The organism is Kitasatospora sp. NPDC001603 (assembly GCF_040298365.1).
Taxonomy (GTDB): domain Bacteria; phylum Actinomycetota; class Actinomycetes; order Streptomycetales; family Streptomycetaceae; genus Kitasatospora.
Genome location: NZ_JBEPAA010000011.1, coordinates 1 through 55618 on the forward strand (window position 1 = coordinate 1; position 55618 = coordinate 55618).

General features: G+C 74.0%; 54 protein-coding genes (1 of these 54 cut by a window edge). 25 read left to right on the forward strand and 29 right to left on the reverse strand.

The features are described from left to right. The 3 genes from ABT263_RS10035 to ABT263_RS10045 form a co-directional block, all read left to right on the forward strand. Positions 1–1118, forward strand: a 1118-nt coding sequence (locus tag ABT263_RS10035; protein WP_502885779.1) for a hypothetical protein, incomplete at its 5' end; no start/stop codon positions are given. A gap of 7 nt (positions 1119–1125) precedes the next feature. Beyond that, positions 1126–2142 (forward strand): N-acetylmuramoyl-L-alanine amidase, encoded by a 1017-nt coding sequence (locus ABT263_RS10040; protein WP_352289546.1) that lies wholly within the window; start codon positions 1126–1128, stop codon positions 2140–2142. 210 nt (positions 2143–2352) lie between these two features. Then, complete coding sequence (locus tag ABT263_RS10045) at positions 2353–3288, forward strand: hypothetical protein (protein WP_329487413.1); 936 nt, start codon at positions 2353–2355, stop codon at positions 3286–3288. 114 nt (positions 3289–3402) lie between these two features. Here ABT263_RS10045 and ABT263_RS10050 read toward each other — a convergent pair whose 3' ends face one another. From ABT263_RS10050 to ABT263_RS10060, 3 genes are all read right to left on the reverse strand, one after another. Further along, positions 3403–4482, reverse strand: coding sequence for a prenyltransferase (locus tag ABT263_RS10050; protein ID WP_329487414.1), 1080 nt, complete (start codon positions 4480–4482; stop codon positions 3403–3405). Then, complete coding sequence (locus ABT263_RS10055; protein ID WP_352289549.1) at positions 4479–5291, reverse strand: class I SAM-dependent methyltransferase; 813 nt, start codon at positions 5289–5291, stop codon at positions 4479–4481. The genes ABT263_RS10050 and ABT263_RS10055 overlap by 4 nt, the downstream gene beginning before the upstream one ends. A gap of 126 nt (positions 5292–5417) precedes the next feature. Continuing rightward, positions 5418–6728, reverse strand: a complete 1311-nt coding sequence (locus tag ABT263_RS10060) for a glycosyltransferase family 4 protein (protein ID WP_352289552.1) — start codon at positions 6726–6728, stop codon at positions 5418–5420. 235 nt (positions 6729–6963) lie between these two features. Between ABT263_RS10060 and ABT263_RS10065 the strand changes: the two genes are divergently transcribed. The 7 genes from ABT263_RS10065 (at position 6964) to ABT263_RS10095 (ending at position 14264) form a co-directional block, all read left to right on the forward strand. Beyond that, positions 6964–7605, forward strand: a complete 642-nt coding sequence (locus ABT263_RS10065) for a TetR family transcriptional regulator (protein ID WP_396486952.1) — start codon at positions 6964–6966, stop codon at positions 7603–7605. 435 nt (positions 7606–8040) lie between these two features. Next, entirely contained in the window at positions 8041–9306 is a 1266-nt protein-coding gene (locus tag ABT263_RS10070; protein WP_352289555.1) for an SCO2321 family membrane protein, read from the forward strand. A 48-nt stretch (positions 9307–9354) separates the two neighbouring features. Then, positions 9355–9582, forward strand: a complete 228-nt coding sequence (locus ABT263_RS10075) for a hypothetical protein (protein WP_352289558.1) — start codon at positions 9355–9357, stop codon at positions 9580–9582. Further along, a complete protein-coding gene (locus tag ABT263_RS10080; protein WP_352289561.1) occupies positions 9546–10217 on the forward strand; it encodes an SCO2322 family protein in 672 nt (223 codons plus the stop codon). Before ABT263_RS10075 ends, ABT263_RS10080 begins: the two co-directional genes overlap by 37 nt. A 353-nt stretch (positions 10218–10570) precedes the next feature. Further along, positions 10571–11740 (forward strand): CbiQ family ECF transporter T component, encoded by a 1170-nt coding sequence (locus ABT263_RS10085; RefSeq protein ID WP_502885780.1) that lies wholly within the window; start codon positions 10571–10573, stop codon positions 11738–11740. Then, positions 11737–13350, forward strand: coding sequence for an ABC transporter ATP-binding protein (locus ABT263_RS10090; protein ID WP_352289565.1), 1614 nt, complete (start codon positions 11737–11739; stop codon positions 13348–13350). Before ABT263_RS10085 ends, ABT263_RS10090 begins: the two co-directional genes overlap by 4 nt. Positions 13351–13361: 11 nt before the next feature. Further along, positions 13362–14264, forward strand: coding sequence for an ECF transporter S component (locus ABT263_RS10095; RefSeq protein ID WP_352289568.1), 903 nt, complete (start codon positions 13362–13364; stop codon positions 14262–14264). 160 nt (positions 14265–14424) lie between these two features. On the opposite strand, the gene ABT263_RS10100 is transcribed toward ABT263_RS10095, so the two are convergent. Beyond that, positions 14425–14775 carry a DoxX family protein gene (locus ABT263_RS10100; RefSeq protein ID WP_329487421.1) on the reverse strand — a complete coding sequence of 117 codons (351 nt, stop codon included), beginning with the start codon at positions 14773–14775 and terminating at the stop codon, positions 14425–14427. 92 nt (positions 14776–14867) lie between these two features. Between ABT263_RS10100 and ABT263_RS10105 the strand changes: the two genes are divergently transcribed. Continuing rightward, positions 14868–15299: a winged helix-turn-helix transcriptional regulator gene (locus ABT263_RS10105; RefSeq protein WP_352289571.1), complete on the forward strand. Its 432-nt coding sequence runs from the start codon at positions 14868–14870 to the stop codon at positions 15297–15299. 200 nt (positions 15300–15499) lie between these two features. Here ABT263_RS10105 and ABT263_RS10110 read toward each other — a convergent pair whose 3' ends face one another. Then, on the reverse strand, positions 15500–15832 hold the full coding sequence (locus ABT263_RS10110; RefSeq protein WP_352289574.1) for an antibiotic biosynthesis monooxygenase family protein: 333 nt from the start codon (positions 15830–15832) through the stop codon (positions 15500–15502). Between the two features lie 248 nt (positions 15833–16080). Beyond that, on the reverse strand, positions 16081–16458 hold the full coding sequence (locus tag ABT263_RS10115; RefSeq protein WP_352289577.1) for a cupin domain-containing protein: 378 nt from the start codon (positions 16456–16458) through the stop codon (positions 16081–16083). Positions 16459–16518: 60 nt separating this feature from the next. On the opposite strand from ABT263_RS10115, the gene ABT263_RS10120 reads away from it, so the two are divergent. Continuing rightward, positions 16519–16995: a MarR family winged helix-turn-helix transcriptional regulator gene (locus ABT263_RS10120; RefSeq protein ID WP_380388261.1), complete on the forward strand. Its 477-nt coding sequence runs from the start codon at positions 16519–16521 to the stop codon at positions 16993–16995. A gap of 65 nt (positions 16996–17060) precedes the next feature. Here ABT263_RS10120 and ABT263_RS10125 read toward each other — a convergent pair whose 3' ends face one another. After that, complete coding sequence (locus tag ABT263_RS10125; protein ID WP_352289583.1) at positions 17061–19127, reverse strand: MDR family MFS transporter; 2067 nt, start codon at positions 19125–19127, stop codon at positions 17061–17063. A gap of 315 nt (positions 19128–19442) precedes the next feature. Here ABT263_RS10125 and ABT263_RS10130 point away from each other — a divergent pair, with 315 nt between their 5' ends. Continuing rightward, on the forward strand, positions 19443–20531 hold the full coding sequence (locus tag ABT263_RS10130; RefSeq protein ID WP_352289586.1) for a hypothetical protein: 1089 nt from the start codon (positions 19443–19445) through the stop codon (positions 20529–20531). A 7-nt stretch (positions 20532–20538) separates the two neighbouring features. Here ABT263_RS10130 and ABT263_RS10135 read toward each other — a convergent pair whose 3' ends face one another. From ABT263_RS10135 to ABT263_RS10150, 4 genes are all read right to left on the reverse strand, one after another. Beyond that, a complete protein-coding gene (locus ABT263_RS10135; protein ID WP_329487428.1) occupies positions 20539–21126 on the reverse strand; it encodes a TMEM165/GDT1 family protein in 588 nt (195 codons plus the stop codon). Between the two features lie 210 nt (positions 21127–21336). Further along, positions 21337–22116, reverse strand: a complete 780-nt coding sequence (locus ABT263_RS10140) for an ABC transporter permease (RefSeq protein ID WP_352289589.1) — start codon at positions 22114–22116, stop codon at positions 21337–21339. Between the two features lie 3 nt (positions 22117–22119). Then, complete coding sequence (locus ABT263_RS10145) at positions 22120–23745, reverse strand: dolichyl-phosphate-mannose--protein mannosyltransferase (protein ID WP_352289592.1); 1626 nt, start codon at positions 23743–23745, stop codon at positions 22120–22122. A 151-nt stretch (positions 23746–23896) separates the two neighbouring features. Continuing rightward, the gene (locus ABT263_RS10150) at positions 23897–25192 is read right to left on the reverse strand and encodes an MFS transporter (RefSeq protein ID WP_352289595.1); all 1296 of its coding nucleotides are present in this window, start codon (positions 25190–25192) and stop codon (positions 23897–23899) included. A gap of 158 nt (positions 25193–25350) precedes the next feature. Between ABT263_RS10150 and ABT263_RS10155 the strand changes: the two genes are divergently transcribed. Beyond that, complete coding sequence (locus tag ABT263_RS10155) at positions 25351–25911, forward strand: MarR family winged helix-turn-helix transcriptional regulator (RefSeq protein WP_329487432.1); 561 nt, start codon at positions 25351–25353, stop codon at positions 25909–25911. 198 nt (positions 25912–26109) lie between these two features. Here ABT263_RS10155 and ABT263_RS10160 read toward each other — a convergent pair whose 3' ends face one another. The 3 genes from ABT263_RS10160 to ABT263_RS10170 all read right to left on the reverse strand — a co-directional run bounded on the left by ABT263_RS10160 (position 26110) and on the right by ABT263_RS10170 (position 29655). Then, on the reverse strand, positions 26110–27930 hold the full coding sequence (locus tag ABT263_RS10160) for a glycosyl hydrolase family 18 protein (RefSeq protein ID WP_352289598.1): 1821 nt from the start codon (positions 27928–27930) through the stop codon (positions 26110–26112). A gap of 297 nt (positions 27931–28227) precedes the next feature. Continuing rightward, positions 28228–28869, reverse strand: coding sequence for a hypothetical protein (locus tag ABT263_RS10165; protein WP_352289601.1), 642 nt, complete (start codon positions 28867–28869; stop codon positions 28228–28230). Positions 28870–29094: 225 nt separating this feature from the next. After that, on the reverse strand, positions 29095–29655 hold the full coding sequence (locus tag ABT263_RS10170) for a DoxX family protein (RefSeq protein ID WP_329487436.1): 561 nt from the start codon (positions 29653–29655) through the stop codon (positions 29095–29097). A gap of 117 nt (positions 29656–29772) precedes the next feature. On the opposite strand from ABT263_RS10170, the gene ABT263_RS10175 reads away from it, so the two are divergent. Both ABT263_RS10175 and ABT263_RS10180 read left to right on the forward strand, forming a co-directional pair. Further along, a complete protein-coding gene (locus ABT263_RS10175; RefSeq protein WP_329487437.1) occupies positions 29773–30093 on the forward strand; it encodes a barstar family protein in 321 nt (106 codons plus the stop codon). 22 nt (positions 30094–30115) lie between these two features. Further along, positions 30116–30751 carry a MarC family protein gene (locus tag ABT263_RS10180; RefSeq protein ID WP_352289604.1) on the forward strand — a complete coding sequence of 212 codons (636 nt, stop codon included), beginning with the start codon at positions 30116–30118 and terminating at the stop codon, positions 30749–30751. Positions 30752–30776: 25 nt separating this feature from the next. On the opposite strand, the gene ABT263_RS10185 is transcribed toward ABT263_RS10180, so the two are convergent. Continuing rightward, positions 30777–31211, reverse strand: a complete 435-nt coding sequence (locus ABT263_RS10185) for an Lrp/AsnC family transcriptional regulator (protein ID WP_329487439.1) — start codon at positions 31209–31211, stop codon at positions 30777–30779. Between the two features lie 234 nt (positions 31212–31445). Between ABT263_RS10185 and ABT263_RS10190 the strand changes: the two genes are divergently transcribed. The 3 genes from ABT263_RS10190 (at position 31446) to ABT263_RS10200 (ending at position 34179) form a co-directional block, all read left to right on the forward strand. Next, the gene (locus tag ABT263_RS10190; protein ID WP_329487440.1) at positions 31446–32276 is read left to right on the forward strand and encodes a tryptophan 2,3-dioxygenase; all 831 of its coding nucleotides are present in this window, start codon (positions 31446–31448) and stop codon (positions 32274–32276) included. 29 nt (positions 32277–32305) lie between these two features. Further along, on the forward strand, positions 32306–33529 hold the full coding sequence (gene kynU / locus ABT263_RS10195; protein WP_352289607.1) for a kynureninase: 1224 nt from the start codon (positions 32306–32308) through the stop codon (positions 33527–33529). Between the two features lie 152 nt (positions 33530–33681). Continuing rightward, positions 33682–34179, forward strand: a complete 498-nt coding sequence (locus ABT263_RS10200) for a F0F1 ATP synthase subunit B family protein (RefSeq protein WP_352289610.1) — start codon at positions 33682–33684, stop codon at positions 34177–34179. Between the two features lie 284 nt (positions 34180–34463). Here ABT263_RS10200 and ABT263_RS10205 read toward each other — a convergent pair whose 3' ends face one another. After that, on the reverse strand, positions 34464–35978 hold the full coding sequence (locus tag ABT263_RS10205) for a choice-of-anchor A family protein (RefSeq protein WP_352289612.1): 1515 nt from the start codon (positions 35976–35978) through the stop codon (positions 34464–34466). A gap of 216 nt (positions 35979–36194) precedes the next feature. Between ABT263_RS10205 and ABT263_RS10210 the strand changes: the two genes are divergently transcribed. Next, complete coding sequence (locus tag ABT263_RS10210) at positions 36195–36905, forward strand: 4'-phosphopantetheinyl transferase family protein (protein ID WP_329487444.1); 711 nt, start codon at positions 36195–36197, stop codon at positions 36903–36905. A 163-nt stretch (positions 36906–37068) separates the two neighbouring features. Next, the gene (locus ABT263_RS10215; RefSeq protein ID WP_352289615.1) at positions 37069–37551 is read left to right on the forward strand and encodes a DUF2269 family protein; all 483 of its coding nucleotides are present in this window, start codon (positions 37069–37071) and stop codon (positions 37549–37551) included. A 67-nt stretch (positions 37552–37618) separates the two neighbouring features. On the opposite strand, the gene ABT263_RS10220 is transcribed toward ABT263_RS10215, so the two are convergent. Next, positions 37619–38581 (reverse strand): Lrp/AsnC family transcriptional regulator, encoded by a 963-nt coding sequence (locus ABT263_RS10220; RefSeq protein ID WP_352289618.1) that lies wholly within the window; start codon positions 38579–38581, stop codon positions 37619–37621. Between the two features lie 150 nt (positions 38582–38731). On the opposite strand from ABT263_RS10220, the gene ABT263_RS10225 reads away from it, so the two are divergent. Next, on the forward strand, positions 38732–39541 hold the full coding sequence (locus ABT263_RS10225; RefSeq protein WP_352289621.1) for an inositol monophosphatase family protein: 810 nt from the start codon (positions 38732–38734) through the stop codon (positions 39539–39541). A gap of 122 nt (positions 39542–39663) precedes the next feature. Here the strand turns inward: ABT263_RS10225 and ABT263_RS10230 are convergent, their stop codons facing one another. The 6 genes from ABT263_RS10230 to ABT263_RS10255 form a co-directional block, all read right to left on the reverse strand. Further along, positions 39664–40626 carry an amidohydrolase family protein gene (locus ABT263_RS10230; RefSeq protein ID WP_352289624.1) on the reverse strand — a complete coding sequence of 321 codons (963 nt, stop codon included), beginning with the start codon at positions 40624–40626 and terminating at the stop codon, positions 39664–39666. Next, the gene (locus ABT263_RS10235) at positions 40623–42377 is read right to left on the reverse strand and encodes an acyl-CoA dehydrogenase family protein (RefSeq protein WP_352289626.1); all 1755 of its coding nucleotides are present in this window, start codon (positions 42375–42377) and stop codon (positions 40623–40625) included. The genes ABT263_RS10230 and ABT263_RS10235 overlap by 4 nt, the downstream gene beginning before the upstream one ends. Next, complete coding sequence (locus tag ABT263_RS10240; protein WP_352289629.1) at positions 42361–42990, reverse strand: TetR/AcrR family transcriptional regulator; 630 nt, start codon at positions 42988–42990, stop codon at positions 42361–42363. The genes ABT263_RS10235 and ABT263_RS10240 overlap by 17 nt, the downstream gene beginning before the upstream one ends. A 275-nt stretch (positions 42991–43265) precedes the next feature. After that, positions 43266–44732, reverse strand: a complete 1467-nt coding sequence (locus ABT263_RS10245) for a S28 family serine protease (protein WP_352289631.1) — start codon at positions 44730–44732, stop codon at positions 43266–43268. 140 nt (positions 44733–44872) lie between these two features. Beyond that, complete coding sequence (locus ABT263_RS10250; RefSeq protein WP_352289634.1) at positions 44873–45805, reverse strand: S1 family peptidase; 933 nt, start codon at positions 45803–45805, stop codon at positions 44873–44875. Between the two features lie 284 nt (positions 45806–46089). Next, a complete protein-coding gene (locus ABT263_RS10255; RefSeq protein WP_352289637.1) occupies positions 46090–46719 on the reverse strand; it encodes a TetR family transcriptional regulator in 630 nt (209 codons plus the stop codon). Positions 46720–46830: 111 nt separating this feature from the next. Between ABT263_RS10255 and ABT263_RS10260 the strand changes: the two genes are divergently transcribed. From ABT263_RS10260 to ABT263_RS10270, 3 genes are all read left to right on the forward strand, one after another. Beyond that, entirely contained in the window at positions 46831–46986 is a 156-nt protein-coding gene (locus ABT263_RS10260; RefSeq protein ID WP_329487454.1) for a hypothetical protein, read from the forward strand. Positions 46987–47027: 41 nt separating this feature from the next. Then, entirely contained in the window at positions 47028–47315 is a 288-nt protein-coding gene (locus ABT263_RS10265; protein ID WP_352289639.1) for a DUF4190 domain-containing protein, read from the forward strand. Positions 47316–47604: 289 nt separating this feature from the next. Continuing rightward, entirely contained in the window at positions 47605–48483 is an 879-nt protein-coding gene (locus ABT263_RS10270) for a metallophosphoesterase family protein (protein ID WP_352289642.1), read from the forward strand. 287 nt (positions 48484–48770) lie between these two features. On the opposite strand, the gene ABT263_RS10275 is transcribed toward ABT263_RS10270, so the two are convergent. The 6 genes from ABT263_RS10275 to ABT263_RS10300 all read right to left on the reverse strand — a co-directional run. Beyond that, entirely contained in the window at positions 48771–51362 is a 2592-nt protein-coding gene (locus tag ABT263_RS10275) for an ABC transporter permease (RefSeq protein WP_352289645.1), read from the reverse strand. Then, positions 51359–52114, reverse strand: coding sequence for an ABC transporter ATP-binding protein (locus ABT263_RS10280; protein ID WP_329487458.1), 756 nt, complete (start codon positions 52112–52114; stop codon positions 51359–51361). Before ABT263_RS10280 ends, ABT263_RS10275 begins: the two co-directional genes overlap by 4 nt. Beyond that, complete coding sequence (locus ABT263_RS10285; RefSeq protein WP_352289648.1) at positions 52111–52389, reverse strand: SHOCT domain-containing protein; 279 nt, start codon at positions 52387–52389, stop codon at positions 52111–52113. The genes ABT263_RS10280 and ABT263_RS10285 overlap by 4 nt, the downstream gene beginning before the upstream one ends. A 292-nt stretch (positions 52390–52681) precedes the next feature. Then, positions 52682–53359: a response regulator gene (locus tag ABT263_RS10290; RefSeq protein WP_352289651.1), complete on the reverse strand. Its 678-nt coding sequence runs from the start codon at positions 53357–53359 to the stop codon at positions 52682–52684. Next, positions 53356–54597: a sensor histidine kinase gene (locus ABT263_RS10295; protein WP_352289842.1), complete on the reverse strand. Its 1242-nt coding sequence runs from the start codon at positions 54595–54597 to the stop codon at positions 53356–53358. Before ABT263_RS10295 ends, ABT263_RS10290 begins: the two co-directional genes overlap by 4 nt. Positions 54598–54806: 209 nt before the next feature. Next, a protein-coding gene (locus ABT263_RS10300) for an ATP-dependent Clp protease ATP-binding subunit (protein ID WP_502885782.1) crosses the window boundary here: on the reverse strand, positions 54807–55618 show its 3' end. 1717 nt of this gene lie beyond the right edge of the window; the window shows 812 of its 2529 coding nt (coding positions 1718–2529); the start codon falls outside the window, past its right edge; it ends in the stop codon at positions 54807–54809.

The following is a 55618-nucleotide window of genomic DNA, read 5'->3' on the forward strand; positions in this document are numbered from 1 at the left end:
CGGTTCCTCCCGCGCCCGGCCGCCCCGGCGAGGCGCCGCAGCCGCCCGGCCCGTCGCCCTTCCCGCCGCAGCCGCCCACGGCGGGCGGCGTCGGCGACCAGGGCCCGCCGCTGGCCGCCCGCCCGTACCTGGCCGGTGGCCAGGGCCACCCCGCCCCGCCCACCGGACCGCAGCCGCCCGCGTCCGGCTTCCCGGGCCACGCGGCCCCCCAGGGACCCGCCGGCGGCGGCTACGGCTACCCGCCGCCGCCCCCGGCCCAGCCGCAGGCCCAGCCCCCGTACGACGCCGGCCCGTACCCCCAGCAGTACCCCGGGTACCCGGCCCAGCAGTACCCGCCGTACCAGCAGCCGGACTACGCCACGGACTACGAGGACCTCGACGCCGAGGACCGCCCGGCCAACCGGCGCGCGCCGCTGCTGATCGCCTTCGCGCTGCTGTTCGTCCTGGCCCTCGGCGGCGGCATCCTGTGGGCCGCGAAGGGCAAGGACGACCCGGCCGACCGGAGCGCCGCCCCGGCTCCCTCCGCGAGCGCCGGCCAGAGCACGGCCGGGAACCCGCCGCCCGCGCCGGGCCCCGACGGATCGTCCGGCGCGCCGAGTCCCGCCGCCACCGACACCGCGTCCGCCTCCGCGAGCCCGACCGCCGGCGCGGCCGGGCCGGGCGCGCCGGAGCAGGCCAAGGCCCTGGACGAGCTGCTGACCCAGGGCGAGAGCGCGAAGGCGCCGATCGGCAGCGCGGTCGCCAAGGTGAGCAGCTGCCCCGCCAAGGCCGACATCGACAGCGCCGCGCAGGTCTTCGACAGCGGCGCCAAGCAGCGCGACCAGCTGCTCGCCAAACTCGCCACGCTGACCGTCACCGACCTGCCCGGCGGCGCGGACGCGGTGCAGTCGCTGAAGTCCGCCTGGCAGCTGTCCGCCGACATCGACCGGGCGTACGCCAGCTGGGCCCGCGCCGTCTCCGCGCAGGGCTGCTCGGGCTCGGCCCCGAACACCGCCGACAAGAAGCACGCGGACGAGCTCAACCCGCAGGCCACCCAGGCGAAGCGGGACTTCGTGACGAAGTGGAAGGCGATCGCCGACCCGTACGGCCTGACCGCGCGCACCCAGGACAGGATCTGAACCACCCGTGACCCGCACCACCGCCGCTCCGCACGACGAACCGCCGCGCCGCTCCCGGCTGCTGCGCACCACCACCGTGGCCGCCGTCCTGGTGCCGCTCTGCCTGGCCGGCTGGCTGGGCTGGCAGGCCGTCGCCGACCGCGGCCGGGACGACACCGGGGCCGCCCACGCCGCCGGGGCCGCCGCCCCGCCGTCGGGGCCGTTCTCCGCGGCGCCGTTCTCCGCACCGGCGGACACCTCCCCGCCGGGGGCCCCCACCGCGTCGGCCGACCCGCCGACGGCCGCCCAGGCCGCTCCGACGGCCGACCCGACGACCGCTCCGACGGCCTCGGAGAGCGCCGGGTCCGCCACCGCGCTGGCCGGGCGGACCGTCCTGCTCGATCCCGGCCACAACCCCGGCAACGCCGCGCACACCGCCGAGATCAACCGTCAGGTCGACATCGGCAACGCCCGCAAGGAGTGCGACACCACCGGCACCTCCACCAACGCCGGGTACAGCGAGGCCGAGTACACCCTGGACGTCTCCCGCCGGGCCCGCGCGATCCTCACCGCCCGGGGCGCGACGGTCGTCCTGGTGCAGGACGGCGACCAGTCCTGGGGCCCGTGCATCGACGCGCGCGCGAAGGCGGGCGCCACCGCGCACGCCGACGCGGCTGTCTCGGTGCACGGGGACGGCGGCCCGCCCGGCGGCAGCGGGTTCCACGTGATCATGCCCGCCAGGGTGGTCGCGGGCACGGCGGACAACTCCGCGATCGTCGCGCCCTCGCACCGGCTCGGCCTGCTGCTGCGCGACAGCTTCCACGCGGCGACGGGCGAGCCGTACGCCGACTACATCGCGAGCCAGGGTCTGGACACCCGCTCCGACCTCGGCGGGCTGAACCTCTCGACCGTGCCCAAGGTGTTCATCGAGTGCGGTAACATGCGCAATTCGACCGACGCCAAAAGGATGACGGACCCTCAGTGGCGCCAGCAGGCCGCCCAGGGGATCGCCGACGCACTGACGGCCTTTCTGACCACGCGGTAGCCGGCCCGGGCGGCCCGACCCGCGCCGCCGGAAGGTGGACAGCATGGGACCGGGCGCGCGCAGTTTGCAACGACTTCGCCCCATTCCCGAGCCCGCTGTGCACCCGCGAGGCGGTTGGCCCTAGGCTTCTGGTCCGTTCAGAGTTTTCCGGACCGGTCAGCCGACCGCGAGATAACCGCCGTCCACGACACACCAACGAGGGGAACGTTAGTGAATCTGCGCGCTCTCACCAGGGGAGACGCCGCCGTCGCAGGTGCGGCCGTCCTGCTCTTCATCGCCTCCTTCCTGCCGTACTGGACCGTGGACTGCAGTGGCAGGTACTGCGGCGACACGTCGCAGAACGCCTGGGACAGCGTCCTGTTCCCCGTGTTGCCCTCGGTCTTCCTGCTCGGCATCCTCTCCGCCGTGCTGATCCTGGTGCAGCGCTTCCAGGGCGCCGCCGCCGCCACCCGCCAGGTGCTCGGCCTGCGGCTGGACCAGTGGGGCATCGCGTTCGCCGTCGCCGCGCTCTGGACCTCGATCTGGGCCCTGGGCGGTGGCCCGAAGGGCCTGGACCACGGTTTCGGCGCCTGGCTGGCCGTCATCTCGCTCCTGGTCCTCGCCGGTGCCGCCGCGGCCGGTCCGCTGGTGCCCGCGCTGAAGGCCCCGCTGGTCACCGACAAGCCGGCCGTCCCGCAGGGCTACCCCGGCGGCTACCCGGCCCCGCAGCCGGGCCAGCCCGGCCAGTACGGCTACCCGGCCCCGGGCCAGGACCCGCAGCAGGTGCAGTCGCCCGCGTTCGGCGGCCAGCCCGGCGGCTACGGCTACCCGGCCCCGCAGGCCGGCCAGCCGCAGGACGCCGCCCAGCAGCAGGCCGCGCAGCACGCCGCCGCCCAGCAGGCCGCGCACCAGGCCCCGGCGCCCACCCAGGCGCAGCCGGCCCAGGCCCAGCAGGCTCCGGCGCCCGACTTCGCGCCGTTCTGGTTCGCCGTCCCGGCGCCGCGCCAGCTGTCCCCGAAGGACAACCCGGCCGGCGCCCCGGTCGGTGAACTCGTCCCGGGCACCTGGTACCTGGCGGTCGAGCAGCGCGGTGCCGCGCTGGTCGCCCAGCTCCAGGACGGCTCCCAGGGCTTGCTGGCCGACACCACCGGCATCCAGCGCGGCTGACGCACCGCCAGGCACGACGAAGGGGCGGGACCGGAGTTGATCCGGTCCCGCCCCTTCGTCGTGCGTGTTCGTCGTGCGTGCGCCGCGGCGTGCGGGCGGGTCAGCGGCGGCCGTTCAGCAGCAGTCCTGGACCACCAGCCCGGTGGGCAGCTGGTCGCCGCCGAAGACCGTCACCGTGGCCGGGTCGCCGCCGAGCGCCGCGACGGCCAGCAGCAGCGCCCCCGCCGTCCAGGTGGTGCGCTCCTCGGGCCAGATGGCGTCGTCCTCGAACACGTAGCCGGTCCAGTACGAGCCGTCGCTGTGCCGCAGGTGCTTCTGGATCCAGCGCAGGATCTCGACCGCGCGGTCGGACTCGCCGACCGCCCAGAGCGCCATGGCCAGTTCCGCGCTCTCCCCGCCGGTCACCCAGGGGCGGTCGCTGACGCAGCGCACCCCGAGGCCGGGGACGACGAAGCGGTCCCAGTCCCGTTCGATCCGCTCCAGCGCGGCCCGGCCGCGCAGCGCGGTGCCGAGCACGGGGTAGTACCAGTCCATCGAGAAGCGGTCCTTGTCCAGGAACCGCTCGGGGTGGTGCGCGATGGCGTGCCGCAGCCGGCCGGCCGCCAGCTCCCAGTCGGGCTGCGGCTCCTCCAGGTAGTCGGCGACGGCCAGACCGCAGCGCAAGGCGTGCAGGATGCTGGAGGAGCCGGTCAGCAGCGCCTCGTCGGGCGCCTCGCCGTGCTCGTCCACCCGCCAGGAGATCGGACCGCCCGGCAGCCGCAGGCCGACGATGAAGTCGAGGGCGCGCCGCACGACCGGCCAGATCCAGTCCAGGAACGCGTCGTCCCCGGTGCTCAGGTGGTGGTGCCAGACGCCGACCGCCACGTAGGCGCAGAAGTTGGTCTCCTTGGCCGCGTCCGAGACCGTGCCGTCCGGGACGTCCTGCCCGTACGCGTAGGCGGCGTACCAGGAGCCGTCGGGGTTCTGGTGGGCCGCCAGCCAGCGGTAGGCGGCCTCGGCGGCGGCGTGCTCGCCGGCGGTGTCCAGGGCCATCGCGGCCTCGGTGTGGTCCCACGGGTCCAGGTGGTGGCCGGTGAACCACGGTATCGCGCCGTCGTCCTGCTGCTCGGCGAGGATGCTGCGGACGGTCCGGGCGGCCTGTTCGGCGTCGAGCACCCCGTCCAGCAGCAGCGCCTCGGGGACGGCGGCGGTCACTCGCCCGCCCGCCCGGCGTCGGCGCGCTCCGCCGCCTCGTCGGCGCGGCCGGTGGCGGGCTCGACGAGGTCCGCCACCGGCTCGGCGCGGTTCGGCTTGGAGGCGTAGGCGACGAAGCTCTTGCCGATCACCGGGTTGAGGGCCTTCTCGGCGGCCTTGGTGAGCTTGCTGATCACCGGGGTGCCGACGATGTCCCAGACCAGCAGCTGGTGGTAGGCCTTGACCGGCAGCGCCTTGTCGTTGTCCACCCCCACCGCGCACTTGATCCACCAGTAGGGCGAGTGCAGCGCGTGCGCGTGGTGGGTGCCGTACGGCTCCAGGCCGGCGTCCTTGAGCTTGTCGAGCAGCTCGTCGCCCCGGTAGATCCGGATGTGGCCGCCCTCCACCTCGTGGTACTCGTCGGAGAGCGCCCAGCAGATCTTCTCGGGCAGCCAGCGCGGCACGGTGACGGCCAGCAGCCCACCGGGCTTGAGCACCCGGAACATCTCGTTGAGCACGCCCTTGTCGTCGGGGATGTGCTCCATCACCTCAGAGATGATGATCTTGTCGAAGTACTCGTCCTCGAACGGCAGGGCCAGCGCGTTGCCCTCCATCGCGACCGCCGACGCGCCCTCCGGAGCCTCGCCGGCCTCCGCCATGGCGGCGAACCACTTCTTGACCTCGGCGATCTCCTCGGCGCTCTGGTCGAGGGCGGTCACCCGGGCCCCGCGCCGGTAGCACTCGAACGCGTGCCGCCCCCCGCCGCAGCCCAGGTCGAGCACCCGGTCGCCGGGGGCGAGCGGGAAGCGCGAGAAATCAACGGTCAGCACTGCGGGCTCCCATTCCTCTGGTACCAAACGTTTGTGACGCCGGGCCGGCCCGGCCGGGCCGGCCGAGTCCGGCGGAGCGCCGGATCCGCCCGGGGCGGGTCCGACGCGGACGGGTCCGGCGACCCGTCAGGCCACGTACCGCCAGCCCGGACCGGACCGGGCCCGCCGCCCGGCACCGGTGGCGATCGCCGCCCGGTAGCTGTCGGCGGTCAGCGCGGCGGCCCGCTCCCAGGTGAACCGGGCGAGCACCCGCTCGCGCCCGGCCTCACCGAGCGTGCGACGCAGCGCCGGATCGTCCAGCAGCCGGCCGAGCGCCGCCGCCAGCGCGCCCGCGTCGCCCGGCGGCACCGCGAGACAGGTCTCGCCGTCCGGCCCGGCCACCTCGGGGATCGCCCCGCCGGTGGTGGCGACCAGCGGCGTACCGGTGGCCATCGCCTCGGCGGCGGGCAGCGAGAAACCCTCGTACAGCGACGGCACGCAGGCCACCTCGGCCGAGCGGTACAGGTCGACCAGCTCCCCGTCGGTCAGGCCGTGCCGGAACTCGATGAACCGCTCCAGCCCGAAGCGGCGCACCGCCTCGGCGACCGGCCCCCGCTCCTTCTGCGGCTTGCCGACCACGACCAGGTGCGCGTCCCGCTCGGTGCGGACCTTGGCCAGCGCCTCGACCAGGTGGACCAGGCCCTTGAGCGGGACGTCGGCGCTGGAGGTGGTGACGATCCGGCCGGGCACCCGGGCGACCCGCTCGGACGGCGACCAGAGCCGGGTGTCGGCGCCGATCGGCACCACCGAGACGGCGCCCGGCGAGGCGCCCAGGTGCTCGGCGATCTCGCGCTTCGAGGTGCCGGAGACGGTGATGATGCTGTCCAGCCGGGCGGCCACCCGGCGCTGCATCCGGGTGAACGCGTACCAGCGGCGCAGCGACAGCCGGCGGGCCAGGCTCGGCGCCGCGTCCAGCTCCAGCTGCCGGTCCACGGTGATCGGGTGATGGATCGTGGTGACCAGCGGGAAGCCGTGCCGCGCGAGGCCGAGCAGCCCGTACCCGAGGGTCTGGTTGTCGTGCACCACGTCGTAGCGGCCCTTGTGCAGCGCGAGGTACTGACGGGCGCGCAGCGAGAAGGTCAGCGGCTCGGGGAAGCCGCCGGTGCGCATGGTGGCGAACTCCAGCAGGTCCACCGGGCCCCGGTACTCGGCGAGCCCCGGGGTGCGGAACGGGTCGTCGGCGCGGTAGAGGTCCAGGCTGGGCAGCTCGACCAGGCGGACCGAGCCAGGGCCCTCGACCTCGTCCAGGACGGGGTAGGGCTGGGAGCCGATCACGTCCACGTGGTGGCCGAGGCGCGCCAGCTCGCGGGAGAGGTGCCGTACGTAGACGCCCTGGCCGCCGCAGAACGGGTCGCCGCGGTACGACAGCAGGGCAATCCGCAGCGGCTGCGCGGTCATCGTCGGCTCCCGTCCTTGCTGAAGTCTGTGCTGCCGGTCGCTAAAGTAGATCAGGTTTCAGTGCGGTGTGGAGTTCGCCCGTGACCATGTGAACAATGAGAGACCTCGAAGATACCGGCCCGTAGCTTCTCCTCAGATGCCAGGGCTGGTGATTCACGCCACGCCGGAGCACTGCCGGAGCGTCCGCCGGACCGGCCGGAGCACCCCCCGTCACTCTCGCGCCCCGGGAGCACCCTTGCCACCGCCCGTCACCTCCGTGCCCGCCGCCGCCCCCGGCCCCGCCGGGCCCGCCGGGCAGTCCGCCGACCCGCCGCTGACCGCCCGCCAGGCCGAACGCCGGCGGCGGATCCTGCGAGCCGCGACCGGGCTGGCCGCCCGCGGCGGGTACGAGGCGGTGCAGATGCGGGAGGTCGCGGAGGGCGCGCAGGTGGCGCTCGGCACCCTGTACCGGTACTTCCCGTCCAAGGTCCATCTGCTGGTCGCGGTCATGCTGGAGCAGTTGCAGGGCCTCCAGGAGCAGGTCCGACGGCACCCGCCGGCCGAGCAGGACGCGGCCTCGCGGGTCGCCGAGACGCTCACCCGGGCGTTCCACGCGCTCCAGCGCGAACCGCTGCTGGCCGAGGCGATGGTACGGGCGCTGTCGTTCGCCGACCGCTCGGTGAGCGCCGAGGTGGACCAGGTGAGCTCGGCCACCGGGCAGCTGATCCTGGACGCGATCGGCCAGTCCGGGCCGCCGACCGAGAGCCAGCGCGCGGCCGTCCGGGTGATCGAGCACACCTGGCACTCGGCGCTGGTCTCCTGGCTCTCCGGGCGGGCCTCGATCGCCGAGGTCCGGGCCGATCTGCACACCGCCGCGCGGCTGCTCACGCTGCCCTGATGCCCCGCCCGCGGGCGGGGCGGCGAAGGGGCGGGGAAGTGGAACCTGTTCTCGGGGCGCGGGCGGGATCGGTCGGGGTGGGTCGGGGTTGGTGGTTCCGGGGTTCGGGTGGGTTCGGGGCCGGGGTGGCTCCGGGGTCCGGGCGCGGTCGGCGCCCCGACTCCTCCGCGCGGCGACCGGAGGCACGGCGGTCACGGTCGCGGCGGCTAAAGTCGACGGGCAGGACAACTCCATCCCGCTTCTCCTCCGGGGAAAGCCGGTGCGAATCCGGCACTGACCCGCAACCGTGAGCCCGGCGCTGGACGGCCGGGGCAGTCGGAGTGCCCGGAGAGAGGCGAGCGGCCATGCCGGGCACCTTCGTACCCGGCACCGTCGAGGTCTACGGAACGGCCCACCCGGGCCACCCCACCGCTCATCGAAAGGCTCAACCCCACCATGCTCACCGCCGCCCGCCTGGGCGCCGCCGCCCTGTCCGCCGCCCTGCTGGCCGGCGCCGCCGCCGCACCGGCCCTCGCCGACAGCCCCTCGGCCGGCGCCACCGCGCCCGTCCCCGAGGGCCTCTACGGCAAGGGCGACCCGACGTACGACGGCGTGTGGCGCCAGTCCCTCGCCCTCACCGCGCTGGCGGGCGCCAAGGTGACCCCGGCCGACTCCGCCGTCTCCTGGCTCACCGGCCAGCAGTGCGCGGACGGCGGCTGGCCGTCCTACCGTGCGGACGCCTCCGCCGCGTGCGACCCCAAGACCGAGGACAGCAACGCCACCGCCGTCGCCGTCCAGGCCCTGGTCGCGCTCGGCGGCCACCAGGACTCCGTCGACAAGGGCGTCCAGTGGTTCAAGGCCAACCAGAACGCGGACGGCAGCTGGCCCTACAACCCCGGCAGCCCCGGTGACGCCAACTCCACCGGCCTGGCCGTGAACGCCCTGCTCGCCGCCAAGCTGGACCCGGCGGCCGTCGCCAAGGCGGGCCGGAGCGCCTACGACGGGCTGGCGCTCTTCCAGCTCGGCTGCGCCGCCCCCGCCGACCAGCGCGGGGCCTTCGCCTACCAGCCCGACCCGGCCGGCGCGCTCGCCCCGAACGCCCTGGCCAGTGCCCAGGCCACGCTCGCCGCGGCGGGCGGGAAGCTGCCGGTCACCAACACCAACCGGACGGACGCCGCGCCCAAGGCCCTGCCCTGCGCGAACGGCTCCACGGAACCGCTCGTGGCGCGCGCGGACTCCGCCGAGGCGGCCGGCGCCTACCTCACCGCCCAACTCGCGGCCGGCGACCAGCACCTGACGCTGACCCTGCCCGGGGCCGCCCCGACCCCCGACTACACCGCCACCGCCTGGGCCGCGCTCGGCCTGATCCAGAGCGGGCACCCGCAGCAGGCGACCGGCGCGGTGGACTGGCTGGCCAAGGAGGGCGGCACCTGGACCAAGGGCGGCACCGACGCCTCGGCCACCGCCACCCTGCTGCTGGTCGCCCAGGCCGCCCAGCGGGACCCCGCCGCGTTCGGCGGCGACCTGGTCGCGCAGCTGACGGCGCTGGGCCCGGCGCCCAAGGCGACCGGCGCGGCCTCCGCCCCCGCCTCCTCGGCGCCGGCCGAGAAGAAGAAGGACGGCGGCTTCGGCCAGTGGTGGGTGATCGGCGTCGGCCTGCTGATCGGCATCGGCGGCGGGCTGCTGCTGAGCCTGCAGCGCAAGCGGGGCCAGAAGCTGTGACCATTCCCGGCACCCCCCGGGCCACCGCCCCCGCCGCCGAAGCCGACGATGCCGGTGTCGGTCGCGCCGGTGCGGGTCACGCCGGTGTCGGTCGCGCCGGTGCTGGTCGCGCTGGTGTCGGTCGCGCCGGTGCGGGTCACGCTGGTGTCGGTCGCGCCGGTGCGGGTCACGCCGGTGTCGGGCGCGCTGGTGCTGTTCGTGCCGGGCGGGCCTGTGCCGACCCCCAGCGGCGTCGGCGGGTGGTGGCCGCGGTCGTCCGGTTCCTCGCCGGACTGATCGCCGGGGTGCTGATCCTGCTGGTCATCGGCGCGGCGCCCGCGCAGGCCGCCGGGTACCGGTACTGGTCGTTCTGGAAGTGGTCCGACGGCGCCTGGGGCTACCAGCAGCAGGGCCCGGCCGTGTACGTGCCGCAGGACGGGGGCGTGGACGGGTGGCGCTTCGCCGTCAGCCCCGACGGCGGCCGGGAGGCCGCCCGGCCCGGTGCCGCCGGGGACTTCGCCACCACCTGCGGCGGTACCGCCGAACAGCCGGGGCGCAAACGCGTCGCCGTCGTCCTGGACTTCGGCACCCCCGCCGACTCCCCCGGCGAGACCCCGCCCGGACTCCGCACGGCCTGCGCGGTCGTGCCCACCGGCGCCAACTCGGCCGAGGTCCTGGCGGCCGTCGCCCCACCACTGCGGTACGACACCAACGGCCTGCTCTGTGCCATCGCCGGCTACCCGAAGTCCGGCTGCGGCGACCAGCTCGGCGCGGCGAACAAACCGGCCGCGAACGGTGCGGGGGACGGTTCCGGGGGCGGCTCCGCCGACGGTGACCACGGCAGCGGCCCCGACATCGGCTTGATCGCGGGGGCCGTCCTGGTCGCCGCCCTGGCCGCTGGTGCGGTCTGGCAGGCCCGCCGTCGCCGCTGAGTCGGGCCGAATATGTAGACCGGTCTGCATAGAAGGGCTGACGGGCCGGGCGCGCACCACGCGCCCGGCCCGGATCGGGACCTTTATACCGACCGGTCTACATAGAGAGCCCGCCCATCTCTGTAGACCGGTCTACATATACCGACCGGTCTACAGAAACCCTGGGCCCCAAGCGAAAGCAGGACCCCACCCGCAGAAACGTGGACAAGGCCGCAGGAAGCGCCCGGAGTAGGAAGTCGGCCCAGCCGACTTCCTACTCCGCCCCCACCCCCACCCCCACACCTGCACCCGCGCTCGCACTCGCACTCACACCCCACCCTCTCCCCCACCCGCCCCGACCTGGACCCCACCCCGTGACCACACCCCGCGCCCCCGGCCAGCCCCACCCCCCGCGCCGCGCCCGCCTCCCCCGGCCTCCCCGCCGCACCCCGCGCGCCGCCCGCACCCCGCTCGGCCCCCGCCAACTGCACCCCGGCGCCTGGTGGCTGTGGGCACTCGGCCTCGGCGCGGCCGCCACCCGCACCACCAACCCCCTGCTGCTCCTCCTGCTCGCCGCCGTCGCCGGCTACGTCGTGGCCGCCCGCCGCGGGGACGCGCCGTGGTCCCGTTCCTACGGCGCGTTCCTCCGCCTCGGCCTGGTGGTCCTCGGCATCCGCCTGGTCTTCGCGGTCCTGCTCGGCTCCCCGATCCCCGGCACCCATGTCCTCCTCACCCTCCCCGAAGTACCGCTGCCCGCCTGGGCGCAGGGCGTCCGGATCGGCGGCCGGGTCACCGTCGAGGGCCTGCTCGCCGCGCTCTACGACGGGCTGCGGCTGGCCACCCTGCTGGTCTGCGTCGGCGCCGCGAACGCCCTCGCCAGTCCGACCCGCCTGCTGCGCTCGCTGCCCGGCGCGCTCTACGAGGCGGGCGTGGCCGTCGTGGTCGCGATGACCTTCGCGCCCAACCTGGTCGCCGACGTGCAGCGGCTGCGCGCCGCCCGCCGTCTGCGCGGGCGCACCGACCGGGGCGTGGCCGCCGTGCTGAGCGTCGGACTGCCCGTCCTGGAAGGCGCGTTGGAGCGTTCGGTCGCACTGGCCGCCGCGATGGACACCCGCGGCTTCGGCCGCACCACCGACGTCCCGCCCCGCCTCGCCCGCACCACCGCCGCGCTCACCCTGTCCGGCCTGCTCGGGATCTGCCTCGCCGCCTACGGACTGCTCACCGCCGGCGGTGCCGGCTGGGCGGCGCCCGTCCTGCTGCTCGGCCTGGCCGCGGCCTTCGCCGGTCTGCTGCTCGGCGGCCGCCGCTCCCCCCGGACGCGCTACCGCCCCGACCCGTGGGCCCTCCCCGAGTGGCTGACCGCCGGATCGGGCGCCGCCGTGGCCGGGTTGACGATCTGGCTCTCCGCCCTCGATCCCGCCGCCTTCGCCCCGACCGTCGTCCCGCCGACCGCTCCCGCCCTGCCCCTGACCGCCGTCCTCGCCGTACTGATCGGCCTGGTACCGGCGTTCGTCACCCCGCACCCGCCCCGGAGGGCCTCGTGATCACCTTCGAGCAGGTCTCCGTCCAGTACGCCGACGCCGAGGCGCCGGCGCTCAGCGGCGTCGACCTGACCGTCCCCGAAGGGGAGCTCTGCCTGCTGGTGGGCCCCTCCGGCTCCGGCAAGTCCACCCTGCTGGGCACCGTCAGCGGCCTCGTCCCGCACTTCACCGGCGGCGTGCTGCACGGCCGGGTGACCGTCGCCGGGCGCGACACCCGGGAGCACCGGCCGCGCGAACTCGCCGACCTGGTCGGCACGGTGGGCCAGGACCCGCTCGCCCACTTCGTCACCGACACGGTCGAGGACGAACTCGCCTACGGCATGGAGTCGCTGGGCCTGGCGCCGGACGTGATGCGGCGCCGGGTCGAGGAGACGCTCGACCTGCTCGGCCTCGCCGATCTGCGCGACCGCGCGCTCGGCTCGCTCTCCGGCGGCCAGCAACAGCGCGTCGCCATCGGCTCGGTGCTCACCGTCCACCCGCGGGTCCTGGTCCTGGACGAGCCCACCTCGGCCCTCGACCCGGGCGCCGCCGAGGAGGTGCTGGCGGTCCTGCAACGCCTGGTCCACGACCTGGGCACCACCGTCCTGATGGCGGAGCACCGGCTGGAGCGGGTCGTGCAGTACGCCGACCAGGTCCTGCTGCTGACGCCCGGCGCCCCGCCCGTCCTCGGCGAACCGGCCGAGGTGATGGCGCACTCCCCCGTCCACCCGCCCGTGGTCGGCCTCGGCCGGCTCGCGGGATGGACCCCGCTGCCGCTCACGGTCCGCGACGCCCGCCGCAAGGCCGCCACCCTCCGCACCCGACTGGACGGCCTGCGCCCCGCCGCCGCACCCACCGACCCGGCCACCGCCCCGCTCGCCACCGCCGACCGCCTCGCCGTCAAGCGCGGCCCCGTCCCGGCTCTGCGCGGAGTGGACCTCGCCCTCCACCCCGGGGAGATCACGGCACTCATGGGCCGCAACGGCGCCGGCAAGTCCACCCTGCTCGGCGCCCTGGTCGGCCTGCACGCCCCCGCCGCCGGCAGCGTCCGGGTCGGCGGCCGGACCCCGCACCGCACCCGGCCCGCCGAGCTGATCCGCCAGGTCGGCCTCGTCCCACAGGACCCGCGCGACCTGCTGTACGGGGAGAGCGTCGCCGGTGAGTGCGCCGCGGCGGACGGCGACGCGGGCGCCGACCCGGGTACCTGCCGCGCCCTGGTGGAGCGGCTACTGCCCGGCATCGCCGACGCCACCCACCCGCGCGACCTCTCCGAGGGCCAACGGCTCACTCTGGCACTGGCCGTGGTGCTCACCGCCCGGCCGCCGCTGATCCTGCTCGACGAGCCCACCCGGGGTCTCGACTACGCCGCCAAGGCCCGCCTGGTGGAGATCCTGCGGACGCTCGCCGCCGAGGGCCACGCCGTCCTGCTCGCCACCCACGACGTCGAGCTCGCCGCCGAACTCGCCCACCGCACGGTGATCCTGGCCGACGGAGAGATCGTCGCGGACGGCCCGACCCCGGAGGTGGTGGTCTCCTCCCCCACCTTCGCCCCGCAGGTCTCCAAGATCCTCGCGCCCGGGCCCTGGCTCACCGTCCACCAGGTCGAACGGGCCCTCGCCGGGAGCGCCGAATGAACCGAAGCCGAATGCCCCGAAGCCGAACGAACCGAAGCCGGACGAACCCAAGCCGGACGAACCGCACCCCCCGCGCGGGGAACCGCCCCGTCCCCCTCGGCCGCCGCTCGATCGCCACCCTGCTGCTCACCTCCTCGGTCGGCGTGGCCGCCTTCGGCTGGCCGCTGCTCGCCGCCACCGACTCCGCCCTGGTCGGCCACTCCACCGACGCCCCCTGGCTGTTCGCCCTGCTCCTGCCGCTCCTCCTCGCGGTGGTGATCGCCCAGATCTCCGAGGGCCGCACGGCCGGCGGCGGCGCGCCGGGCCTGGACGCCAAGTCGGTCGCCCTGCTCGGCGTCCTGGCCGCGGCGGGCGCCGCGCTGCGCCCGCTCGGCGCGGGTACCGCCGGCCTGGAGCCGATGTTCTTCCTGATGGTGCTCGCCGGGCGGGTCCTCGGCCCCGGCTTCGGCTTCGTCCTCGGCTCGCTCTCGATGTTCGCCTCCGCGCTGCTGACCGGCGGGGTCGGCCCCTGGCTGCCGTTCCAGATGCTCGCCATGGGCTGGGTCTGCCTGGGCGCCGGCCTGCTCCCGGGCGCCGCCACCCTGCGCGGCCGCCGCGAACTCGCCCTGCTCGCCGGCTACGGCGCCGTCGCCTCACTGCTCTACGGCACGGTGATGAACCTCCAGGGCTGGCCTTATATCGCCGGCCTGTCCGGCTCGATCTCCTTCGTCCCGGGGGACGACGTGAGCGCCAACCTGGTCCGCTTCGCCGCCTACTGCCTCACCACCTCCCTCGGCTGGGACCTCCCCCGCGCTGTCCTCACCGTCGTCCTCTGCCTCACCCTCGGCACCACCGTCCTCCGCGCCCTCCGCCGGGCCACCCGCCGCGCCGCCTTCGCCGCCCCGGTCGAGTTCCGCCCACCGCCCACCCCCTGAACGGTGGTGTGCCCCGGCCGAGTCCGGGGCACACCACCTCGACGGGCAGGACGGCCGAAACCCGCGAGAGGGACCGGGGGCAACTCGGCCGAACTGTGACCAGGCGCTTGGCAGCCTGGAACGTGCCCCAACGGCCCCGACGGCAGCCCGCCGTCCGCTGTCAGAGGGTGGCGGCGCGCAGCACGACCAGGGCGACGGAGACGATGGTGAGGACCGCCGCCGGAGACGCGCCCCTGCGGTCGCCGACGCGCAGGTGGAAGGCGACCGCCCCGGCGAAGTAGAGCGAAAGGCCTATCGCGGCGGCGATCCCGACGGGTCCCCACCGGAGTCCGGCGATCGCACCGGCCGCGCCCGCGATCTGAGCGCCGATCAGGAAGGCCATCATGCTCTGCGACAGTCCGAGTGTGGACATCTGCTCGGTGATGTGCCGCGTCCGCAGAGCCTTGGCCCCGGCCGATGCCAGGAGAAGCGCCGACATGACCACGGTGACGACGGCGAGTGAGACGAACATGGCTGAACCTCAATCATGCGATGCGAGTAAGAGGCGTGCGCACCTCCACGACGATAGGCGGCCATCAGGTACCTCCAGGTAACCTTCGGGTCATGAGCCTGCGACCGGGAATCGCCTTCCTCGCCGACTGTCCCGCTCTCCTGGCCATGGAGATCATCGCCAGCAAGTGGTCCATGGTCACGCTCTTCGCGCTGACCGACGGCCCGTTGCGTCACGGCGAGTTGGTCGAGCTGAGCGGCGGCGTCTCGCGCAAGGTGCTGACCCAGACGTTGCGCCGGCTCCAGGCCAACGGGCTGGTCGAGCGGCACGCGTACGCCGAGGCGCCGCCGCGCGTGGAGTACGGCCTGACCGATCTCGGGCGAACCCTGGAGGAACCCATCAGGATGCTCACCGCATGGGCGCGGGAGAACGGCGAGGCGGTCGTCACCTTCCGGGAAGCAGCCCAGGCGGCCGGCGCCATCGACGCGGATCGGGCGACTCCGACGCAGACCCCTCCTGTTGATGAGCACCCGAACCGCTTCTGATCAAGGGAAGAGGCCGGACCTGGAGACCCTGGCGTCGCCTCGGGCAGCTTCTCTCGGCACGGCGGCGAAGGGCACGGCGCCCCTCGACAGCCCGTCCCGGTCGGCCGCCGCCCACCTCGCGGCCATCGCGGGCGGCTGAGAACGCGGTTCGGGCCCTCCCCCCGCGAAACCCGTGCGAGGAGAGGGCCCGAGGGAGGCGATCAGCCCTTCGGGCCGGCCGACTGGACGACCTCGAAGGACCAGAGGGTCGAGCCGGAGGCCGCCGGGCGCTGCGGCGCCTCGCCCTCGGCGGGCGGCGGGCCCTGGCGGTGGGCAGCCTGCATGGGGCCCTCCATCCAGGCCTTGAAGGACTCCTCGTCGGCCCACCGGGTGTAGACGAGGTAGCTGTCGGTGCCCTCGATCGGGCGGAGCAGTTCGAACCACTCGAAGCCGTCGGAGTTCTCCACGGAGCCCGCGCGGGAGGCGAAGCGCTTCTCCAGCACCTCGCGCTGCTCGGTGGGGACGGTCAGTACGTTGATCTTGACTACGCTCATGGCTCCATCCTGCCCCACAAGCGGGTGGCGGCAGGCGCGGAACGTCTCCCCGACCGAGCGGTGGCGCGTCCCGAAGTCGCGGCAGCCTGGCCCCGAACCCGCGCAACGACGGGGCCTCCTGGGCATGGTCGACCAGCTGGACCGCGGCGGCCACCTCCGCCCGGAACGACAGCCCCGGCGGCCGCCGAACCTCCACCGGCCCCCGCACCGCTCCGGAAGGGGCGGTGCGGGGGGCCGGTGCCCGTTGATCAGGCGATCCAGCCGGGGACGAAGGGCTCCTCCTCGGGCCGGCCGGCGACGGACACCCGGGCCCCGCCCGGCGCGGCGACCAGCGCGGTGACGGCTTCCCCGGCGGAGATCCGGCGCGCCACACCGGCGGGCAGCACGGCCGTGTCGCCGGCCGCCAGCGCGAAGGCGTCCTCGCCCAGTTCGACGGACAGGGCGCCGGTCAGGACGGTCCAGACCTGCTCGACGTCGAAGGCGTGCAGCGGGCCCTGGCCGCCGGCGGCCATCTCCACACGCCACATCGCGAGCGCGCTGCCGCCCTGGGTGGGTGAGGCGAGGGTGGTCATGACGGCGTTGGGCGTCTCGGTACGACGGGCTTCGGTGCGGCGGATGACGGACATGGGTGTGGCCCCCTAGAATGGTCAATGACGTTGTCTATATGGTCAATGAGGTTGTCTATCGTGTCAAGCGACTCCGCTCCCCCCGGCTTCGAGCTGCCGCTGCGGCTGCTGCTCGCCTTCCGCTTGATCATCGACGAGCTGCACGAGCGGATCGCCCGTGAGGGCCACCCCGACCTGCGGCCGATGCACGGCTTCGTGTTCCAGGCGATCGGGCCGGACGGCACCACCGCCGTCGAACTCGGCCGCCGCCTCGGCGTCTCCAAGCAGGCCGCCGGCAAGACCGTCGAACAGCTCGAACAGCTCGGCTACGTCGAGCGCGGCAGCGACCCCGCCGACGCCCGCCGCAAGGTGGTCCGGCTCACCGCCCGGGGCGTGGACTGCCTGGTCCGGTCCGCCCGGATCTTCGACGAACTGCGCGCCCAGTGGTCCGACACCCTCGGTGAGGAGCGACTGCGCGCCCTGGAGACGGACCTGCGCGCCCTCGCCCCCGGCGACCCGTTCCGGCTCGACACGCCCCGGTGGTTCGGGACCCCCTGACGCACCACCAAGCCACCCCCAGGCACCCCCCGGCACGCCCGACGCCCCACCGAGGCACCCACCCCCTACACCGATCGCCGCTCCGCGGGCTCCGCCCCGGCCCGGTCCGGCCGGTCGCGCTCGTCCGCGCAGAGCGCGGCGGAGAGCTTGGTCAGCAGCTCCGCCAGGTCCGCGTACTGCTTCTCGTCCCAGTCACCGAGCAGTTCGGAGAGCTGCTCACGGCGGGCCGCCACCAGCCGGACCGCCGCCGCCTCCCCCGGCTCGGTGAGCCGCAGCGGCAGGCCGCCGGTGCGCGCGGCCAGCCCCCGGTCCTCGACCTCCCGGGCGGCCTCCTCGACGACCGCGAGCGGCACGATCCGGCGCTCCGCCAGTTCGGCGGGCTCGGCCGACCCGTGGTGGTGCATCTGCAGCAGCAGCCAGCTGGAGGCCGGCTTGAGGTCGAGCCCGGCGCCCTCCGTGATCCGCCGGAACAGGTCGCGCCGGGCCTCCCGGGTGCTCAGCACCGACAGGGAGCGGGCGATCTCGTCCAGCGAGGAGCGCTCCACCGGATTGAGGCCGATCGACTCGCTCAGGTCGGGAGCGGTCACCGTCGAGCGCAGCTTCTGCTCCCGCAGGAAGAGCGACAGCACGAAGGCGACCAACGCCACCGGTACCGCGTACAGGAAGACCCGGGTGATCGACTCGGAGTACGCGTGGTAGATCGCGTCCTGCGTGGCGGCCGGCAGGGCGGCGATCCCCCGGGGGTCGGAGGTGATCGCGCCGGGGTCGAAGCCGGCCGGCACCGGGACCCCGGAGGCGAGCGCGTCGGAGAGCCGGCTGTTGAGCCCGGACGCGAACACGGTGCCGAAGATGGAGACGCCGAACGACGCCCCGATGGACCGGAAGAAGGTGGCGCCGGCGGTGGCCACGCCCAGGTCCTGGTAGCCGACGGAGTTCTGCACGATCAGCACCAGCACCTGCATCACCAGGCCGAGGCCCAGGCCGAAGACCAGGAAGTAGCAGCTCATCTCGAAGGTGCTGCTGTGCTCGTCCAGGCCGGAGAGCAGTAGCAGGCCCACCGTGGTGACGGCCGTTCCGGCGATCGGGAAGGCCCGGTAGTGGCCGGTCCGGGCGACGATCTGGCCGGAGCCGATCGAGGTGAACAGCATCCCCAGCACCATCGGCAGCATGTGGATGCCGGACATGGTCGGCGAGACCTGCATGACCACCTGGAGGAACGTCGGCAGGTAGGTGAGCGCGCCGAACATCGCGAAGCCGACCACGAAGGAGATCACCGCGACCAGGCTGAACGTCCGGGAGCGGAACAGCCGCAGCGGCAGCACCGGCTCGGCCGCGGTCCGTTCGACCAGGACGAAGGCGACCAGCAGGACGACGCCCAGCACGCCGAGCCCGACGATCTGCCAGGAGCTCCAGGCCCAGGTCGTCCCGCCGAGCGAGGTCATCAGCACCAGGCAGGTGGCCACCGAGGCGATCAGGACCGTGCCCAGGTAGTCGATCCGGTGCCGGCGCTTCACCTCCGTCCCGTGCAGGACGGCGGCGATCACCACCAGGGCGACCACCCCCACCGGCAGGTTGATGTAGAAGACCCAGCGCCAGCTGAGGTTGTCCACGAAGAGTCCGCCGAGCAGCGGTCCGAGCACGCTGGTGACGCCGAAGACCGCGCCGAACAGGCCCTGGTACTTGCCGCGGTCCCGGGGTGAGACCAGGTCACCGACGATCGCCTGGGAGAGCACCATCAACCCGCCCCCGCCGAGGCCCTGGAGGGCCCGGAACGCGATCAGCTCGCCCATGTTCTGGGCGATGCCGCAGAGCACCGAGCCCACCAGGAAGATCACGATCGAGGCCTGGAAGAAGCGCTTCCGGCCGTACATGTCGCCGAGCTTGCCCCAGAGCGGGGTGGCCGCCGTGGAGGCCAGCATGTAGGCGGTGACCACCCAGGAGAGGTGTTCCAGGCCGCCGAGGTCGCTGACGATGGTGGGCAGTGCGGTGGAGACGATGGTCTGGTCGAGCGCGGCCAGCAGCATCGCCAGCAGCAGCGCGCCGATCGGCACCCAGAGGTTGGGGGCGGTGACCTCCGGCGGCCCGGGCTCGCCGGCCGGGCTGCGGTCGGACGCGGCGATCGGATCCGTCATGGAGACTCCAGGGGTCGCGGATCCCGGTCGGCGGGGTCCGTGCGGATGATCACTCCCAGCCACCATGCTGTCAGAAATGCCCCGGTCTGCGCCGTTCAGTTGAGCCGAACGTAAGAACGGCGGCCATTCGGGGGACGTCGCCGACCGGCCGGCCGTTCATCGGGTCACAACCACCACCAACCGTCACAACACCCCCGCGGTGGCCCGGACGCCCCTGTCCACCCCTGGGACCGTCCTGCATAATCAGGCGCGTTCGCCCCCGGGGACACCCTCCGGGGCGGGCGGAAGACGATTCGAGACCGAGGAGGACCGGCGATGCCGGACCAGCACTGCCCGACGTGCGGCACCGCGCGCTCCGCCGGGTGCCGGTGCCTCCCGGATCCGGGCCTGACCGAGACCGCCGTCCTCCCGCACCTCGAAGGCCCGCCGCTGGTCCGCCCGTACGTGCCGCAGGCCCTCGGCCCGATCGTGGACGCCCCGCCGGCCGGCGCCCCCGCGGACCCGTTCGCCACCACCGTGCTGCCGCCCGCCCAGGCCGCTGACGGCCCGCCGGCGCGACCGGCCGGGCCGGACGCGGACGCCTACGCGACCACCGTGCTCCCACCGGTGATGTCGGTGCCGCCGCCGGGCCCCGGGCCGACGGTGGGACAGTCCCCGGCCGACGGCGCCGAGATCGGCTACTTCCCGTTCCACCCGGCGGCGCCCGGCGCCCCGGGGCCGACCGGCGGCCGGGCCGCCCGGCGCACGGCGGGGCAGGCCGAGGAGGGCATGCCCGCCCGGCGCAAGGGCCTGCTGGCCGCGGCCGGCGCCGGGCTGCTGGTGCTCACCGTCGGCCTGGCGTACGCGGTGACGCCCTCCGCCGAGCCGGGCGACCGGGCGCAGCCCGCCCCCTCCACGACACTGGCGCCCGTCCCGGTCGACCCGACCGCCCCGGCGCCGAGCCCGAGCGCGCCGCCGTCCACCAGCGAGGCCCCGAGCCCGTCCCCGAGCAGGACGGCCAGACCGACCACGAGCCGGCCGGCGGCGCCGAGCGCCACGGCCGTGACGAGCGCTCCGGTCCCGGCGGCTCCCCCGGCGCCGGCCCCCACCTCCACCGCGCCGACCCCGACGGCCACCGCCACGCCGACTCCGACGGCGACCACCCCGGCCCCGACACCGACGGTGCGGGTGCTGGAGCGCGGGATGACCGGGGCGGACGTCAAGGACATGCAGCTGCGGCTCGCGGCCACCTCGTGCGGATTCGTCGACAAGTCGATCGCCACCAGCACCTTCGACTGGTGGACCGCGACGGTGCTCGGCGACTACCAGCGCAGCTTCAAGATCAAGGGCGAGACGGGTCCGAGCGGCGCCTTCTACGGGCCGAAGACCCGGGCCGCCCTGGAGAGCGACCCGGGTACCTGCTGACCCCCGGTCAGCCGGTGATCGCCTGGAAGATGCTGAACCCGGCCATCAGCACCATGATCCCGGCCGCCACCCGGATGATCATCTTCATCGGGACGTGCTTCAGCAGCTTCTGGCCGCCGAGGATGGCGATCCCGGCGACGGCGCAGAGCGCCAGCCAGGCGCCGAGGCCGACGGCGAGCGGGTCGGCGTACTTGGCCGCGAGGTTGGCGGTCATGATCTGGGTGAGGTCGCCGAACTCGGCGATCGCCACGACCACGAAGCTGGCCCCGGCAACCTTCCAGAAGCTGTTGGCGGACGGCTCCTTGGCGGCGTGGCCGTCCTCGTCGTCACCGCCGCCGTGGAAGAGCAGCATCGCGGCCCCGGCCAGGAACAGCAGGCCGGTGACGCCCTCCACCCAGCGGTGCGGGAGCAGCGCGAGCAGGTGCCCGGCGACCAGGGCGATGCCGACCTGGAGGGCGAAGGCGGCGGCGATGCCCGCGAAGACATAGCTCGCCCGGTACTTGGCGCCGAGCATCAGGCTGGCCAGGGCGGTCTTGTCCGGCAGTTCGGACAGGAAGACGATGCCGAAGGTGATCGCGGCTACGGTCAGGCTCATCGGGGGTTCGGTATCCCTCGGGGTCGGGCTGCCCGGCCTCGGCAGCTCCGTGAGGGGTCGCTCCGGCCCGACAGCGCTGGTCAGAACATCACAGCACTGCGGCCGAAGGTCTCGCCGGCATCCAGCTGACAGATGCCCCGGGCGCCGGGCCCCGAGGGGCCAGTATGTCGACGGTCCGGTGGAGGGCTACTCCCCTTCAACGCGCCAAGCCTACCCGACGGCGCCGGGCCGCGAAGCGCCCAGCAGCCCGCGGGCGACCAGCTCCAGCACCACGACGACCGCCACCGACTCCACCGCCAGCAGAGCGACCAGCACGAACAGCTGCACCGCGCCGGCCTGCACCGGGGAGGCGCCGCCGAGCAGCATGCCGACGAACGCCCCGGGCAGCGTGACCAGGCCCACCGTCCTGGTCTGGTCGAGGGCCGGGACGAGCGAGGTCGCGGCGGCCGTCCGGCAGATCTCCAGCCGGGCGTCGCGCTCCTCGAAGCCCAGCGCGAACGCCGCCTCCACCTCGCCGTGCCGCTGGCGCAGCTCGTCCAGGGCGCGCCGGCCGGCCAGCGAGGTCGCGGTGAGCGCGCCGCCGATCAGGATGCCCGCCACCGGGATGACCGAGAGGCCCTTCGGCGGCAGCAGCCCGACCCCCAGCAGCAGCCCGAGCACCGGCAGCACCCCGGCGCCGATCGGCACGGCCGCCCGGACCCACTGCGGGTCGGCGGTCAGCCGCCGCCCGGCGGTGCGCACCGCGACCGCGAACATCAGCAGCACGAACAGCGCCGACCACCAGAGCGAGCCGACCACCCAGGTGATCACCAGCGCGACGGCGGCCAGCTGCGCCGCCGCGCGCAGCCCGGCCCGCAGCACCGCGTGGCCGTGCCCGAGCAGGCCCCACCCGGCCACCGCCACGGCGGCGGCCAGCAGCACGGCGGCCACCACCCCCAGCAGGGGGGTGACCGGCAGCAGCTGGTTCCCCGCGGCCGCCGCGAGCGCCACGCCTCAGATCCAGCTGGTGAACCACATCCGGTCCTGCCAGGACGTCATGGGGATCACCTCCGCCGTGTAGAGCGGATAGAAGAAGGCGAAGCAGGCCACGATCGCCAGCACGATCAGCCCGGCCCCGGCCGCACCCACCCGGCGCCGCTCGGGCGAGCACCCGGCCGGGCCGAGCATCGCCCCGAGCATCTGCGCCACGGCCAGGCAGAGGAAGGGCACCAGCACCACCATGTAGAACGAGAAGACCGTCCGCTCCTGGTACTGGAACCACGGCAGGTAGACGCCGGCGACGCCGCAGAGCACCGCGCCCGAGCGCCAGTCCCGGCGGAAGAACCAGCGCCAGAGCAGGTAGGCCAGGGCGAAGCAGGCCGTCCACCAGAGCAGCGGGGTGCCGAGGCCGAGGATCTGCGCGGCGCAGCCGCCGGAGGCCGTGCAGCCCTGCTGCCCGTTCGGCACCTGCTCCCAGTACATGGAGACCGGGCGGCCCTGGACCAGCCAGCTGAACGGGTTCGACTGGTAGGTGTGCGGGGTGCTCAGGCCGGTGTTGAAGTCGTACATCTGGGCGTGGTAGTGCCAGAGGCTGCGCAGCGGCGCCGGCACCCAGCTCATCGGGACCTGCGGCAGCGGGACGCCGAAGAAGCTGTCGGCGGAGAGGCCGGCCCGGTCGTCGGCCCAGTGCCGGTCGTACCCGCCGCCGGTGCGGCCGCCGGCGGCGAGCCAGCCGGCCCAGGAGCCGACGTACACCACGAGGGCCGAGCCGACCATGGCGAGCAGGGCGGGCGGCGCGTCCCGGCGCAGCATCGAGCGCCAGGGGCGGCGGGCGCCGGCCCAGCGGCGGCCGGACTGGTCCCAGAGCACGGTGAGCAGGCCGAACGCGGCGAGCACCATGACGCCGTTCCACTTGACCGCGCAGGCGGCGCCGAGCGCGACCCCGGCGGCGATCCGCCAGGGGCGCGGGCCGAGGCGGATCCGGTCGCCGTCCGGCCGCGCGCCGTCGCGGGCGGACGCCAGCCGGGCCCGGGTGCGGTCGCGGTCGACCAGCAGGGAGCCGAAGGCGGCGAGCACGAAGAACATCTGGACGCCGTCCAGCAGGCCGACCCGGCTCATCACCAGTTGGAGCCCGTCGACGGCCATCAGCAGGGCGGCGGTGCAGCCGATCAGGGTGGAGCCGAACAGCCGGCGGCCGATCCGGGCCAGCATCAGCACGGTCACCGTGCCAAGCAGCGCGGTCATGAAACGCCAGCCGAAGGGGTGCAGGCCGAAGCCCCATTCGCCGAGCGAGATGACCCATTTGCCGAGTGGCGGGTGGGCGATGAACTCCGGCGCGGAGGTGAGCGGGATGCGCTGCGGCACCCCCAGGATGTCGGCGTTGGCACTGTCCGGCCAGGTGCCCTCGTAGCCCTGTCGCAGCAGCGACCAGGCGTCCTTGGGGTAGTACGTCTCGTCGAAGACGAAGGCGTTGGGGTAGCCGAGGTTCCAGAACCGCAGCAGTCCGGCGAAGAGCGCCACGCCGATCGGCCCGAGCCAGCCGGCCCGTTCGGCCGCCCAGCGCGGCAGCCCCCGACGGGCCGGTACGGGGGCTGCGGGGGCCGCTGGTGCGGGTGGGTGCGTGAGCGCCGCTTGCGTCATAGCCTCGCCGATTTCGCCTGTCTCGCCTGTGCCGGTCGGAGCCGGACGGTCAACAGCCACTGACACTATGTGCCGGTGGTCACGAATCCAAGCGCGACGAGCGCCGTCCAGGTGACCCGGACGGCGCAGTCGTGGCATGTCAGGCCGGGCGTCACGCCGCGGTCTGGAGCTCCCGGACCGGCAGGGTCGTCCGGACGACGGCCGGGGCCGCGTTGTCCTGGACGGCGGTGAGGTACGGGCGCAGCCGCAGCGACAGGACCACGATCAGCACGGTGGAGCCGGCCATCGCCGCCAGGTAGAGCGGCCAGGTGCCGGAGCCGACCAGCAGCACGCCGACGGCCGGGCCGACCGCGATCGCGACCTGCTTCACCAGGGCGTACCCGGAGTTGTAGGTGCCGAGCAGCCGGGCCGGGGCGAGATCGGCGACGATCGGGCCCAGGGTGGGGGCGAGCAGCGACTCACCCACCCCGAACAGGGCGTAGATCGAGACGATCGCGACCGTGGCGGCCATGGTCTCGGTCCGGATCAGGCCGGCCACCAGGGCCATCGCCCAGGCACCCAGCCAGACCACGCCGGCCGCGGCCATCGCGGTGGTGCGCCGGCGGCGGGCGGTGATCCGCACCACGAACATCTGCAGCACGACGATGGTCAGCGCGTTGGCGCCGATGGCGATGCCCAGGGTGGAGGGCGCGGTGCCGACGGTGTCGGTGGCGAAGGCCGCGACACCGGACTCGAACTGGCCGTAGCAGGTGAAGAAGATCAGCCCGGCGAGCACGCAGAGCCGCAGCATCGCCTTGTCGGCTACCAGCGCCCGCAGGCCCTGGGGGCCCTTGGCCGCGCCCGGGACCAGGACCGGGGCCGCGTTCGGGATCCGGGCGCTGCCGGTGACCAGGGCCAGGCCCAGGAAGGTGACGGCCTCGATGGTGAACAGCCGGGTCAGGCTGGCGGGGTCGGCGACGTCCACGATCTGGCCTCCGACCAGCGCGCCGATGCCCATGCCCAGGTTGATCAGGGTGAACTGCAGCGCGAAGGCGTGCGACCTGGTCGCGGCGGTCGAACAGCGGACGATCATGGTGGCGAGCGCCGGCTGGCAGGTGGTGACGCCCGCGCCGAACAGGAAGGACGAGACCAGCAGGGCCGGGGTGCCGGTGGCGTGGCCGAAGGCGAACGCGCCGGTGGCGGCGAGCGCGGCACCGGCGAGCAGCACCGGGCGCGGGCCGTACCGGTCGATGCCGCGGCCGGTGAACGGGAGCACCGCGAGCGCGGCCAGCGCGAAGACGGTGAACACCATCCCGGCGGCCAGCGAGCCCAGCCCCCGCACCTGGTCCACGTACACGAACATGTACGGCATCGTGAATCCGCTGCCGAACGCACTGAGCGCGTTGCCGATCTGGACGCGGCGCAGCGGGCCGCCCGCCCCATGACGCCGCTGCCTCTGCTGCTTCACCGTGCCGGTCACCGTGCACACCCCTTCGCTGGTTTCAATGAATACTCTTAAGGGCAGAAGATTTAAGAGCTAAAGTCTGCCGAGATAAAGTCTTAGCACCGGAAGACTGCGGAGTCAAAGGCTTAAGGTCTGCACCCCCACGTGCGACACTGGTCCGCATGACAGCAGACAAGCCCGCGCCGGCCGCCCCCGACGAGCTGGGCATCGCCGAGCAGGTGGCCGTCTACCAGCGGGAATTCCCCACCGTGGACCCGCAGGTGGAGACCATCGTGCAGACCCTCTCCCGGGTCGCCCGGCGGATGGGCGTCTCCTACAGCCGGCAGCTGACTGTGCTGGGAATCACCTCCGCCGAGTGGGAGGTGCTCAAGGCCCTGGTGGTCGCCGGGAACCCCTACCGGCTGGGACCGGGCGAGCTGGCCAAGCGGCTCGGGCTCACCCCGGCCGCGATGACCCACCGGATCGACCGGATGGTCGCCGAGGACCTCGTCACCCGGGAGCGGGACGAGACCAACCGGGTCCGGGTGATCATCGAGCTGACCGAGAACGGCCGCGACAAGTGGCTGGAGTCGATGCGGATGGCGGCCGTCTTCGAGGAGGAGCTGCTCCAGGACGTCGTCGGCGAGGACCGCACCGTGCTGTCCGCGATGCTGGCCCGGATGCTGCGCCGGATCGAGGAGAGCCAGCCCGACGCCCTCGGGCGCACCGACGACCTGGCCTGAGCCCGGCGGCCCGGTGGCCGGGCGGCCGGCCCCGGGCCCGGGAACGTGGAAAGTCCGGCCCGCCGGGGTGTCGTCCCCCGGCGGGCCGGACTCGTGGTGCGAGGGTCCGTCAGGGCCCTCAGATCTTCAGGTGCTCAGGCTGCTCAGGTGCGCGGGCCCGCGGACGGCCGGGCGCCTGAACGGTGGAGCGGTACGGCCTCAGCAGGGGCCGTTGTCGGTCCAGACGCCCCACTGACCGGTGGTGGTGGGGTCCTCGCCCTTGGTCCACCACTTGTTGGTGTAGTAGTGACCCTTCCAGGAGACCTTGGTCGAGGTGGCGTAGGTGGCCGCCGCGTCCCAGCTCGGGGCGGCGGAGCAGCCGGCCGGAGAGGTCGGGGTGGTGGTCGGGGTCGGGGTCGTGGTGGGGGTCGTGGTGGGGGTGGCCGTCGCGGTCGGGGTCGGCGTGGGGGTCACCGTCTTGGTCGGGGTCGGGGTGGGGCTCGGCGCGGCCGGGCAGGCGGCGGCGGATCCGTTGGTGGCCTCGACCATCTTGTCGAACAGCGCGGTCTTGGTCCCCAGGTCGTACAGCGAGAAGGCGAAGGAGCCCCCGAGGCCGTTGCAGTGGGCGTAGTCGACCTTGGCCTGGATCGACCGGGTGTCCTCGCCGCTCCAGAACGTGGAGCCGTCGTAGAAGTACGTGGTCTTCGCCGTGTCGTCCCAGAAGGTCCGGGCCGGGTTGTCGACGAAGCCCGCGAGCTCCTTGTACATCTGGATGCCGGGGACGTTGCCGGACATCGCCGCGCCGGTGGCCGGGCCGGTGGCGGGCTGGAAGAGACCGTTCTTGCCGTTGTTCTGGACGCCGGTCCAGCCGCGGTAGTAGAACGGCACACCCACGTTGATCTTCTTGGCCGGGAAGCCGCCCGGGATGCCGTAGTCGGTGTCACCGGCGGTGTACGCCTTGATCGCGGCATCGACCGAGTACTTGCCGTTGCCCGGCGCGGCCGGGGTCATCGGGTCGTCCGGGCCGGAGTAGATCGGGGCCTGGTGGTTGGTCGGGCCCTTGGCGTCCCAGGCACCGTGCATGTCGTAGGTCATGATGTCCAGGAACGTGAGGTACTGACCGATCTTGTCGGTCTCCACGTTCCGGATCTTGTCCTGGCCGGCGCCGACCGCCGCCGCCGTGGCGTAGGTCTTGCCGTCGGTCTTGCCCTGGGCGTCCAGCTGCTCGCGCAGCTCCTTCAGCAGCAGGGTGAAGTTCTGCTTGTCGCTCGGGCTGGAGATGTTGCCGGTGTGGCCGCCGCCGCCCGGGTACTCCCAGTCGATGTCGATGCCGTCGAAGATGCCGGCCGCCGAGCCCGGGCCGCCGTAGCCGGCGTCCGTCGGCAGGTTGCCCTTGATGAACATGTCGATGCAGGACGAGACCAGCTTCTTGCGGGAGGCGTCCGTGGCGGCCGCCGCCGAGAAGTACTTGGAGTACGTCCAACCGCCCAGCGAGATCAGGACCTTGAGGTTGGGGTTCTTCGCCTTCAGCTTCTTCAGCTGGTTGAAGTTGCCCGCGATCGGCTGGCCCCAGGCGTCGCCGACGCCGTCGACCGAGATGTCCGGGCCGAAGCTCTTCTGGTAGTCGGCGAACGCGTCGCCCGCACCGTCACCCGCGTTGGGGTTGTTGTCGTCCTGGCTCGCGGCCTTGGTGGCCTCGAAACAGTTCAGGTTGGTGGGGTGGATGTTCGCGAACGAGTAGATCAGGTAGTCCAGCTTCCCGGCGACGCCGGTGTCCTGGATCGTCTTCGGGTAGTACGCGTTCGCGTAGATCGACCACTGGTCGAAGTAGGCGACCTTGATGCCACCGCTGGTGGCGGGCGCGCCGGTGGAGTTGGTGACGGCCGCGCTGGCCGAGGCACCACCGGTGAGGGCGAGGCCCGCGCCGAGCAGCAGGGAGGCGGTCGTGCCGACCGCGAGGGCGGCCAGGCTCTTCGGGCGCCGCCGGCGGCCGCCCTCCTGAGCCGGGGTCCCGGCCCTTTCGATACGTGAACGGAGCATGGGTGCGTGACTCCTGGTTGTGGGGGATCCGCCGCGCCTGGCGGGCTCGTACGGGGTGGGGCCGTACGACCAGGGCATGACAGAACGGGGGAAGGGAATCGAGCGGGTACATGCCTGACGGACACCGGGATATGCCGAACCGGCGCCCGCGGCCACAGACCGCTGACGCCGGTTCAGGGGCTCCCTGCACCTGTGGATTAAAATGGACTAGACCAACTCGCCCGTCAAGGGGTGATGTTGAGGCTTGAGTCGCGCTTAAGGTTGGCCCCCGCCGGACCGGCCCCGCTGACCTGCGGATCAGTACCGGACTGCGTTGGCCACCACGACCTTCACCGAGCCGGAGAGGTCACGGTTGCTCCGGGCTGTGGCCTGGGCGGTCTGCCCGGCGGCCACGTCCGGAACGGTCACCGCCGTCGCGTCCAGGACATTGCCGGAGGCGTCGGTGAAGTTGACCTGAATCACGTACCGGTTGGACTGCTGCTCGTGGTTGGCGACGGAGAGCGTCGCCTCGGCCTTGCCGTCCGAGCCGATCGTCACCCCGCTCACCGTGACGTCCCCCTTGGCGTCCAGCCCGCCCTTGACGTTCGCGACCGCCGAGGAGGCCGCCGCCTGCGCCGAGGCGGCCACCGACGCCACCGCGGAGGAGGCCGCCGAGGAGAGCCCGCTCGCGGCCGACTCCACGGCCGAGGCGGCGGCGGAGGCGGCGGCCGAGAGGCCCGACTGGACCGCGCCGGCGGCCGAGGAGACGGCCTTGCTCGGCTCGCTGTCCGAGGAGCAGCCGGCCAGCGCCGCCGTGCCCAGGGCGGCCGCGGCCAGGACGCCGGCCACCGCCCGGCGGGGACGGCGCACCACCGCGGCGGTGACGTCCTGGGCGGTGGTGCGGGTCGGGTGGGTCGGGCCGGTCGGGCGGTTCGCCCGGGTCGGCGACTGGCGGTCCATGGGTCCTCGATTCTGCGCGTCGTCGTCCGCGCTGCTTTCGTCTCCGCGCTGCGGCGGCTCTGTGCTCCGGCTCGGCGCCGGGCTGCCCGGCACACCTCACGCCCACCCTCCGAGGGCGCGACCGCGCCCGCCAACAGGGGTGGGCATCCGGGTGAGGGTCGCGGCGGGCCGCGACCGCGGGGTTCCGCGCACCGCCCCGGCGCGCGGAACCCCGGCGGGGCGGTTTCAGGACAGCCCCGAGCCCTCCTGCGTCTGCGCCTCCACGGCGGCCCGCTCCTCGCGCAGCCGCACCACGTGCCGGCGGCGGGCCACCACGCCGTACGCCGAGGCGGCGCTCGCGGCGAACGCCACCAGGCCCACCCAGGGCCGGTCGAAGGCGTGGCCGGTCAGGTGGTCGAGCGAGTACCGCCCCGGGCCCGCCAGGCCCAGCGCGAGCCCGGTCGCCCCCAGGAACGCCGGGTACTCGTAGCCGCCCGACATCACGAAGAAGCCGGACGGGGCGTGCACCGCGACCGCGCCCGCCATGGTGCCGGCCACCACCGCGCCGGCCGCCGGGGTGGCCAGCCCGGCCACCAGCAGCGCGCCGCCGCCGGCCTCGCCGAGGCCGGCCGCCAGGGCGCTCTGCCGGGCCGGGTGGAAGCCCATGTGCTCCATCGCCTGGGTGGTGCCCTCCAGGCCGCCGCCACCGAACCAGCCGAACAGCTTCTGGGTGCCGTGCGCGATCAGCACCCCGCCGACGGCGCCGCGCAGGGCCAGCAGGCCGAGATCCTTACGGTTCAGACACATGTCGAGTCCTCGTTCCAGCGGAGGTGATCCGGCTTCCATAGGAGCCGAAAGGGCGGGCCGGCTCGACCCGGGGCCGCCATCCGGGCGAACATCGGAGCACCGAGGAATGGAGGAACGATGGCCACCGACCCGCCCGCGCCGCCGCCCGCGTACCAGCTGGACGGCCACGCGATCACCGACCGCGTCGCGTTCTACACCGCCCTGGGCGCCGCCCTGAACGGCCCCGGCGGCTACTACGGCAGCAACCTCGACGCGCTGGCCGACTGCCTGCACGGCGGCTTCGGGCCCGCTCCCCCGTTCACCCTGGTCTGGCGGGACGCCGGCACCGCCCGGCGGCACCTGACGGGCACCGTCGTCATCGGCGGGCGGCGGCTGAGCTACTTCGACGCGATCCTCGACACCCTGCGCACCGAGGGCGTGGCGGTCGAACTGCGCTGAGCGTCCCGATCATGCTTGGCCCATGTTCGTCTTCAACCTGAGCAGCGCGTTCATCGCCTTCTTCGCCGTCGTCGGCCCGCCGAAGGTCCTGCTGTCCTTCGCCCGGCTGGCCGCCACCCGCAGCACCCACGAACTGCGGCGGCTGGCGGCCTGGAGTTCCCTGATCACCGCCCTGATCGGCCTGGTGCTCGCCTACAGCGCGGACTTCGTGACCTCGCTGTTCCACATCAGCGACCAGTCGCTGCAACTGGCCGGCGGGACGATCTTCTTCGTCTACGCCGTCGCCCTGGTCCTCGGCATCCACCTCGGCGCCGGCACCGGCGAGGACGACGACCACCTGCCGAACCCGATGGTGGACGGCATCCGCGAACTGATGCTGCCGTACGTGGCCAGCCCGCTGGCGGTCACCGCGGTGCTGGTGGGCTCGCTCAGCAAGGACGACTGGGGCTGGCGGACCACCGTCGTCGGCGCCTACATCGCCGTGGTGGTGATCAACTACATCTGCGTGGCGGCGCTCGCCCCGCTGATGCGGCGCACCCACCGGACGTCGCTGGAGGTGCTCTCCCGGCTGCTCGGCCTGCTGCTGGCGGCGGTCGGCGTGGAGCTGTTCCTGAACGGCCTGGCGGGCCTGGGCCTGCACCTGCCCGAGGCGCACTGAGGGCGGCGCGGCGCCGGCGCGGGCGTCAGGGCGCGACCACCGGCCGCCAGGGCACCGGGCTGGAGAGGATCATCGAGCTGGCCGGCTGCCCGTAGCCGCCGAGGCGGTCGATCAGAGCCTCGAAGGCGGCCATCGCGGGTACCGCCACCAGCAGCACGCAGCAGGCCCCGCCGGTCACCCGGTGCAGCTGGAGGACCTCCGGCCACCGCGGCACCTCCGGGTCGCGCAGCACGCAGCGCGGGCCGTAGCACTGGAGCTGGACCAGCGCGGTGATCGGCAGCCCGGCCCGGGCGGGGTCGACGTGGGCGTGGTACCCGCTGATCACCCCCTCGGCCTCCAACCGGCGCACCCGTTCGGCGACGGCGGGTGCGGAGAGGCTCACCCGGCGGGAGAGTTCGTTGTACGAGAGCCGGGCATCGGCCTGCAGCTCGGCCAGCAGGCGGCGGTCGACGGCGTCCATGGCGGCTCCCGGAGAGGTTGATCGACTGGCTGGATCCCGCTCTTTTGCGATCGTAAAGGGAATCGGTGGGAAGACCTCTCGATCGGCAGGTCCGGCTGCGGTTGCCGTGCCCGGTGCCCATTCAAGTGGGGGCAGTGACCGCCGCACAATGGGGCCCCGGCCACTACGGACCAGCAGGCGGCCGCGTCACCGGTCGGGCGGCATCCGCCGGCCGGGTCATCAGGAGGGATCGGGATGGGGCACGACACGGTGGAGACACCCAACCTGTCGTTCGGTCGGGGCGGTGAGCCGGGTCGGGGCACCCCCTACGCCCGGTACGCGCGCCTGGAGGAACTGCACAGCCTGCAGCAGCCGCGCAGCAAGGTCCCGGCCGAGCTGTCGTTCATCGTCACCACCCAGGTGATGGAGCTGCTCTTCGGCCTGCTCCGGCACGAGTGGACGCTGGCCCAGCAGGCCATGCGCGAGGACGACCTGCCGGCCGCGCTGGCCGCGCTGCGGCGCGGCACCCATGTGCAGGACGTCCTGGTGGAGTCCTGGGACCTGCTGGCGACCATGACCCCGCAGGAGTTCAACGCCTTCCGCTCGGTGTTCGGCGAGGCCTCCGGGTTCCAGTCCTCGGCCTTCCTGCACCTGGAGTTCCTGCTGGGCAACAAGAACGCCGGCCTGCTGCGGATGTACGACGAGATACCCGAGACGCGGGCCGAGCTGAGCGAGGCGCTGCGCGCCCCCGGTCTGTACGACGACGCCCTGGCGCTGCTCGCCCGGCGCGGACTGGCGGTGCCGCACGAGCCCTCCGAGCAGCGGCACCGGGCCGATCCGGCCGTGGAGGCCGCCTGGCGGCAGGTCTACGCCGACCCCGCGCACGCGGCGCTGCAGCCGCTCGCCGAGGCGCTGCTGGACGTCGCCGAGCGGGTCACCCGCTGGCGCCAGCGGCACCTGGCAGCGGTGAAGCGCGCGATGGGCGCCAAGCCCGGCTCGGGCGGCTCCAGCGGCCTCACCTGGCTGCGCAAGGCCGCCGAGCAGGACGTGTTCCCCGAGCTGTGGACCGTACGGGACGAGCTGTGAGCGAGAGAGTGGGCAGGACGTTGGGCATCATGACGCGCGAGGAGTGCGCGGCGCTGGACGCCGTCGACCCGCTGGCGGCGTTCCGCAAGGAGTTCGCCCTGCCCGAGGGCGTCGTCTACCTGGACGGGAACTCGCTCGGAGCACTGCCGGCCCGCACCCCGGAGCGGGTGCGGCAGGTCGTCGAGGAGGAGTGGGGCCGCGAGCTGATCCGCAGCTGGAACGAGGCCGGCTGGTTCGAGCAGCCCTACCGGCTCGGCCGGCGGATCGCGCCGCTGATCGGGGCCGGGACCGAGGAGGTCGTGGTCTGCGACACCACCTCGGTCAACCTGTTCAAGGTGCTGACGGCCGCGCTGCGGCTGCGCCCCGGCCGGCACACGGTGCTCGGCGACGGCGCGGCCTTCCCCACCGACCTCTACATCGCCGAGGGCGTGACCGGGCTGTTCGAGGGCGCGCGCAGCGTGCTGACCACCCCCGGGGAGCTCGACCGGCACCTGGACGCGGACGTCGCCGTCGTCGTCCTCTCGCACGTGGACTACCGCACCGGCGAGCTGCTGGACATGCCCGGGATCACCGCCCGGGTGCAGGCCGCGGGCGCCCTGATGATCTGGGACGTCTGCCACTCGGTGGGCGCCCTGCCGATCGAACTCGACGCGAGCAACGCTGACTTCGCGGTCGGCTGCACCTACAAGTACCTGAACGCCGGCCCCGGCGCGCCGGCCTTCCTGTACGTGGCCCGGCGCCACCTCGCGGCCGGCCCGCGGCAGCCGCTGAGCGGCTGGTTCGGCCACGCCCGCCCGTTCGCCTTCGAGCCCGGGTACGACCCGAGGGAGGGCATCGGGCGCTTCCTGACCAGCTCGCCCTCGCTGCTCGGCCAGGCCGCGCTGGGCACCAGCCTGGACATCTGGGAGCGCGCCGACCTGGACGCGGTACGGACGAAGAGCCTGGCCCTGACCGACCTCTTCATCGCGCTGGTGGAGGGCCTGGAGGGGATCGAGGTGGCCACCCCGCGCGAGCACGCCCGGCGCGGCAGCCAGGTCGCCCTGCGGCACGCCGACGGCTACCCGGTGGTGCAGGCGCTGATCGAGCGCGGGGTGATCGGGGACTTCCGCGCACCGGACCTCATGCGCTTCGGCTTCACCCCGCTGTACCTGTCGTACGTGGACGTCTGGGACGCCGCGCGGCAGCTGGCGGAGGTGCTGGAGACCGGCGAGTGGCGGGCGGAGCGGTTCGGCCGGCGCGGCGAGGTGACCTGACCTGACCTGACCTGACCTGAGCGGGGCCGGCTCCGGTGCGGGGCCGGCTCAGGAGCCGGGTCGGCGGTTCGGCCGCGGTTCGGCTGCGGTTCGGCGCCAACCAGGGCGGGCAGCACCTTCTATGACGGGACATCAGGTCATAGGGGGAGCAGATGAACTTCGAGCTCGGTCCGCTGAAGCCCGAACCCGGCCAACTGATCGTCGGCCTGATCTGCTTCCTCCTGACGGTCCGGGTGCTGGGCCGCCGGGTGCTCCCGCGGATCGAGCGGCTCCAGGCCGATCGCCGGGACGCCACCGAGGGCGGCGTGGAGCGGGCCGAGGCGCTCCACGCCGAGGCGGATCGCGTCTACGAGGCCTACCGGAACGAACTGGCGGACGCGCGGCACGAGGCGGCGCGGATCCGGCAGGAGGCCGCCGAACAGGGCGCGGCCGCCATCGCGGCGGCCCGCGAGGACGGGGTCCGGGAGCGCGACCGGCTGGTCGCCGAGGCCCACGCCCGGATCACCGTCGACCAGGCACTCGCGGCCGTCACCCTCCGGCAGGACATCGGCGAACTGGCGGTCGACCTGGCCGGCCGGATCGTCGGCGAGTCGCTGGCGGCCGCCGCCGCCGAGCGCGACACGGTGGAGCGCTTCTTCGACGAGCACTGAGCAGGTGCGGCGCACGCCCGTTCGCGCCGGCCGAACGGGTCCCCACCCGCCAGGGCGGGCCTGCCCGGGGCCGGTCGATCCGGTGGTCAGCTCAGATCACCGCGGATCACCGCAGGACAGCTCCCGGACCGGGGCCCCGGCCGACGGGGGCCGGTCGCGGGTCGGGCCGCCCGGTCGGGTGACCGGGCGACCCGACGGAGCTCCGGCGCCTCGGCGGTCAGGCGCCTCGGTCCGGTGGGGCCTGCGGGTCTGGTGGATCTGGTGGATTCCGCAGGCCCTGCGGGCTAGCTGTGGCGTCCGCGTCGGCGGGCGACCAGGACGGCGAGGCCGCCGAGGCCGAGCACGGCGACACCGGCCAGGCCGAGCACGACCGGGCCGTCACCCGCGCCGGTCGACGGCAGCTGCCCGCCCCCGCCGGTCGACGAGCCGGGAGCCGGCAGATGGCTGGTCGGCCGGTGGCTGCTGGGCCGGTGGCTGGTCGGGTGCTCGCTCGGACCGGTCGGAGCGGGGCTCGACGACGTGGGGGCCGGGGTGCTGGACGTGGAGGTCGGCGACGTCGGGGAGGGTGAGGTCGGGGTCGGGGTCGGGGACGGCGAGGCGGAGGTCGGCGTGGGGCTGGGGGAGGTCGGCGACGGGCTCGGCGAGGTCGGCGAGGGGCTGGGCGAGGTCGGCGAGGGGCTAGGCGTCACGGCGCAGTCCGGCAGGTCCCCGTCGAACGGGTAACCGTGGATCTCGTAGCCGCCGGTGCCGGTCTGGATCAGATTGCCCGCCAGGTAGACCCGGCCGTTCATGCCGGGCTGGGCGATGGTCGTGGTGCCGCCCGCGTTGCCCGCCATGACCGAGCCCTGGAACTGGGCGCTGCCGAGGATCCGCGCGTCGGTGGCGGTGGGGAAGTTCCACATCAGCCTGGAACGCATCTCGGTGGTCTGGTCCCCCGGGAGGCCGGTACCGGTGTAGGTGTTGATGACCGGGTCGGCCGCCAGCATGTTGACGACCACGGTGGCGCCGGCCGGGACGCCGGTGAAGACCAGGCCGATCTGCCGGGTGGTCGAGCCCAGGTTCCCGGTGACGTTGAAGACCTGCTTCATGCTGGTCCCGTCCCCCGCGAAGGTGGCCTCGCTGCCGGTCACCGTGACCGTGCCGGTGGCGGTCGCCCTGGCGACGCAGGCGGAGACCTCCTCGATCTGGTTCAGCACCGACCGGTAGGGCGCGGCGGCGTCCGGATCCGCGATCGACCGGCCGGTGGGGTCGATGTCGACGGTGCCGGTGACCGTGCCCGCGTGGCGGAGGTTGCCGAAGGCCGCGCCCTTGGAGTCGCTGCCGCCGATGAGGATCCGGTTGCCGGTCTTGACGTCCACGGCGCCGCCGACGGTCACGAAGTCGCTGCCGTTGGGCGGCACCACCCGCGAACCGACCCCGACCACCCCCATGTTGAAGGCGCCGCCGCCCTGGCTCTTGTCGACGGTGAGGTCCCCCAGGGTGACGATCTTGCCCTCGACCTCGGCCGCCCGGCCGTTCACGGTGTAGTCGCCGCCGGTGAAGACGTTGATCGTGGCGTCCCGCCCGGCGAAGTCCCCGTTGTGCGGCGGCGTCGGCCAGACCGCCGGGCAGTCGGGCCCGGAGCACGCCCCCAGCGGCGGGGCCAGTGGTGCGGCCGAGCCCACCGTCAGCACCGCGGCCATCGGGAGCGCGGCGACGGCGGTCGCCACCGCCAGTCGGACCGCCCGGCGTCCGCGGACGGCCGACGGCCTCCGGTCGGCGGCCGTTCTGCGCTCCGGCGAACCCATGCCCTGCTCCATCGACACATTCCTCCGCACAGAGAGAGAGCGGCGGGTCACACAACCCGCCACGTTTCAGTTGATCCCATCCGATATACGACAGATCCGGTACATCCAACACCAAATCGGACGAATCACACCCTACAGACCGTCAGGATCGATCCCAAGCAGTCCGGGCGGGCGCCGATCACGCCCGCGGGCGGCCACGGTCACGGGCGGCCCCGCTAGGTTGGGACCATGACTTCCGAGGACCAGGACCCGCAGGCTCCGCTCGCCGCCGTCTCGGCCAGCGCGGACGTCCTGCGGCACCCCGAAGCCGGCGACCACCTGCTCACCGCCCTCGAACACGAACGCGCCGCGCGCTTCCGGCACGAGTCGGGGCGGGTCGACTTCACCGCCGCGCACATCCTGGTCCGGCTCTGCGCCGCCCGGCTGCTCGGCGTACCGGCGACCGGGCTGACGCTGGCCCAGAACTGCCCCGACTGCGGCAAGGGCGACCACGGCCGGCCCTACCTGCCGGACCACCCGGACGTCCAGGTGAGCCTCTCGCACACCCGCGGCGTCGTCGCGGCCGCCGCCGGGTACCAGCCGGTCGGCGTCGACGTCGAGCTGACGGCCCGGAGCGGCTCGCTCCTCGACGTCGCCGCACGGGTGCTCAGCCCGGCCGAACTGCGGCAGGTCGAGGCGCACCCGGAGCCCGGGCGGGCGTTCTTGCGCCTGTGGGTGCGCAAGGAGTCGCTGATCAAGCTCGGCCGGGCCAGCCTGGACACCCTGGCCGGCGTCGACCTCTCCGCACTGCCGCTCGACGTGCCGGCGGGCGAGCCGCTGCACAGCCGCTACCAGGACCTCCACCTGCTCGACTGGGCGGACGTCCGACAGGGAGCGGCCGTCTCGGTCGCCAGCACCGCCGCCCCCCGGGTCGTGGTGCTGACGCCGCCGGCCGGCTGACCCGCGGGCCCGCCCGCCCCCTGGAGCGTGGCCCCACCCGCGCGGCCGGGGCCCGGATAAGCGGTGTTAGCGTGCCTGCTCGGGGCTCGGAAACCGGACGCCCCGGCTGCCCGCGCCGCGTCCCCGGCGCGCAGCCCCCGTTGGATCAAAGGGTGTTCCCGCCATGGCCAAGTTCCTGCTGAGCCTGCACGTCCTCGCCTCGGTGCTGTTCATCGGCCCGGTGGCGGTGGCCGTCAGCATGTTCCCGCGCCGGGCCGCTGCCGCACTGGCCGGCGGACCGGAGCGGGCCGGCGAGGCCGGCACCCTGCGACTGCTGCACCGGATCACCCAGGTCTACGCGCTGCTGGGGATAGCCGTCCCGATCCTGGGCATCGGCGTCGCCCAGGTGATGGACGTGCTCGGGCAGTCCTGGCTGATCGTCTCCATGGTGCTCACCGCGCTGTCGGCGCTCGCGCTGCTGCTGTTCGTCCTGCCCGCGCAGCAGGCCGCGGTGGACGCGCTCGACCTCGACGCCGGGGCACCGGAGCACGGCAAGGCCGTCCAGGGCCTGCGGCTGCTGCCGATGACGGCCGGGGTGTTCAACCTGCTCTGGGCCGTGGTCGTCGTCCTGATGGTCATCCGGCCGGGTTCGACCACCGGCGCCTGACCCTCGGCCGCCCGCCGGGGGGATACCGGCGCGGGGCACTGCCGCCTGCCCGGCGCCGCGATCCGGTTCAGGTCCGTGGTCGCGCACGCTGTACCGGGACGCCCGCCCGCTTCACCGCGCGGGCGACGATCGCCGTCTCGGCCCGGTCGACGCCGAGCGGGCCGAGTGTTCCGGTGAGGAAGCGGTAGAGACCGCCGTGGTCCGCGCAGAACAGGGTGGCCACCAGGTTCGCCGGACCGCTGGTCGCGAACACCCCGTGCACCTGGGGGTGGCGGGCCAGCGCCGTACCGACCTCGGCGAGCCGGCCCGGGGGGACGTCCAGCCAGAGGTTGGCGTCCACGGCCATGCCCAGCAGCCGTGGATCGACGGTGGCGTGGGTGCGCAGCAGACCGGCGCCGGCGAGCCGGTGCAACCGGCGGCGGACGGTCGACTCGGGAGCGCCGACGGCCGCCGCCAGAGCGGCGTGGGACTGGCGGGCGTCCACGCCGAGGCGGGCGAGCAGCGCGTGGTCCAGCGCGTCGAGCGGGGGCTTCTCCGGGGCGGTCGCGACGGGCGGTGGGGTCAGGGCGGCCACCTCGGCCTCGTCCAGGTAGCCGGCCCGCCACTGCCCCGCGTCGGAGAAGGCGTGCAGCACCGCGTGCGCGGTGGTCTCGGTGACCGCTGCGGTGGCGGGCAACCGCCCGTACAGCAGCTGGTCCCGGCCACCGGCGTCGCCCAGCATCACCGCACCGATCTCCTGGCCGCCGAGCATGACGTCGACGAAGGGGACGTCCGGGCGGTCGGCCAGGGCCTGGGCGATGGTGTCGGCCTTGCCGCGCAGCACCCGGACGCGCAGCAGCAGCGCACCGACGGCGGCGTCCTCGACGTCGGGCATCCGGACCACCCGCAGCAGCCCGGTCTGCTGCAGCCGGGCCAGCCGGCGGGTGACCGTCCGCGCGGAGACGCCGAGCACCTCGGCGATCCGGCCGGTCTCGGCCCGGCCGTCGACCTGCAGCGCGCAGACCAGGCGGCGGTCCAGCGCGTCCAGCACACTGTCCGGATCAGCAGTCGAGAGGTCCGTGAAGTCCGATCTCCGCCGGAACCGCCCGGCTGTCCGTCCTGTTCGGCAGCACCGACGGTACTCCTGGTACCCGACGGCCGGGGGACCCCCTCCCGGCCCGCGGCGGATCGGAGGACGGCCATGGACGAGGTACGGGCGCTCAGGGAGCTGCTGCCCGGGGTCGAGGCGGCGGTGCGGGCGGTCGGCGCGGAGCTGGCGGCGGCGCGGCCGGCCGGACCCACCCCCGGGCGGACGCTCGGGGAACTGACCGCGCGCTTCGCCGAGTCGGACGACCCGGTCGCCGCCCGGCTGCGGGCCCGGCTGGGCGCGCTGCGTCCGCAGGCCGGCTGGGTGAGCGACGAACCGGCGGGCACGGTAGCGGCCGAGGGCGAGTGGTGGCTCTGCGACGCGACCGACGGCGCCGTGCAGTACCTGCTCGGCCAGCAGCCGTGGGCGGTCACCGCCACGCTGGTCCGGGACGGCGTCGCGGTGCTGGCCGTGGTGCACACCCCCGAGCTCGGCGGGCGGACGTACCGCGCGGTCCGCGGCGGCGGCGCCGAACTGGACGGGCGGCCCGCCGCACCGCTGGAGCGCGACCCGGCGGTGGCCGTCGCCGGGACGGCGCAACCGCCGCTAGTGGCCGCGGACCCGGTGGCGCTGCGCCGCGCGGGCGAGTCGCTCACGGCGGTGCTGGGCTCGGTCCTGGCGGTCCGCTGCCTCGGCCCGACCTCCTTGCAGGTCGCCCAGGTCGGCTCCGGACACCTGACGCTGTTCTGGGAGTACGGGGCGGACGTGGGCAACCTGCTGCCGGGCGCCCTGATCGCGGCCGAGGCGGGCGCGACGGTGACGGACGCCGCCGGGGCGGCCTGGACGCCCGGCTCGGACAGCTTCCTCGCCGCCGCGCCCGGGCTGCACCCGGCCCTGGTGGAGGTGCTGCGGACCGTGCGGTGACCGGGGCGTGGTGGGTGCCCGGCCGGGCCGGCCTGGCACCGGGCGGCCCGGCCGGGCACCGGGCGGGGTGGGCCAGGGCCTGCCTGCCGCCGGGCGGCCCGCCACTGGTCGGCACGCCAGGGTCAGCCCTTCGGGGTGAGCCCGAAGAGTGCGGCCGCGTTGTCGTGGCAGACCGCCCGCAGCCACTCCTCCCCCAGCCCCAGCCCGGCCAGCGCCTCCAGCTGGTGGAGGTACCGGTACGGGATGTTGGGGAAGTCGCTGCCGAGCAGGACGCGGTCCTGGAGCGCGCGCAGGCGGGGCAGTTCGCTGCGCGGGAACGGGTCGTCGGCCTCGACGAAGTCGGTGAACGCCATGGTGGTGTCCAGCCGGACGGACGGGTGGCGCTCGGCGAGGTCGAGGAAGTCCCGGTACTCGGACATGCCGAGGTGGGCGACCACCAGGACCAGCCCCGGGTGCCGGTCCAGGACCTCGCCGATCGGGCCGGGGCCGGTGAACTTGCCCGCCACCGGCCCGGATCCGCAGTGGGTGACCACCGGCGTACCGGTCTCGGCCAGCAGCCCCCAGACCGCGTCCAGCCGGCGGTCCGTCGGGTCGTAACCGCCGACCTGGAGGTGCGCCTTGAACACCCGGGCGCCGTCCTCGACCGCCCGCGCCACGTAACCGGGCGCCTCGGGTTCGGCGAAGAAGGTCGCGGTGTGCAGGCAGTCCGGGGTGCGGGCGGCGAAGTCGGCGGCCCAGGCGTTCAGCCAGGCCGCCATCCCGGGCTTGTGCGGGTACAGCATGGAGGTGAACGCCCGGACGCCGAACTCCCGCAGCCGCTCGACCCGTTCGGCCTCGGCGACGCGGTAGGTGATCGGCCAGGGCCGGTTGACGAGCGGACCCGCCAGGTCGAAGTACGCCCACACCTTGTCGAGGACGTTCTTCGGCATGAAGTGGGTGTGCACGTCGATCAGGCCGGGGAGGCCGAGCGCCTGCCAGAAGCCGCGGACCGCAGCGGCCTCGTCCACTTTGGTTGCCTTGTCTGCCTCGGTCGCCGTGTCCGCCTCGGCGGTCGCGGCGGTCTCGGCCGCGTCGTCCGCGCTCATGCGGGCACCGGGCGGGCGCGGTCGATGATCGCCCCGGCGTCGAGACCGGCGGGCAGGGTGCCGAAGGCCGCGCCGTGGTCGCCGCCGAGGCGGGAGGCGCAGAAGGCGTCGGCCACCGCCGGGTCGCCGTGGCGGACCAGCAGCGATCCCTGGAAGGCCAGCGCCATCGCCTCGACCAGTCGGCGCGTCCGGTACTCCAGATCGCTCAGATCGGTGAGCTGCTTGCGGAGTTCGGCGACGGCGGCGTCCAGCCGGCGGTCCGCGCCGGCGGCGGCGTCCAGCTCGCCGAGGAAGGCCTCGACGGTCTCCGGGTGCTTGGCCATGGCGCGCAGCGCGTCCAGGGCGGCGACGTTGCCGGAGCCCTCCCAGATCGAGACCAGCGGCGCCTCGCGGTAGAGCCGGGGCATCCCGGACTCCTCGACGTAGCCGTTGCCGCCCAGGCACTCCAGTGCCTCGGCGGCGTGCGCCGGACCGCGCTTGCAGACCCAGTACTTGGCGACGGCCAGCCCCAGCCGGCGCACCAGCGCCTCGGTCCCGTCCCCCGCCAGCGCCCGGTCGGTGGCCTCGGCGAGGCGCATCGCCACGACGGTGGCCGCCTCGGACTCCACCACCAGGTCAGCGAGCACATTGCGCATCAGCGGCTGGTCGACCAGCGCCTTGCCGAACGCCCGCCGGTGCAGGGCGTGCTGGACCGCCCGGGTGGCCCCCAGGCGCATGCCGGAGGCGGCGCCTACGGTGCAGTCGAGACGGGTCATGTTGACCATCTCGATGATGGTCCGGACCCCCCGGCCCTCCTCCCCCACCAGCCAGCCGACCGCGCCGTCGTACTCGAGCTCGGCGGAGGCGTTGGACTTGTTGCCCAGCTTGTCCTTGAGCCGCTGGAGGTGGAGGCGGTTGCGGGTGCCGTCCGGCAGGACGCGGGGCAGCATGAAGCAGCTCAGCCCGCCCGGCGCCTGGGCGAGCGTCAGGAAGAGGTCCGACATCGGCGCCGAGGTGAACCACTTGTGGCCGGTCAGCCGGTAGGTGCCGTCCGCCTGCGGAGCGGCGGTCGTGGTGTTGGTGCGGACGTCCGAGCCGCCCTGCTTCTCGGTCATCGACATGCCGGCGATCAGTCCGCGCTTGCCGTGCGGCTCGCGCAGCCCGAAGTCGTACTCGGTCGCGGCCAGCAGCGGCTCCAACTCGGCAGCCAGCGCCGGGTTCGCGCGCAGGGCGGGGACGGCGGCGTAGGTCATCGAGATCGGGCAGGTGTGACCGGCCTCGACCTGGCCCCAGACGAAGAACTTGGCGGCGCGGGCGGAGTGCGCGCCCGGCCGGCCGTCCCGCCAGGGCGTGGCGTGCAGACCGTGGCCGACGGCGGTGCGCATCAGCTCGTGCCAGTACGGGTGGAACTCGACCTCGTCGATCCGGTGACCGAACCGGTCGTGCGTGCGCAGCACGGGCGGGTTCTCATTGGCCAACCGCCCCCAGTCGGCGGCCTGTTCGGAGCCGGCCAGCCGGCCGAGCTCGTGCAGCTCGGCCTCGGCCCAGCCCGCGCCGGCCCGGTGCAGGCCTGCGAGCAGGGTCGGGTCGGCGGCGGTGTCGTGCCCGTACGGCAGCGGCACCTGGTTGGTGACCTCGTGCGTCCGGGAGGGCGCGTACACCGGAGCGGGGGCCACCGGAGTGGGTGCGGTCACGTCGGGCGCGGTCACGTCGGGTGCGGTGGTGTCGGGCGTGGTCGTGTCGGGCGTGGTCGTGTCAGGCGTCGCTGTCATCGCGTCCTCCCAGGGCACGCAGGGTGAAGGAGACCAGGGCGGGGACCACCTCGGGCGGGGTGTCCCCGGAAACGGGTGCGTGGGCCGCGGCGAGCGGACCGGCCAGTGCCTCGCCCACCGCGCCGACCAGGGCAGCCGCGGTCAGCTCCGGGTCCTGCCGGGGCAGTTGGCCGGCCGCCACGGCGGTGGCGATCTCGGTGGCGATCACATCGCGGAACGCCCGCCGGAACACCAGCCGTTCGGCGTCCACGACGGCGTCGGCCGGCTCGACCAGCAGTACGTGGGCGAGCCTGGGCGCCCGCAGGGCGCGGGCGGCGAAGGTCTCGACCACGGCGGCGATCCGCCGCTTCGGGGTCTCGTGGCGGGCGACGGCCGAGGTCACCGCGGCGATCTCGCGGTTGACCACCCGGCGGAACAGCTCGACCGACAGCTCGGCCTTGTTGGCGAAGTGCTGGTAGAGGCTGCCGGTGGCGATCCCGGCACGGTCCGCGACGGCGGCCATCGAGCAGCCGCCGTAGCCGCGCTCGGCCAGCAATCCGACCGCAGCCTGCAGAACCGCCTCGCGCTGGGCGTCCAGTCGGGCTTGTACGGCAGGGGTGCGTCGATAGGCCATGAAAGTATTGAAGCACCGATTCATTGCTTCGGGGAGGGGGCGCGCGGCGTTCTCCGCGTCCGGCGGGGGGCTTGCGTCCGGGGAGGATTCCGCGTTCGGCGGAGGTTCCGCAGCGGGCGGGGACGCCGAAGGGCCACCCGTCGCGATGGCGACGGGTGGCCCCGGTGGGTCGGTCGGCTCACGCGTGACACTCGGTGATGCGCGAAGGCCGGCGACGCGGGATAGCCGTGGCGCGTTACAGCGTTACAGCCGTGGCGCGTTAGAGCCGTGGCGCGTTACAGCCGGTGGTGCTCCAGCTTGAGGCCTTCCTCGTCCAGCGGCCCGAAGGGCGGGATCTGGTGGGACTGCGCGAGGGACTTTGCGGCGGCCGGGTCGGCCAGGCCGGCCCACTCCAGCACCTTGGCGGTGGCCTGGACCGACTCGTCGGCCTTCAGCTTGCCGATGTTGGACCCGTGGTTGCCGCCGGCCACGGTGTAGACGTAGCTGTCCTCACTGCCCCGGCCCAGCCGGAACGGCTCGGCGCCCCACGGGTCGTTCTGGCCGTAGACGAAGATCATCCGCTCGGCGGAGTGCTTCACCCAGCGGTCGATGTCGCGCATCGCGGACGCGTCGAAGCGCATCGGGATGTTCTTCGGCACGTACGTGCGCGGCGAGTACAGCTCCTTGTAGTCGTAGTGCTGCAGGCCCTTCAGGTGCGAGACGTCGAAGGACGGCGACCCCAGCTGGGTGCCCGCCTGGTAGTAGTACGCGGTGTACCGGGCGAGCGACTGGTCGCTGTTGCCGGTGATGCCGGACTGGGTGTCGAACCACGCGTACAGCTGGTCGTCGGTGGCGGTGGCCGCCACCGGGACGTCGGCGCAGTCCGCCTCGGTGCTGTACTGCCAGAACGCCCAGACGACGTCGAGCACGCCCGCCTCGTAGGCCCGGTCGGCGCTGCCCGTGGTGGCGAAGGTGGAGCCGGCCGCCGCGTTGTCGGCCACGTAGCGGGCCTCCAGGCGGTCGCGGCGGACGAGCAGCTCGCGCTGCGCGGCGGCGAGCGTGGCCCGGCACTCCGGGGTGCCCACGGTCCGGAAGAACTCGGTGTAGGCGGAGTCCTCGCGGTTGTCGACGTCGTTCGGCGCGACGTACGCGATGGTGCCGTCCACGTCGTCCGGGAAGAAGCGGCGGTGGTAGGTCGAGGACATACCGCCCTTGCTGGCCCCGGTCGACAGCCACGCGCGGTGGTAGACGCGCTTCAGCGCGGTGATGATCCGGTGCGAGTCGGTGGCGGCCTGCTCGATGCCGGCCTTCGTCCAGTCGGCCGGCTCCGGGCGGGACGGCGAGAAGTAGCGGTACTCGATCGAGACCTGGTTGCCGTCGGTCAGCCGGGTCGGCTCGGTGCGCGAGGGGTTGGTGCCGAGCGTGTAGCCGTTGGTGTAGAAGACGGTCGGGCGGTCGTACCCCCGGTGCAGCACGCTCAGCCGCTGCTGGAAGGTGCCCAGCCAGGGGCGGAGGTGGTCGATCGGCTGGGTGTAGGTGAGCAGGAAGTAGCGGTGACCGGTGGTGGTCGGCTTCTCCTCGGTGACGGTCATCCCCGGGATCGCGGCCAGGCGGTCCTTGATGTCGGCCGCGGGGTTGTCCGCGGCCGAGACCGGGCCGGCCGACGCGTCGGCGCCGGCCGCCAGGGCGGGCGTCGCCAGACCGAGGCCGAGCAGCGGCATCAGCAGAACGGCGACCAGCAGCCTTCTGAGCTTGGTGGACATCAACTCTCCATCGGGTCAATGGAACTGTTCGACACTCTCCGGCAATCGGCGCCCGACTGCCGGACGATCGGCCGTCCGGTAGACGGCCGAGTGGGCCACCCGCGGGATCGCGGATGGCCCACCGGGGAAAGATGTGCTGATCAGGGGCGCGGCAGGGTGCAGCCGGCCCGGGTGAGGTCGAGGCGGTTCCCGGCGGCGAAGCAGGCCGGGATGCCGTAGGTCTCCTGGGCGTAGTTGATGCCCTGGCGGACGGTCACCACACCGTTCTGGTCGACCTCGCACGGGTTGTTGTCCGTGCAGCGCTCGCCGTCCTCGTTACCCGTGTTGTTCACGGCGACGACCTGGCCGGTGCTGGTGTCGATCACCGGGGAGCCGGAGGTACCGCCGATCGTGTTGCAGCTGGAGGTGTAACGGACCGAGTCCTTCCAGGTCCAGGAGCCCTCCTTGAGCCGGTAGACGAAGCCGTCGACCGAGCACGAGTAGGTCTTCTTCCAGTACCCGGAGACGACCTTGATGGAGGTGCCCTGCACCGGGTGGCTCGCGGAGATGGTCAGCGGGGCGATGCCGTAGCTCGACTGGATCGCGGCATAGGTGGTGTTCAGCTGGTAGATCGACACGTCGGTGTCGGTCATCGTGCCGTAGACCACCTTGTTCGCGCGCAGCGTGGCGACCTTGGAGCCGGTGCCGTTGAGCAGCGAGAACGTGCGGCTGGAGGACTGGTTGACGACCACCTGGCCGGGGCCGGGGAACCCGGTCTCCAGGCAGTGGCCGTTGGAGAGGATGAGCGCCGGGTCCGTCGCGGCGGAGGCCGGGAGCCGGACGAGCGAACCGGAACAGTTGCTGAGCGCCACCGTCCCGGCGAAGTTCACGGCAGCCCGGGCCTGCTGGTCCTGGGACGGTGCCTGGAGCTGGGGGTCAGCCAGGGTCTGGGCGGCGACCTGTGCCTCGGCCGCGGCCGCGGGGGCGGTCCGCGCGTCCGCGGGCGACGAGGCGACGGCGGCGGGGGCGCCGGCCAGGGCGGTCGCCCCGGCGAACAGGAGCGCGGCGAACGTGCCTATGAGCGGCTTCTTCATGAGAGACCTCTCGTTGTGGGGGTGCACCAAAACTGGCGCGGACATGACGAGTTGTCAAGAGTCCACCACGAGGAGAGGTCAGATGGAGGGAGGCCTCGGGGGGGCCGAGGAGCGGGACGGGGAGCGGGGCGGGGAGCAGGGCGCGGAGCGGCGGGAGTGGGGCGGCGGGAGTGGGGCGCGGCGGTGGGGCGCGACAGTGGGGGCGCGGGACCGAGCCCGGCGCGCGGGCGGTGCCGGGCGGCGCGCCCCGGGCGGGGCCGCGGCCCCGCCGGGCAGGGTGACCGTCAGCCGCCCTGCCAGTGGCGGCGACCGAGGCTGATCAGACGCAGCTGCAGCCGGGCGGTGGCGGCGATGTGCCGTTCGCGCGCCGGGTCGACCTCCTGCGCCTCCAGGAGGGCGGCGGCCGTGGAGACCATGTGGTCGACGTACAGCTCGGCAAGCATCCGCAGATCCTCCTCACTCCACCCCTGCGACACCGGTTGGAGGGCGAGCGCCGCACCCACCTCCGTGGCGAAGCGCCCGAGTTCGACGTCGATCGCCTCCCGCACCTGCCGCACTCCCCCGTGCCGCTCGCGCGCCAGGAAGCGGACGTGCGGCCGGTGGTCACGCACATGCTGCTCGATGACGTCCACCGTCCGGTCGATCAGCTCGTCGGACCCGCCCGCACCGGCGAGTACGGAACGGATCATCACATGGAGGCTGGCGAGCGACTCCTCGACCAGGGCCACCCCGAGGGCGGCGAGGTCCGGGAAGTGCCGGTAGAAGGCGGCCGGCGAGAGCCCCGCCTCCCGGGTGACCTCGCGGACGCCGACGCTCGCGAGGTTCTGATCGGCCAGCAGGCGCAGCCCCGCGTCCAGCAACGCGCGCCGACTCTGCTGCTTCTGGGCCTGTCTGGCCCCAACGGTGTGACTCACGCCATTCAGTAAACAATCGTTTGCCGAAGATGGCCAGCCCGCGTAGAGTGACAGCGGATTCAGCGAACACTTGTAAACCCAAGGCGGTGGAAGCCGCCGGAAGGGACCGCCATGATCCTGCTCACCGCCCTGGTCGCCATGGGCGTCCTCATCGGCGCCGCCGCGCACACCACGCTCCCGGTCTTCCTCACCGCCGCCGCTGCCATCGCCGCCTGGCTGCTCGCGTTCGGCGCCCGCGAGGGCATCGCCCGCCTGCGTCAGCGCTGACCCTCTCGCCACACCACCGTCCCGGAAGGACACCCGCCGTCATGAACACCGCCACCGCCACCAGCACCGGCGCCGCTGTTCGGCGCCACCGCACCGCCGAGGTCGACAACCTGGCCGTCGCCTCCTTCCTGCTCGGCCTGCCGGGCCTGCTGCTCTTCAACATCGTTCTCGGCCCCCTGGCCATCACCCTCGGCACGCTCGCCCTCGTCCGGGGCACTCACCGCCGCGGGCGCGCCCTGCTCGGCATCGCCCTCGGCATCGCCGCGCTGGTCATCCTCGCCGTAACCACCGCCACCAGCCACGGCGTGCTCTGGCAGATCGGCGACTGACCTCGGCGCGGGTCACGCCGCCCTGGCGGCCCAGCGGCCCAGCGGCTCCGACGTCCTGGCGGCTCCGGCCTTCTGGCGGCCCCCTCGGCCCTCGAACGCCCTGGATGCCCTGGCCGCCCTGGCCTCTCCGGTCACTTCGGTCACTTCGGTCACTTCGGTCACTCTGGTCACCCTCGTCCCAACGGCGGAACCGAGCCGCTCGAACGACTGATCCAGCCAACCTGCGGCGCGAAGCCCGTCCGTCCCCGTACTGTGGCGGCATCGGCCGGGTGACGACATGGGGGCTGGAGTGACGACCGAGTACCAGAGTGACGCGCAGTCGGGGCGGACGGGAGGCCCCGGACGGGCCGGCCGGCTGCTCGCCGTCAGCGATCTGCACGTCTCCTACCAGGAGAACCGCGACCTGGTGGCGAAGCTGCAACCCGACTCGCCCGACGACTGGCTGATCGTCGCCGGTGACATCGCCGAGATCAGCACCACCATCGAGTGGTCCCTGAGCCTGCTCGCCGAGCGCTTCGCCCGGGTCATCTGGGCCCCCGGCAACCACGAGCTCTGGACCCACCCCGACGACCCGGTGCAGCTGCGGGGCGTCGCCCGCTACGAGTACCTGGTGGACCTCTGCCGCCGACTCGGTGTCGTCACTCCCGAGGACCCGTACCCGGTCTGGGAAGGCGCCGGCGGACCGGTCGCCATCGCGCCGCTGTTCCTGCTGTACGACTACACCTTCCGGGCTCCCGGTACGACCACCAAGAAGGAGTCCCTGGAAGCCGCGTACAACAGCGGCGTGGTCTGCTCGGACGAGCGGATGCTCCACCCGGACCCGTTCCCCGACCGCGACTCCTGGTGCCGCGAGCGCGTTCGGCTCACCGAGAAGCGCCTGGCAGCCTGCGACCCGGAGCTGCCGCTGGTCCTGGTCAACCACTACCCGCTGGTCCGCCAGCCCACCGAGATCCTCTGGTACCCGGAGTTCGCCCAGTGGTGCGGCACCGAGCTGACGGCGGACTGGCACCGGCGCTTCAACACCGCCGCGATGATCTACGGGCACCTGCACATCCCTCGGGTGACCAGCTACGACGGCGTCCGCTTCGAGGAGGTCTCGCTGGGCTACCCCCGCGAGTGGCGCCGCCGCGGCCTGCCGGACCCGCTGCTGCGTCAGGTGTTCCCCTAGCTCGACCGAGCGCCGGACCCGGTCGGGCTGGATCCGCCCGGCCGGGCACCGGGCCGACCCCGGTGCCCGCTGGACAGGGTGCCGGTCGGGCCGGGGTGACCGAGCCCGCGTCGGCGCCGGCTCGGACCGGTGGCCGGTGGGCCAGGTGGGCTGGGTGGGCCCACGGCGCGTGACGCCCCGCCGGCTCACCCACCCTGCGCTCACCCACCCTGCGCTCACCCGGCCGCCGTCTCGACGGCCGTCACCTCGTCGTCCTGCCACCCCGCGCCTCTGCATTCCGCACCTCCTCATTCCGTCGCGATCGCCCTGAGGATGTCGAGCCGCGCCGCCCGGCCTGCCGGGCGCAGGCCCGCGACCGCGCCCGCCGCCAGTCCGGCCACCAGCACCACCGCGAGCTGTCCCGGCGGGATCGCGAACGAGCCCGTCCCGGCACTGTCCGAGGCCCGCACCAGCGCCCAGCCGAGGAACGCCCCGAGACCGAGCCCGCCGACCGTCCCGAAAGCCGCCACCAGGACGGACTCCCAGCGCACCATGCCCCGCAGCTGCGCCCTGGTCTGGCCGACCGCCCGGAGCAGCCCCAGCTCCCTGGTCCGCTCGTGCAGGGCGAGGGTCAGGGTGTTGGCGATGCCGAGCAGGGCGATCAGCACCGCCAGGGCCAGCAGCGCGTAGACCACCGAGAGCATCATGTCGACCCCGCCGGCCGCGCTCGCCGCGTACTGCGCCCGGTCCTGCACCTGTGGGTTCCCGAAGGGGGCGGCGGCCTTCTCGACGGCGGCCCGGCCCGCAGCGAGCGGCACCGAACCCTTGAGCCCGACGGCGACCATGGTGTCCGCGTCCTGCCCGCGGTGCGGCGCCCAGGCCTGGCGGGTGATCAGGTAGTCCCCGGCCAGACCGCTCTCGTCGTACAGGGCGCGGATCGTGAAGGGGCCGCTCGCGCCGTCCGTGAAGGCGACGGTCACGCTCTGGCCGAGCTGCCAGCCGCGCTGCTCCGCCTCGCTGCGAGCCACCGCCAGGCCGTCGGTGCCGAGCGCGTCGAGGGCGCCGTCGACGCGGCCGAGGTCGACGATCCCGGCCAGTCGCGCCGGGTCGGTGACGTCCAGTACCCGCCCGTGACCGTCGATCCGCGCCACGCCCCGGCCGAGGCCCACCGTCTGCCGCACCTCCGGCAGTTGGGCGAGCGCGTCCGCCAGCTTGGGGCTGACCCCGCTGCCGCCCGCACCGAAGGAGGGCGCGGTGACGGCGAGGTCACCGGCGAAGAACGAGCTCACCGTGGAATCCAGGGTGGCCTTGACCGAGGCGCCGAACACCGTGAACAGCGTGACCACCGCGACGCCGATCATCAGGGCACTCGCCGTGGCCGCCGTGCGGCGCGGGTTGCGGGCCGCGTTGCGCCGGGCGAGCGTGCCGGACACCCCGCGTAGCCGTGGCAGCGGCGCGCCCAGCGCCCGGACGGCGAGTGCCGCGGCGACCGGACCGAGCACCACCACGCCGGCCAGGACGGCCAGCCCACCCGCGGTGGTCAGGGCGACCGACGGCCCGTCCGTCGCGCCGAGAACGGTGACCGGGACACCCGCCGCGACCAGCAGCCCGCCGAGCCCGACCCGGGCCCTGCCGGACCACCCCTCGGCCGCCCGGTCCACTCCCGTCTCGCGCAGCGCCGCCAGCGGCGGGGTGCGCCCGGCCCGGACGGCGGGCAGGAGCGCCGAGCCCACCGCGACCAGCGTGCCCACGAGGAGTGGCAGGACGACCGCGGCCGTACTGATCACCATGCCGCCCGTCGGCAGCGAGAAGCCGAGTGCCGAGAACAGTGCCTTGAGCCCTGCGGCCACGCCGATCCCGGCGAGCAGCCCGCCGAGCGAAGCGAGCGCACCGACGACCAGCGCCTCCGCCAGGGTCGCCCCCAGCACTTGGCCCCGCACCGCCCCGAGCGCCCGCAGCAGGGCGTTCTCCCTCGTCCGCTGGGCGACCACGATCGCGAAGGTGTTGTGGATGGTGAAGGTCGCGACCAGCAGGGCGATCCCGGCGAAGACCAGCAGCAGGGTGGTGAACATCGTCAGGAACCGCCCCGAGACCATCGCGGTGCTCTCCTGGGTGGCCGCCGTACCGGTGATCGCCTCCACCCCGCCGGGCAGCTCCGGGGCGATCCTCGTCACCAGCTCCTGCTGGGAGATCCCGTCCGCCGCCCGGACCTGGATCGAGCCGGCCTGACCGGCGCCCTTGGGGGTGAGGTGGCGTTCGGCGTCAGCCAGGGTGAGTGCGGTGAAGGTACTCGGACCCATCCCGTCCGCGCTGTCCCCGAAGGTGGCGATGCCGACGACGGTGACGGTCACCGGGTCGGGGGTGCGCAGCACGGTGGTGGAGCCGACGTGCAGCCCGCCGGCCTTCGCCGCACCGCGGTTGACCACGGCCTCGCCGGGCGCCTGCGGCGGGTGTCCCTCGGCGAGCCGGTACGGGTTGAGCCGGCTGTCGGTGAGCCAGTTCCCGGCCAGGGTCGGCGGCCCCTGCCCGCCGACCGGCTTGCCGTCACTGCCGACCAGTTGGCCGGCGCCCTGGACCGACGCCTCGGCGGCGGCCACCCCGGGGACGGCCCGCAGCCGCTCGGTGAGCGCCGTGTCGACGGGTGCCCGGACACCTCCGGGTGTCCCGGGGGAGTCCAGGACGTCGGCACTGCGCACCACGGCGTCGGTACCGGCGTTGGCGTCGGCGAACAGCGTGTCGAAGTTGGAGCGCAGGGTGTCGCCGAGCACCATCGTCCCGGCCAGGAAGGCGACCCCGAGCAGGATCGAGAGGAAGGTGCCGACCAGGCGCCGCTTGTGCGCTCCCAGGGAGCGCAGGCTGAGCCGGGCGGCGGCGGTCGCGGCGGCCGTCGTGGAACTCATGACCGCCCCCGTTCGAAGGCCTTCATCCGGTCCAGCACCCGGTCGGCGCTCGGCTGTTCCATCCGGTCGACCAGCCGGCCGTCGGCGAGGAACAGGGCCTGGTCGGCGTAGCCGGCCGCGGTCGGGTCGTGGGTGACCATGACGACGGCCTGCCCCATCTCGTCGACCGCCCGGCGCAGCAGGCCGAGCACCTCGCCGCCGGTGCGGGAGTCGAGGTTGCCGGTCGGCTCGTCGGCGAAGACCACCTGGGGCCGCCCGGCGAGCGCCCGGGCCACGGCGACGCGCTGCTGCTGGCCGCCGGAGAGTTCGCTCGGGCGGTGGTGCAGCCGGTCGCCGAGGCCGACGATGTCGATCAGCGCGTCCAGCCAGCCCCGGTCGGGTGCGGCGCCGGCCAGGTCGAGCGGAAGGGTGATGTTCTCCCGGACGGTCAGTGTGGGTACCAGGTTGAACGCCTGGAAGACGAAGCCGATCCGCTCCCGGCGCAGCAGGGTGAGGCGCCGGTCGCCGAGCGGGCCGAGCTCGGTACCGCCGATGTAGGCCCGGCCCGCGGTGAGGGTGTCGAGGCCCGCCGCGCAGTGCATCAGGGTGGACTTGCCCGAACCGGACGGCCCCATGATCGCGGTGAACCCCCCGGCCGGGAAGTCGACCGTGACGTGGTCCAGCGCCCGGACGACGGTGTCGCCGACGCCGTAGACCTTCACGGCGTCGACGACCCGCGCGGCGGTGTCGCGTACGACATCGAGTGTGCTCACTTCCCCGCGCCCCCTCGGCCCTGCTCGCGCCCGCGCCGGCTCTCGGTGAGGACGGCCCGCTTGGCGCGGTACTCCTCCGCGTCGATGGCGCCCTCGGCGTACCGGCGGCCGAGGACGGCCAGCGGGTGGTCCGCCCCGCCGCCGCAGCCGCGGCGCCAGACCGTCCGGCGCAGCACGACGATCACAAGGAACACCACGGCGGCCCAGGCGAGCGGGATCAGCAGGATCCAGGGGCCGGGCCAATGCCCGTCGTGGTCGGCCAGCAGCGTGTACATGGTGGTTCATCTCCTCGGCGGTGGGCTTCAGCCGCTTCGGGGTGCGTCCCGAAACACCTAGAGCGTCCCGCCGGGGAGCCTGCTTCCGCGTCCTCCGGGCAGCGGCCGTTGAAGTACTCCCGGGGGAGTACGGACGGCCCGGCAGCCGCGCGTGGGAAGTAGCGGACAGGCGCGGGGAGGGGGTGTACGACGTGCCGGCCCCGGGCGTGCGGGACGGCCCAGGGCATACGAGCAGGCCCGGGCCGGGACGTAGTCCAGACCCGGGCCACCGCCCGCCCGCCGGAAGCCGTCCTCAGCCCAGCCAGCCGGGCCGGACCAGCCCCGACTCGTAGGCCAGCACGACGAGTTGCGCCCGGTCCCGCACGCCGAGCTTCACCATTGCCCGGCTGACGTGCGTCTTGGCGGTCAGCGGGCTGACCACCAGTCGGCGGGCGATGTCCGCGTTGGACAGCCCCAGACCCACCAGCGCCAGCACCTCCCGCTCCCGCTCGGTGAGCGCCGAGACGTCCGAGAGCCCCGCCGGGGTCTGCTCCGGCGCCTTGGAGCGGGCGGCGAACTCGCCGATCAGACGGCGCGTCACCCCCGGCGAGAGCAGCGCGTCCCCCGCGGCCGCGACCCGGACGGCACGCAGCAGCTCGGCCGGCTCGGTGTCCTTGACCAAGAAGCCGGCCGCCCCCGATCGCAGGGCCTCGAAGACGTACTCGTCCAGCTCGAAGGTGGTCAGCACGACCACCCGCACCTCGGTCAGGGCCGGCTCGGCGGCGATCCGCCGGGTCGCCTCCAGCCCGTCCGTGCGGGGCATCCGGATGTCCATCAGGACGACGTCCGGGCGGAGTTCGCGGGCGAGCCGCACGGCGGCGTCGCCGTCGTCCGCCTCACCGACCACCGTGAGATCGTCCTGCTGGTCGAGCAGCGCCCGGAAGCCCGCCCGCACCAGCAACTGGTCGTCCGCCAGCAGTACCCGGATCACTCGTCCTCCGCCCCGGTCGTGGGCAGCGTCGCCCGGACCCGGAAGCCGCCGCCGACCAGCGGTCCCGCCGTGATGGCGCCGCCGAACGCGGCGGCCCGCTCCCGCATGCCGATGAGCCCGCTGCCGGTGCCACCCGCGTCGCCGACCGCGGCCGGACCGGGGTCGTCGACCGTGACGACCAGCGCGGTCGGGTCCGACCAGTCCAGACCGACCGTGGCCCGCCGGGCCACCGAGTGCCGGATCACGTTGGTCAACGCCTCCTGGACGATCCGGAACGCCGTGAGGTCGACGCCGGCGGCCGGTGCGCGCCGGTCACCCGTCTCGCGCACCTCGACGGCCAGCCCGGCCCGCTGCGCCTGCTCGGTCAGCTCGTCGAGCCGGGCCAGCCCGGGCGCCGGACCGCGCGGCGCGGCCGTACCCGGCCCGCGCAGCGTCCCCAGCACCTGGCGGACCTCGCCGAGGGCCTCCTTGCTGGTCGCCTTGATCGTCGTGAGCGCCGTACGGGCCTGCTCCGGCCTGCTGTCGATCAGTTCCAGCGCGACCCCGGCCTGGACCGTGATCAGCGACAGGCTGTGCGCCAGGATGTCGTGCAACTCGCGCGCCATCCGCAGCCGTTCCTCGTCGGCCCGGCGCTGCTCCTGCTGCTGGCGGTACTCCCGGTGGGCGGCGAGCTGCTCCCGCCGGAACCGGACGATCTCGGCCACCGACAGCACCAGCAGCAGCCAGGCCACCAGCCCGAGCTCCTGCCACCAGGCGATCTGCTGCGGCTCCGTGCGCAGCCAGTCGGCCGGCACCACGAAGGTGATCAGCACATGGGCGAGGTAGACCCCGCCGAGGCCCGCCCAGGCGGCCTGCCGGTGCCCGGAGGCGACCGCCACGCAGCAGGCGATCACCCAGCTGGCGAAGACCGGCCCGTACGGATAGCCGGCGGCCAGGTACAGCACCGTGACGGCCGAGCTCCCCGCCACCGCCGCCACCGGCCACCGGCGGCGCAGCACCAGCAACGCCGGCCCGAGGAGCAGCAGCAGGTAGCCGAACGGGTCCAGCTGGACCCGCCCGCTCTGGTGGCCGGCGGCCGCCGTGGACCCCACCACCTGCACCGCCGCGACGACCAGCGCGGTGGCGACCGGCCAGCCGGCCTTCGCCGCCCGCACCCACGGCGGGCGCCAGGGCTCGGCCCGCCCGCCCTCGGGCATGGCGGACCCCGGCTCGGGATGTTCTCCCGCCCCGGGGGGCATTCCCGACACGGGCGGCTCCTCCGACGACGACAGCCCGGGGTGCGCCCGCGACGGCTTGGGTGTACGCGGCGTCATGCCCGGAAGGCTAGACCCCGGGCCCGGCCCACCGCGTCACCCCGGGGTGGCGTTCGGGCGTACTCCCGCGGGAGTACGCCCGAACCTCGCTGACCGCTCCGACCTGGTCCGCACCAACAAAGCCGACCGCACCGCTACTGCGGATCGGCGGCCTTCGCCCAGGCGTCCTCCGCCTTCGCCGAGGGCTCCGGCCGGGCCAGCGCCACCACCAGCTCGCCCCCGTCCACCTCCGCGATCAGCGTGTCCCCCTCCCGGACCGTGCCGTCCAGCAGCAGGTTGGAGATCCGGTTGTCCAGCTCGGACTGGATGGTGCGGCGCAGCGGCCGCGCCCCGAACTCCGGCTGGTAGCCCCGGTTGACCAGCCACTCCTTGGCCCCGTCGGTGATCTCCAGGTCGATGTTCTGCGCCTTCAGCCGGCGCCGGCTCCGCTCCAGCATCAGGTCGACCACCTTGAGGAGGTCCTTGCGGGAGAGCGCGTGGAAGACGATCACCTCGTCGATCCGGTTGAGGAACTCCGGCCGGAAGTGCGTCCGCAGGTCCCCCATCAGGTCGTCGCTGATCTCGTCCACGTCGCCCGCGTGCTCCAGGATCCGCTGGGAGCCGATGTTGCTGGTCATGATCACCACGGTGTTGCGGAAGTCGACCGTACGCCCCTGGGCGTCCGTCAGCCGCCCGTCGTCCAGCACCTGGAGCAGCAGGTTGAAGACGTCCGGATGCGCCTTCTCCACCTCGTCGAAGAGCAGCACGCTGTACGGCTTGCGGCGGACCGCCTCGGTGAGCTGCCCCGCCTCGTCGTAGCCGACGTACCCGGGCGGCGAGCCGACCAGCCGGGAGACGGTGTGCTTCTCCTGGAACTCGCTCATGTCGAAGCGGATCATGCGGTCCGGGTCACCGAACAGCAGCTCGGCCAGCGCCTTCGCGAGTTCGGTCTTGCCGACGCCGGTCG

What these genes read in the sequence shown, in the direction of transcription:
- ABT263_RS10060 (WP_352289552.1), bottom strand. Translation starts at nt 6,728, where the DNA reads ATGACCGCGCAGCCGCTGCGGATTGCCCTGCTGTCGTACCGCGGCGAC.
- ABT263_RS10070 (WP_352289555.1), top strand. Translation starts at nt 8,041, where the DNA reads ATGCTCACCGCCGCCCGCCTGGGCGCCGCCGCCCTGTCCGCCGCCCTG.
- ABT263_RS10075 (WP_352289558.1), top strand. Translation starts at nt 9,355, where the DNA reads ATGCCGGTGTCGGTCGCGCCGGTGCGGGTCACGCCGGTGTCGGTCGCG.
- ABT263_RS10095 (WP_352289568.1), top strand. Translation starts at nt 13,362, where the DNA reads ATGCCCCGAAGCCGAACGAACCGAAGCCGGACGAACCCAAGCCGGACG.
- ABT263_RS10100 (WP_329487421.1), bottom strand. Translation starts at nt 14,775, where the DNA reads ATGTTCGTCTCACTCGCCGTCGTCACCGTGGTCATGTCGGCGCTTCTC.
- ABT263_RS10105 (WP_352289571.1), top strand. Translation starts at nt 14,868, where the DNA reads ATGAGCCTGCGACCGGGAATCGCCTTCCTCGCCGACTGTCCCGCTCTC.
- ABT263_RS10110 (WP_352289574.1), bottom strand. Translation starts at nt 15,832, where the DNA reads ATGAGCGTAGTCAAGATCAACGTACTGACCGTCCCCACCGAGCAGCGC.
- ABT263_RS10115 (WP_352289577.1), bottom strand. Translation starts at nt 16,458, where the DNA reads ATGTCCGTCATCCGCCGCACCGAAGCCCGTCGTACCGAGACGCCCAAC.
- ABT263_RS10125 (WP_352289583.1), bottom strand. Translation starts at nt 19,127, where the DNA reads ATGACGGATCCGATCGCCGCGTCCGACCGCAGCCCGGCCGGCGAGCCC.
- ABT263_RS10130 (WP_352289586.1), top strand. Translation starts at nt 19,443, where the DNA reads ATGCCGGACCAGCACTGCCCGACGTGCGGCACCGCGCGCTCCGCCGGG.
- ABT263_RS10135 (WP_329487428.1), bottom strand. Translation starts at nt 21,126, where the DNA reads ATGAGCCTGACCGTAGCCGCGATCACCTTCGGCATCGTCTTCCTGTCC.
- ABT263_RS10145 (WP_352289592.1), bottom strand. Translation starts at nt 23,745, where the DNA reads ATGACGCAAGCGGCGCTCACGCACCCACCCGCACCAGCGGCCCCCGCA.
- ABT263_RS10155 (WP_329487432.1), top strand. Translation starts at nt 25,351, where the DNA reads ATGACAGCAGACAAGCCCGCGCCGGCCGCCCCCGACGAGCTGGGCATC.
- ABT263_RS10160 (WP_352289598.1), bottom strand. Translation starts at nt 27,930, where the DNA reads ATGCTCCGTTCACGTATCGAAAGGGCCGGGACCCCGGCTCAGGAGGGC.
- ABT263_RS10165 (WP_352289601.1), bottom strand. Translation starts at nt 28,869, where the DNA reads ATGGACCGCCAGTCGCCGACCCGGGCGAACCGCCCGACCGGCCCGACC.
- ABT263_RS10170 (WP_329487436.1), bottom strand. Translation starts at nt 29,655, where the DNA reads ATGTGTCTGAACCGTAAGGATCTCGGCCTGCTGGCCCTGCGCGGCGCC.
- ABT263_RS10175 (WP_329487437.1), top strand. Translation starts at nt 29,773, where the DNA reads ATGGCCACCGACCCGCCCGCGCCGCCGCCCGCGTACCAGCTGGACGGC.
- ABT263_RS10180 (WP_352289604.1), top strand. Translation starts at nt 30,116, where the DNA reads ATGTTCGTCTTCAACCTGAGCAGCGCGTTCATCGCCTTCTTCGCCGTC.
- ABT263_RS10185 (WP_329487439.1), bottom strand. Translation starts at nt 31,211, where the DNA reads ATGGACGCCGTCGACCGCCGCCTGCTGGCCGAGCTGCAGGCCGATGCC.
- ABT263_RS10190 (WP_329487440.1), top strand. Translation starts at nt 31,446, where the DNA reads ATGGGGCACGACACGGTGGAGACACCCAACCTGTCGTTCGGTCGGGGC.
- kynU (WP_352289607.1), top strand. Translation starts at nt 32,306, where the DNA reads ATGACGCGCGAGGAGTGCGCGGCGCTGGACGCCGTCGACCCGCTGGCG.
- ABT263_RS10200 (WP_352289610.1), top strand. Translation starts at nt 33,682, where the DNA reads ATGAACTTCGAGCTCGGTCCGCTGAAGCCCGAACCCGGCCAACTGATC.
- ABT263_RS10205 (WP_352289612.1), bottom strand. Translation starts at nt 35,978, where the DNA reads ATGGAGCAGGGCATGGGTTCGCCGGAGCGCAGAACGGCCGCCGACCGG.
- ABT263_RS10210 (WP_329487444.1), top strand. Translation starts at nt 36,195, where the DNA reads ATGACTTCCGAGGACCAGGACCCGCAGGCTCCGCTCGCCGCCGTCTCG.
- ABT263_RS10215 (WP_352289615.1), top strand. Translation starts at nt 37,069, where the DNA reads ATGGCCAAGTTCCTGCTGAGCCTGCACGTCCTCGCCTCGGTGCTGTTC.
- ABT263_RS10225 (WP_352289621.1), top strand. Translation starts at nt 38,732, where the DNA reads ATGGACGAGGTACGGGCGCTCAGGGAGCTGCTGCCCGGGGTCGAGGCG.
- ABT263_RS10230 (WP_352289624.1), bottom strand. Translation starts at nt 40,626, where the DNA reads ATGAGCGCGGACGACGCGGCCGAGACCGCCGCGACCGCCGAGGCGGAC.
- ABT263_RS10235 (WP_352289626.1), bottom strand. Translation starts at nt 42,377, where the DNA reads ATGACAGCGACGCCTGACACGACCACGCCCGACACGACCACGCCCGAC.
- ABT263_RS10240 (WP_352289629.1), bottom strand. Translation starts at nt 42,990, where the DNA reads ATGGCCTATCGACGCACCCCTGCCGTACAAGCCCGACTGGACGCCCAG.
- ABT263_RS10245 (WP_352289631.1), bottom strand. Translation starts at nt 44,732, where the DNA reads ATGTCCACCAAGCTCAGAAGGCTGCTGGTCGCCGTTCTGCTGATGCCG.
- ABT263_RS10250 (WP_352289634.1), bottom strand. Translation starts at nt 45,805, where the DNA reads ATGAAGAAGCCGCTCATAGGCACGTTCGCCGCGCTCCTGTTCGCCGGG.
- ABT263_RS10260 (WP_329487454.1), top strand. Translation starts at nt 46,831, where the DNA reads ATGATCCTGCTCACCGCCCTGGTCGCCATGGGCGTCCTCATCGGCGCC.
- ABT263_RS10265 (WP_352289639.1), top strand. Translation starts at nt 47,028, where the DNA reads ATGAACACCGCCACCGCCACCAGCACCGGCGCCGCTGTTCGGCGCCAC.
- ABT263_RS10275 (WP_352289645.1), bottom strand. Translation starts at nt 51,362, where the DNA reads ATGAGTTCCACGACGGCCGCCGCGACCGCCGCCGCCCGGCTCAGCCTG.
- ABT263_RS10285 (WP_352289648.1), bottom strand. Translation starts at nt 52,389, where the DNA reads ATGTACACGCTGCTGGCCGACCACGACGGGCATTGGCCCGGCCCCTGG.
- ABT263_RS10295 (WP_352289842.1), bottom strand. Translation starts at nt 54,597, where the DNA reads ATGCCCCCCGGGGCGGGAGAACATCCCGAGCCGGGGTCCGCCATGCCC.